A 57,671-nucleotide genomic window follows, 5' to 3' on the forward strand; every position below is an offset into this window, starting at 1 on the left:
TTTTTATTAGAACAAAATTTTAAGTAAAACTCTAAGGCATTATTTTTATCAAAATTTAAGGCAGAATTAAACATATCATCAATATACTTCAATTTAGAAATATTCCAATTATTAATATTCTGATTAAAACTTTCAGCTTTAAAGAACATACTTTCCATATTTACAACTTTAGAAGTGTCCCATTTATTTAAAGGCTGATTAAAGTTTTTTGCTCCATAAAACATACAATACATATTTTCAACATTAGATACATTCCAATTATTTAATGGCTGATTAAAGCTTTCAGCTTTAAAGAACATACTTTCCATATTTACAACTTTAGAAGTGTCCCAAGTTTCTATTCCTGAAAAATCTTCTCTTTTGCTATCATAAAATAGTTCACTCATATCAGTTGTTAAGCTTGTATCAATACTGCCTAGATTAATATTTTCATCTTCAGTTAATTTTTTTAATTCTTCTTTTGTTTCAGGTTTAAATTTTTTTTCCATTTTTTGATTTCCTTGTATTTACTAAAAAGTTTTTCTGCATAACAGTTTTTTAATTTCAAAATATATATTAATATATACTATATAAAAAAATAAATCAAGTATATTATTAATATTAATTGACTAGTTTGTAATTATAGTTTAATATATAAATGTTTAATTAAAATATAATAGTATAATTTTTAGGAGTTTTTTATGAAATCTATTAAAATATTGCCGTACTATATAATAGTTTTATTGACTGTATTTTTATTAGTTTTTTCTTTTATTTCCTGCTCCAAATCTTCAAGAGCTTCCGACGGAATAGTTGTAAATTTAAGTGTGGAGCCTAAAACTATAGATCCAAGCTTAAATGCTCAGATATACGGAGTAATTTATATATCTCATATGTTTGAAGGATTAACAATCAGAGATAGAAATAATAAAATAGTTCCGGGAGCTGCGGAGAGATGGGAAATAAGCAATAATGGTAAGACTTATACATTTTTCTTAAGAGAAAATGCATTTTGGTCTGACGGAAAACCTGTTACTGCAGACGATTTTGTATATAGCTGGAGAAGACAGGTTGACCCTAAAGCGGCAAGCGAATACAGTTATCAGCATGAACCTGTAAAAAATGCTATGGCTATTAACAGAGGACAATTGCCTGTTGATTCTTTGGGTATTAAAGCTATAGATGATTATACTTTAGTTGTTGAATTGGAAGCGCCTACAGCTTATTTCTTGGAAGTTATAGCTTTTCCCACATTTGCGCCTTTAAGAAAAGATATAATAGAAGAATACGGAGACAGCTGGACTTTGAGTCCTGATACATATATAGGAAATGGTCCTTATATTATGTATGAGAGAAATATAGATGAAAATATTGTTATGGTGAAAAATACCAACTATTGGAATGCAGACGATATTGTGGCTGAAAAAATAACATTTGTACTTATGCAAAACGGATCGGCGGCTGTGGCTGGAATAAAAAACGGAAGTCTGCATTTGGCTTATGAGCCTCCTCAGCAGGATATACCAGCACTTTTAAATGAAGGACTAATACAGATTAAGCCTCTTATAGCTACATATTACTATCCTATTAATGTAACTAATGAATATTTAAAAGATCCCAGAGTGAGAAAAGCTCTGTCGCTTGCTATTGACAGAAATTATTTAGTTAAAAATGTTTCTAAAGGCGGACAGCGTCCTGCAGGTGCTTGGGTGCCTTATGATGTTAATGATGCGGAAGGAGATTTTAGAGCTAATGGAGGAGATTTTTATGATATATCTGAAGAAGGCTATGCTGAAAATGTAGAAACTGCTAAACAATTATTAGCAGAAGCAGGCTATCCTGATGGACAAGGATTTCCTGTTATAGAGTTTAAAACGGATCCAGGAAATCATGTAGGTATATTTGAAGCTGTACAGCAGATGTGGAAAGAGCATCTTAATATATCTTCATCTATTACCCAGATAGATAATGCATTGCTTGGTCAGACTTTATTAGAAAAAAATTTTATGATAGGAAGACTTTATTGGTCTGCTGATTATTCGGATCCTATGTCTATGATGAGTTTATTTACAAGTTATAATACTCAAAATAACGGAGGCTACAGCAATAAAAGATATGATGATCTTATAGCAAGTGCCATGTCTACAGATGATAATAATATAAGAATGAAAGCTATGCATGAAGCTGAAAGAATACTTATAGAAGAAGATATGGGAGCTATACCTATTTACTTCTTTACAGAGCCTTTGCTTGTTAGCCCTAAATTAAAAGATGTTGTGTATAATCCGCTTGGATTTCATAAGTTCTTCTATGCTTATATAGAGTAGCATATCGGCATTATAATTAAATAATAGGCGGTATATTTATTTATATTGCCTATTGTTTTATATACTATTATTCTAAATTATTTTATATAATATCTGATTTTAAAAAAAATAATAAACTTGAAATCTTTTTATAATAGTGTTAAATATATAACTCTATTTTATTATTAGGCGGTGCAATTATAAAAAAAGCTAAAAAAATTATAGCGGTTATTTTTCTTTTAATAATAATATTATTTATAAGTTCATGCGATACTTTTGACATGTATATAAGAAAAGCTTTAGAAGGTGTAAATCTTTATGAGCTTAGTGTTTTCGGCGAATCTTTGGGAAGAGATATAAAAGTTGTTGAGCTTAGGGGATTTGATGTAAATAATTTCAGAAATGACAGAGTTTCTTATTATATAAATAAATATCAGGGGAGCTGGAAGCCTTATATGCAGAAAATTATAGACAGATCTCAGATATATCTGCCTTATATAAAGGAAGTTTTTAAAGAAAAAGGAGTTCCCGAAGATTTAGTTTATCTGCCTATAATAGAAAGCGATTTTAATACTCAGGCAGTCTCTCATGCAGGAGCTGCAGGTTTATGGCAGTTTATGCCTATGACAGGAGCTATATATAATCTAAAAGTAAATTACTGGTCTGATGACAGATTCGATCCCGAACGCTCAACAAAAGCCGCTGCGGATCATTTGGTGAGACTTGATAAAAACTTTAAGTCTTGGGTTATAGCCTTAATTGCATATAATGCAGGAGGAGGTAGAATATCAAGAGCTATACAAGAAGTAAAAAGCAATGATTTTGAAGATTTGCTTAAAGCAGGGGTTCTGCCGAAAGAAACCGAAGAATATATACCTAAATATGTTGCCTCTGTTATAATAGCTAAAAATCCCGAAAAATTTGGTTTCGTAATCAATAAGCCTAATGTTGTTTTTCCTCAGGGAGATTTAGTTTATGTGGACGATGCAGCCGATTTATCAGTTATAGCTAAAATGATGGATATTGATACTGAGGATATAAAAGCTTTAAATCCTCATTTAGCCAGAGGCGTAACACCTCCTGGTATGATTAGATATCCTATAAGAGTTCCCAAAGGTATGGGCAGCAAATTTAATGAAACTTTTGCAAAAATACCAGCTTCCGAAAGAGTTACATTCAGAAGACATGAGGTAAAAATGAATGAAACACTTTCTCATCTGTCTAAGTTCTATAATGTTCCAGTTAATGCAATTGCGGATATAAATAAATTAAAATCAAGAGAGCTTAATATAGGACAGCAGGTTATGATTCCTATTCAGGGTCTTGATAATGCTAAGCAGATTGATTTAGCTCAGTATGAAGGAGAACAGCAAAGAATAAGAGAAGGAAAATTTGTTTATTTTGAATCTTTGCCGCCTCCCGATTATGAATACAGAGATATAATGTACCATATCAGAGCAGGGGATACTCTTTGGGTAATTGCCAGAAAATTTAATATTGACATAGCAGAAATAAAAGCTTGGAATAAATTAAACAGCAATGTGCTTTCTATAGGTACGGAAATATTTTTGAGAATACCCATAAACAAATAATATTATTTGAGTTTTTCATTTATAAGTTTTTCTAACCTATTAAGTATTTTTACTCTCCTATCCCAAAGATAATCTATCATAGTATCATATATTTTTATCTGCTTTTGAAAAGAATCAAATAATTTCTCATCTTTATGAAGTTTTTCTATTTCTTTTATAAGTTCTGTATTATCTTCATCTTTTCTGAAAAATAATAATGCATTTTTATTAACTAAATCGGACTCTATATTTTCATCGCCATTATAGATAGGTATGCATCCTGCTTTAAAAGAATCAAAAAGTTTTTCTGTTACATATCCGTTGCTGATTGTATTTTCAGGGCACATATTAAACTTAAAATCTTTTAAATATTCTACTTTATTATCATTAAAATTAAGTTTTAATGTATCATCATTATGAAATAATTTACTGGGACAATTTATATAATCTATTTTAGAAATTTGATTATACATTTGAGTTCTTATATTAGTAGCATCATGACTTGCAACTAATGAAGCAAATTTTATTTTTTTAGATTTAGCATTATTGATATTATCTATAACTTTTTTAATGTTATCTTTAGTATAGTTTTTATTATCCAAAAGTTCATGAAAATTATAAAATATCCAAAGAGGAAATCTGATATAATTTTGATATCTATTTTCATCTAATCTGTCAAAACCAATTGATAAATCCACATCATTAATACAATTATCAGAATAATCTGACCAATTTTTATCAATAGCTTTATTTGATACGCATTCACCTGTATAGAATATTTTTATTTTAGCTTTAGATTTTTCTAAGAAATACCTTTTACCTATTGGACCGAAAACCTCTATATCTGGTTTGTAGCTTATTTCCAAATCATTAATATAATTATTTTTTATTGCAAGATATAAATTATTATCTTTAAAAAATTTTTCATCTATTAACCATTCATTAGTAATAAAAAAAGTTTTTTTATTTTTTATATTTTTTGAATAAGACAAATAATTAAGCCAATAAAAAAAGTTCCTTGTTATCAAATTATCTCTCATCATTGACCATCTGAACTTATCTCTTAAACTTCTAACTGGTATAAGCCATGCAAGATAATGAATAAAGTTTTTTTTCATAATTACAATTCCTATTTTGATATTTTATTATAATTTTTTAAGATGCTTATATCTGCCTTATTTTTGTAATAAATATGAGCATTAATGGAATAAAAATTTTTTTTATTTGTTTTTGAAAGATATAAAAAGATTTATAACATTTATTAATATTTATAAAAGAAACAAAAGTAACCCATAAATTAAATTTATGAGTTAATATAAAAAAGATTATAGATGATATTAGATTATTTTGTTGTGTATGCATTCTTAATTATATAGTACCTTTTTTTATAAGTTCAAGTTAGCATTTTTTAAATCATATTCTAACATTATTTTAACTAGTTCTTTAAATGTAGTTTTTGGTTTCCAGCCCAATTTTTCTTTTGCCTTTGAAGGATCTCCTAATAAAAGATCAACCTCTGCAGGTCTGTAATATCTAGGATCTATTTCTACATATTTTTTCCAATCAAGCCCAACAAGTCCGAAAGCTTCATCTAAGAATTCTTTAACAGAATGTGTTTCACCTGTAGCTATAACATAATCATCAGCATTTTCCTGCTGAAGCATAAGCCACATAGCGTAAACATAATCCTTAGCATATCCCCAGTCTCTTTTAGAATCCAAATTACCTAAATATAATTTATCCTGCTGTTTATTAAGTATTCTTGCAATAGCATGAGTAATTTTTTTAGTTACAAAAGTTTCGCCTCTTCTGGGACTTTCATGATTAAATAGTATTCCATTACATGCATACATATCATAGCTTTCTCTATAATTTACAGTTATCCAATATGAATATACTTTAGCGCAAGCATAAGGACTTCTAGGATAAAAAGGCGTTTTTTCTGTCTGGGGTGTTTCAACTACTTTTCCATACAGTTCGCTAGTTGATGCCTGATAAAATCTTGTTTTTATTTGAGTTTCTTTAATAGCATCTAATAATCTTATTGTGCCAAGTCCTGAAACATCAGCTGTATATTCAGGCATATCAAAACTTACTCTTACATGACTTTGAGCCGCTAAATTATATATTTCATCAGGCTGCAGTTTTTCCAACAGTCTTGATAAATTAGAGCTGTCGGATAAATCACCATAATGAAGAAACATTCTTACATCATTAATATGAGGATCTTTATATAAATGATCTATTCTTTCAGTATTAAAAGATGAACTTCTTCTAATAATACCATGTACTTCATAACCTTTTTCTAATAAAAGTTCTGTTAAATATGAACCGTCTTGTCCTGTTATTCCTGTAATAAGTGCTTTTTTCATTTTTATATCCTACTGTTTAATACAATTTTCCAAGAAATCTTTATAAGCTATTTTTAAGCCTTCTTCAAGTTCTGTCTTATATTTCCAGCCTAAAGAATTAATTTTTGATACATCAAGTAATTTCCTCATAGTACCATCAGGTTTAGAACTGTCTAATATTATATTTCCTTCAAAACCTACAATTTTTTTTATTAATTCTGCCAGTTCTCTAATTGTAGTCTCTTTTCCTGAACCTATATTTATAAACTTTCCTATATCTTCGGCATTTTTATTTTCCATCAAATAAATACAGGCTTCTGCTAAATCATCAGAAAACATAAACTCTCTTAATGGCGTACCGCTTCCCCAAATAACAGTTTCTTTTAAATTATTTATTTTAGCTTCATGAAATCTTCTTATAAGCATAGGTATAACATGAGCATTTTCAGTATGATAATTATCATTAATGCCGTAAAGATTGCATGGCATAATAGATATATAATTTGTTTTGTATTGTCTGTTATAAGCATCGCATAATTCTATACCTGCAATTTTTGCTAAAGCATAAGGTCTGTTTGTGCTCTCTAAATATCCAGAAAGCAAATATTCTTCTTTTATAGGCTGAGGGCATTCTTTAGGATATATGCAGCTTGAACCTAAAAACATCAATTTTTCAATATTATATTTATAAGATGCTTCTATTATATTATTTTGTATTTGTAAATTATTTAAAAGAAAATCAACAGGATATGTATTGTTGGCATATATTCCGCCTACTTTAGCTGCTGATAAAAAAACCCATTGCGGCTTCTCTTTTTCAAAAAAATCAAATACTTCTTGTCTAGTTCTTAAATCTAATTCTGAATGTGTTTTTCTTATTATAGTATTATATCCGTTTTTAGTGAGAACTCTATCTATAGCACTTCCCACTAAACCTTTATGACCTGCTATATATATTTTTTTCAAAATTACTCCTATAAAAGTTTATTTATCTTTTCCTGTTATAGCTTCCACTATATTAACAAGGTTGGCAATAGAGCGGTTGAAGTATACTAATACATCTCCGTATAAATGAGCATTTAAAGCGGGTATTAGTGATTTATCAACATTATCATAATGTCTTTCTCTGGCTTCATAATAAAAACCTTTAATTTCATGATATTTTTTCATAGCCTCATCATATACTTTTTCTTTATTTAGATAATAATATTCAAGTATTAAACCTGATAAATAATCTATGAAATTTTTATTATTATCAATCATTTTTATTATGTCTTCCTTCTGAGTTTCGTTAAATAATGTTTTCTTTTCATTTCCTTTAATAATAGCCTTTCCTAAATCTTTTAAATTATCTCCTAAATTTTCATAATATGTGCTTATATTTATAAGAGATGCAATATTTTCAGAGTTTAAAGTATTTTTACCAAGAAGTTTTAACAAAAAAGTATGAATTTCATGATCCGTATTGTCAAGCATTTTTTCATGATCTCTTATTTTTGTAAGCAGTCTTTCACTGGGATTTTCAAATAACTGTTCTATTCTTGAAAGCATTTTTTTAGCAATTTCACCCATATAAGTAACTTCTTTTCTTACCTCTATTTCAGCAGAAACAGGCATATTTAAAAGCTTATCTGAAAGCACGCTGACATGCTTTTCATCTTCTTTTTCTTTAATAAGAAGGCATACTATTTTTTCAAGTTTTTCAGTCAGAAAATAAAATACTATAACATTTATAATATTAAATATTGTATGCGCTGCCGCTATATAAAAAGATATATTAACATATTTATTATTTACAACTAGATTAGGATCTCCTATATTCATAAATCCTACAGCAATATCTACAAATTTAATATAATAAGGGAATAAGAAGAATATATATATAACACCGAATATATTAAACAGACAGTGAACTAATGCGGATCTTTTAGCATTTGTTGAAGCTCCTAAAGTTGCCAAAACTACCGTAATTGTAGTGCCTATATTCTGACCTAATATTAAAGCCACTCCTGTAGGATAGTCTATCAATCCTACTGTAGCCAGCGATATTGTAACGCCCAATGCCGCACTGCTTGATTGTATTATGGCGGTAACAATCATGCCTATCATTATGCATAAAAATCTTCCATACATAGTATCTGCATTTGCAAGTAAAAATATTTTTTCAAAATCTTCGGTTCCCCTTACTCCTTCAAATGCTAATTTCATAAGTATAAGTCCGTAAAATATCATACCGAAACCCATCAGTATTTCACCGAAGAATTTTAATTTTCTATTTTCGGAGCCGAATATTATTATAATTGAGCCTATTCCCAGAGAGGGAAGGGCAACCGTATCTATATTAAGTGATATTATCCAGCCTGTAACAGTAGTACCTATATTGGCACCAAGTATTATATTTATTGCCTGCGAAAGTGTAAGTATATTTGCATTTACAAAGCTTACAGTCATTACCGTAGTGGCGCTGCTTGACTGAACTATTGCTGTTATTAAAAAACCTATTGATATGCCTAGAATTTTATTCTTGGTTACTTTATTTAGTATTTCTTTTAATGTATTTTCTGTGCTTTCCTGAAGTCCTTCCGAAAAAACTTTAAGACCGTATATGAAAAGTCCGAATCCGCCAATAAGATAGAAAGCTAAGTTTAAAAGCATATTGTAATCCTATTATTTTTATTCATCTAGGCTCGTTTAGAATATCATAAATAGTTAAAAAGTCAATAAAAAATAAATTATTATGTTAATTGAATATATGTATTTTAATTGTTTTATAGAATATTTACTATAGATATAAATAATTTTTTATTGTTGCTATACTCCTGCCGAGTATGCACCTTATGATTGTGACCTTCAGGTCTGTGCTTGCCTTCGGCAAAAAATAATAAAGCGATTGCCTGCCATTAAATAAATTTATTTAATATTTAAGGGTAGGCAAAAGCATAGCTATAATAAAAAGTTATAGCAAATCTAATGAATAGCTTTATTTTTTTAATTTTCTTCCTTCTTTATCTGTAAATTTGTCTAATAGTATCATTACAATATCTATAATATACCATATACCAACCCCGCCTGCTGTCAGCCAGTATAATATGCCTGTCCAAATTTTTCCTACATAGAATCTGTGAAAAGGCAGAAATATAGCTAAAAGAAGAGTAATAAGCCAGCTTCTATCTGAAACTTCCATTTTTTATCCTCCTAATAATTTTATTAACTATATATAAAAACTATGTATTAATGATAAAAGTAAAGTTAATATTTTTATATTATTATAAACTTTCAATAAAAAATCAGATTTTATTTTTAGAAATTATCTTTTTATTAGAAACTGCTTTAGAAGACTTTAATTGTTTTAACTGATTAATTGTTTCTCTTATCTCAATAGCTTTTTCAAACTCTAAATTATCGGAAGCTTTTTTCATTTCTTTTTCAAGCTCTTTTATATAATCGCTGCTTTGTTTTTTAGGATCAATTCTTACTTTTTCATTAAAGCGTCTGAAATCAAAATGGAGTTCATAAGAAGCTTCAGTTTTTTCTTCTCTTTCAATTATATCCTGTATTTTTTTTATAATGGTTTTAGGAGTGATATTATGTTCTTTATTATACTCCATTTGTATTTTTCTTCTTCTTTCCGTTTCGTCAATAGCGGTTTTCATAGCTTCGCTTACGGAATCTGCAAACATTATAACTCTGCCGTTTGCATTTCTGGCGGCTCGTCCTATAGTTTGTATTAAGGTTGTAGTGTTTCTTAAAAAACCTGTTTTATCGGCATCCAATATTAATATTAAAGATACTTCAGGTACATCAAGCCCTTCTCTTAGAAGATTAATTCCAACAAGTACATCAAAAGCGCCAAGCCTCAAATCTCTTATTATTTCCACCCGTTCAACGGTTTGAATATCCGAATGCAGATAACGGGTTCTTACTCCGTTTTCATTTAAATATTTTGTAAGGTCTTCAGCCATTTTTTTTGTAAGAGTTGTTATGAATATTCTTTCATTATTAGCAACTGTTTTTTTTATCTCCTCAAGTATTCTGTCAATTTGTCCGTCGATGGGATATATTTCTATGATAGGGTCAAGCAGACCTGTGGGGCGTATAATCTGCTCCACAACCGCGCTGCTTTTTTTTATCTCGTACTCGGCAGGAGTTGCGCTTATATATATAGTATCATTAGTCAGCTTTTCAAACTCTTCAAAAAATAAAGGTCTGTTGTCAAGAGCGGAAGGAAGTCTGAAGCCGTACTTTACCAGAGTTTCCTTTCTGCTTCTGTCTCCGAAAAACATTCCTCTAATCTGAGGTATGCTTACATGCGATTCGTCTATGATTGTCAGAAAATCTTCAGGAAAATAATCTATAAGGCAGGCTGGTCTGTCTCCTTCCTTGCGTGCAGACAGAGGTCTGGAGTAATTTTCTATTCCAGCACAATATCCTACCTCTCTCAGCATTTCCAAATCGTATTTAGTTCTGCCGTATATACGCTCGGCTTCTACAAGTTTTCCTTCGGATTTGAATTTATTGTATTGCCGTTCAAGTTCTTCTTCTATAAGCTTAATACCTGAAGCTAATTTATCGCCTCCCGTAACAAAATGTTTGGCAGGGTATATTACAACTCTTTCCTGCTCAGATAATTTTTGTCTTGTGATGGGATTAATTTTTATTATTCTTTCAACTGTATCTGCTAAAAACTCTATTCTTATAATCTCATCAGAATATGCACTCATTATTTCTATAGTGTCTCCTATAACTTTGAATCTTGCCCGCTCAAGAATATCTTTTACCCTTTCATATTGTATTGAGACTAACTTTTCAATAATTTCATCTCTGTCATATTCTTTGTCTTTTTCTACAGATATATATAATTTTCTATAGTCTTCAGGAGAACCCAAACCGTATATGCATGAAACAGAAGCCACTATTATAACATCTCGTCTTTCAAGAAGCGATGTTGTAGCTTTAAGTCTTAATCTGTCTATCTCATCATTAATGGAAGCATCTTTATCAATATACAAATCTTTTGCAGGTACATAAGCTTCAGGCTGATAGTAATCATAATATGAAACGAAGTATTCAACTGCATTATTCGGAAAAAAATCTTTAAGCTCTCTGTAAAGCTGCGCCGCTAAAGTTTTATTATGCGACATTACAAGAGTAGGTCTGTTTGCTTTTTCTATGACATTGGCTATAGTAAAAGTTTTTCCGCTTGCCGTAACTCCCAAAAGAGTTTGATATTTATTTTTATTTTCAAGACCTTTAACTAAAGATTCTATTGCAGCTACTTGATCTCCTGAGGGTTTGAAATTAGATTCTAATTTAAAATTCATAGTATTTATTATACTATATTTTTTTATTTAAGTAAACTGCCTGAATATTTTTTTATTTTGCTTTTAAATACATTAAGTTTTCTATAATACGGATTAAAGTTTAAATCTTTATTTTTGTAAAGTTTTTTTATGTATAATTTACCCCAAGTGAGGCAATGTATTGAATGAAATCTTATTTTTTTATTTGCTTCTCCCTCATGATAATTGCAGAAAGGAATTTTATCTTCAAAATATATTTTTTTCATTTCATATTTTTTCTTTTTTATCATTTTGAACTGTGGTCTTCCGTATAAAATTGCTGAGTCAAATATGCAGTCATTTTTTATTTAACATAAGTTGCCTACAGATAAATTAAAATTTGAAAGGAACTCTCTTGAAATACACATATCTGAAATAGTTCCAGCCACACAGGATATTCAATAAAATATTTCTTTAGGAACTGTATTTTTTATATATAAAAAAATAGTATTAATAAAAATTAACGGTTCTGGTTAATACTACTGTTTTATTATCAAAATCTGTAACTTCAGCCTTGAATATGTATTTTCCTCTTTTCGGTGTAAATACTCCTCCTCTGTAAAAATGAGAATCCACTCCGTAAACTTCCTCAAAGGTATAATTGGGAGATATATAGTAGATATTATCTCTTTTTATAAAATATGTAAAATCATAATCTCTTAAAAGCTTTTCGTTCATAAATATTTTAACTCTTTTAAGTCCCATAGGTATTCCGCTAAGCAGATCATACGCTTTTACAAATAATTTTATTTCTCCGCTGTAGCTCATAGGCATTTTATCTTTTATCTGTATAAGTCTGTTTTCCGTTCTCAGATATATTCCATGAATGAGCGGCTTCTGAGACGAACTCTTATCTATATTTAAATATTCAAGAGGATCTACAACTAAACCTTCTTTCATGTTTTCTACAGTTAAATGCAGATGAGCCCCGCCTGATCTTCCGCTGTTTCCAGTAAGCGCCACAACATTTCTTTCTGTAACTTTGGCATAAGATTTTTCTATTGTTCCTGATTCTATATGATAATAATAACTTCTTAAATTATCAGGGTGTTCTATTATAAGAACATTTCCAACTCCGTAAAGCGGTCTTGTAGGATCTTCTTCTTCATCAATATAATAAACTATTTCTCCGTCTTTTACAGGATATATTTCCATTTTACTTCCTCCGAAATCAACTCCGTTATGAAAATGATCCGTTCTGAACTCTCCAAATGTGCTTGTTACCCTTATTCTATTAGGATCTATAGGTACCCTTGAAAATAATGATGATGCTGTTATAAAAAATAATAATATATATTTTTTCATAGTTTAACCTTCTTATATGTATAAATCATTTTATCTGTTACAATCATATATTCATTTTCTAAATTCGATATATCCAGATTATATACCCAGCCGTCTAAATATTTTTCAAATACAATTTCCTTCGCATTATTATCATATATTAAAACTATACTCTTAGCATTTTTAGATATGCTCATAATAGCAGAATTAGTTTCGCTTGCAAGCTTCATATTAACGGCATTTTGCATATCATATTTATCCAAATTAATTCTGTCAATTTCCTTTCCTTTGTTATTATTATTTAAGCCGTAGAGTATAACATCTCTGTCTGCAAGCATAAATGCAGTCATAGATTTTTCGCTTATATAGCTTGATACATGTCTTCTTCTATTTAATCCCGTATCTAAATACCATATAATACTTCCCTTTGCATCGTAAAGAGTAATATATTCTGGTCTTATTCCGCTTACGGATAATGCAAAACTTCCGTATTCGCTTATTGCAACCGATTTTACTATATTTATTTCGCTTAATACCGTTGATATTGAAAATGCCAAATTTCCGTTTCTATTTATATATGCTATATCTCCGCTTGAAAAACCAGATATATAATCTCCTGTATTAACGGCAAAAGCTCCGTCTGTAATAATTTCTCCGTATTGTATATGTCTGCTTAGCGGATTATTATTAAAATCAAACATTTGTATTTTTGAATTATCACTTGAATGATATATTATCCTCTGAGAATAAGGCGCAATTTCAGGATAAATAGATGTGTTGGTACGCCATATAACAATACCTATATCATTATATGCATCTATATAATTACCGTATCTTTTATATATAATAAAGTTTTCATTATTTACGGATGCAAGTTCTCCTCTTGACAAATTTGTGCTGTATATTGTATATCCTTTAGAATCAAAATAATGAACTATTCTTTCAGGTTTTGTAAAAAAATTATGTTTGAATATACCGTCTATGCTGAAATTATTGTCATGTGATGGGGCTTCTATTGATGAAGATGGCTTATTCCAAACATTTACAGTATTATACTCTTCATTTAATCTGTTAGTACCGAAAAAGAATATAAATAAAATTATTAAAATTAAAGCGCTTATTACAGTTAAATATCTTATAAAGAAAGGCTCTATTTTATGTATATTTTCCAATTCTATTATAGATTTTTCTTTTATTTTCATCTATGATTATAACTCTCTGGCATTATAATTTTTTATATTAAACTATATTATTTTATTTGAGTAAGCATTTTAGTATTAAATGAAGCAGATTTTTCTAATATGCTTAAAGGATCAAAAGTTATATTTCCTGCTCTCATTTCCCAATGACAATGAGGTCCTGTTGACATTCCTGTGGATCCTATTAATCCTATTATATCGCCTTTTTTAACATACTGTCCTTCTTTTGCTATTAATTTAGACATATGGAAGTATGAACTGTAAACGCCTTCTCCATGATCTATAACAACACAGTTTCCCCGTACAAATAATTCTCTTGATACTTTAACAATGCCGTTATTAGCCGCCATTATAGGAGTGCCGTTTGTATTGGCTATATCAAAACCCTGATGATATCTTGCATAGTCTTTTGTATATCCTCTGAAGGCTCCGAATCCTGAAGAGTATCTGCCTTGAGACGGCATTATATAAACTTTATCGGCATAATTAGTAGGAGTATAGCTTATATAAATTTTTCCATTTAAAAGCTCTCTTTCTTCTTTTGATTTTTGAGGATTGCTTATAATATTTTTCATAGCGGATGTAACTCCCTGTATTTGCTTAGGTTTCGGAGGGGGAGGAGTGAAATCTAATTTTATATCTATTGCAACAGTTAAAATTGTTTTATCTTTTAATGTTATATCGGATATGAATTGATATTTTTTATCCTGAGAACCTACATATATGCCGAACATGCTTTTATAAACTTTAAGGTTTCTGTCGGCGTTTTTTACCTCAAAAAATTTTACTATAGGTCTTGCGCTTCCCAAAAGTTTTGAGTTTTCTATTTTTATTTCATCTTTAGAGGATATAAATATTGTAGATACTTTTCCTGCATAAAACGGGAAAGGATCTGCATATATTTTTATATCATTGTCATATTTTTCAAAATCATTTAAAGAATTGAATTTGTTGTTTCTTTTATACATAGCTCCGTTTATTAATACGGCATTATTATCCGTAATTTCTATTTTAGTGTTTTCAGAAAGATAATAATATTTACCGCCTATTTTCATTTCGGCATATGAATTTTTTTTAGTTTCTATAATATCTTTATTTTTTATTTCATCAGATGAATCTATATCTATATTTTTTCCTTCTCTGTTAATTAAAGTATCTCCGGAATATACTATAATATTTTGAGAATATAAAGATAATGAAATAAAAAATATGATACTGATAATATATTTCATAAAACCTCCAAAGATAAAATTAATATATTTTAATTGATATTATTTTTTGTACGATGAGGATTGATCTAATTTCAATAAATGTTCTTTAATATCTCTGTTAGTGGGAGCAAGTTCAAAGGCTTTTGTTAAAAACTCCTTAGCATGCTCCAAATCATTTTTTTTAAGAAAAGCCCATCCTAAAGAATCCAAATAAGCGGGATTATTAGGATCTATTGATAATGCTTTTCTTATTTCCTCTATGCCTTCATCTACATTTGTTTCGGTATCTGCCAATATAAATCCTAAAGAATTTCTGGCATTTGCGCTATTTGGATCAAGATTAACTGCTTTTTTCAGATGATCTATAGCTTTTCTTATATTTCCTTTTTTATAATAAACATATCCCAAAGCCGCATATATTTGAGTATTTTCAACTCCTGAAGATAATGCATCCGTAAGTTCGAATTCCGCTAAATCGTACATTTCCTTTACTGCATAAATATATCCGACTATAATATGAGCCTGCATAAGTCTGAGAGGATTATCAAGTCTTTTCATTATTTTATCAAATACCTGAAGAGTATTATCATAATCCTGAATTTGGGCATATGCTAATGCTAAATGATATCCTGACTCTACATCGTTTTTTTCTGAGAATATTTTTTCTAATGAATCTATTGCTTCTTTATAATTTTCATTCCTAAAGAACTTTATTCCGTCTTCTAATTTACTTCTGCTAGAGCCTATACTCATATATACTCCTGATAATATTTATCCATGTTATGATATTATATTGTATAATGTAAAAATCTCAATATGTTTTATATAAACTTTAATAAAAAATTATGTAAATTATAATTTCATTTCTGATTTTTTATTTTGTATATGATATAAAGATATTGACTTTTTATTTGTTTTTATTTATAATTAATAAATTAAAAATATGGCGGCGTCGCCAAGTGGTAAGGCAGGAGTCTGCAAAACTCTTATCATCGGTTCAAATCCGTTCGCCGCCTCATTTTTCTAATTATGAATGACAGCAGAGTTAAAAGATTATATTTATTCCTACTTTGTTTCCTTATAGGTACCGCAGTAATATTAATTCAGTTGTTTAATTTAACCGTAAAAGATAGAAAATCTATATCTCCATTATCAAGCGGATTAGACAGACCCAGAGGCATTATATATGATTCTAAAATGCGTCCTCTCACTATAAATATACCTGCATATACTATTTATTTGGATACGGAATCGGTTTCTTTAGACGGCAATGATAAAACGGATATTAATGAAGCTTATTCTAAAATATTTAATATTATTGAAATTACAAAAGAAAAATTTTCTCAGTTAATCAGTACTAAAAGAAGAACTATAAAATTGGCGCAGAATATCAGTTTAGATTCCTATAAAAAAATAAAAGAAATAAAAAATAAGTATAATGTTAAAAGTATTTACGGAATAGAAAGTTATAAAAGATTTTATCCTTATGAAGATGTATTTGCCCATGTAATAGGGTATATGAATAGAACAGAAACAGAAGGCTATGCGGGACTTGAAGCTACCTATGAAGCTATGCTTTCCAGTCCTAAAGATATAGTATTAACTTTGGACAGAGATGTTCAGACTATAGTACGTAATGAGGTATTAAAAACGGTTGCAGAAAAATCTCCTCAGTCAGTAACCGTTATAGTGTCTGATGTTAATACGGGAGCTGTAATTGCAAATTATTCATATCCTTCTTTTGACCCTAATAATCCTTTTATTTATGTAAATAATGAAAGAATGGACAGAAGCATAATGAGTACAATATATCCGGGAAGCACAATGAAAATATTTGCAGAACTTGCGGCTATAGAACAGGGTGTGGTTAATAGCGATGAAGTTTTTCACTGCAAAGGTTATTATGATTACAGCAGACAAACAAGAATACATTGCGATTATATTCATGGAGATGTTTTATTTAATGATATATTAAAATACAGCTGCAACTTTGCCGTTGTAACCATAGCTGAAAGGATAGATAAGCAGTTTTTTTATGATTACCTGAAAAGATTCGGATTCGGAGAGGCTACGGGAGTCGGACCTTATAAAAATGAATGGAGCGGCATATATCACCCTTTAAATAAATGGCATAGATTTTCAAAAGGCTATTTAGCTATAGGCTATGATTTAAGCGTAACGCCTATGCAGATAGCAGCTTCTTATCTTCCTCTTCTAAACGGAGGCTGGAAAGTACCTATGCATGTTATTGATTCTTTTTATGACGGAATAGAAAAGATAATCGCAACAAATAATTTGAAAAAAGTAAGAATTATAGATGAGCAGTATTCTCAGATAGCCAGAGTTTTGCTTAGAAAAGGTGTTGAATCAGGCTCCACAGGTCATAGGGCTAATTTGCTTAATATAGATGTTGTGGGTAAAACAGGCACTGCCATAACGGAAGTTTACAGAGATAATGAATCGGATAAGCCAGAAAAATATTATCAATCTATATTTATAGGCGGATTTCCTCTTGAGGATCCTAAAGTATCTATATTGGTTCTTCTTGACGATCCTCAGGGTGCAGGCAACAGAGCGGCTGGAAGAGTATCCGCACCTCTTTTTGCTAAAATTGCAAATCAGATTATACCATATTTGGGATTAATTGACGGAGAGATATATACTATTAACACAAATGACTTTCTGTCTTTAATACCTGTATCCGGCAGTATTACAAATAATATTATGCCTAATTTAACAGGTCTTTCTTTAAGAGATGCTCTGAATAATATATCTTATATTGTGTCTAATAATAATTTAAAAATATCTATACAGGGAGAAGGATATGTGTCCGATTTTTATCCTAAAGAAGGCATTCCTGTAACTAATAATTCTGTAATAAAATTATTATTAAAATCGCCTGTTAGAGAATAAATTTTTATAAATCGGAGTTTATTTATGTTTAATGTTCTTAGTTTCGGAGAACTTTTATATGATGTTTATAATAATGATGCTGTTATCGGAGGTGCTTCTTTTAATTATTCTCTTCAGCTTTCAAGACTCTTAAAAAAAGATGATAAATTAAAATTCATTACGGCATTGGGTAATGATAATTATTCAAAAGATGCTTTGAAGTTTATTAAAAATGAAAATATAGACGGATCTTTAATACAGATATTAAATAATTATGATACGGGAATAGCTTTGGTATTTCTTAATGACAAAAAAGTACCTGATTATATAATACATGAAAATGCCGCTTGGGATAATATTGAATACAGCGATGATATAAATTATGCCTTAGAAGATAATTATGATATGTTCTATTTTAATATATTATCTCAGAGAAATGAAAAATCTTATAATACTTTAAAAACTATATGTAAAAATATAAATGCTGAATATAAAGTATGCGATGTTACTTTTAGAAAGAATTATTATACTAAAGAAAAGATAAAAGAATCTTTTGAGTTTGTTAATATATTAAAAATTAATGATGATGAGCTTTATATTATAAAAGAATTGTTTTATTCTTCTTTAAAAAATGATAATGAATCTTTACTTAAATACATTAATAAAGATTTCGATATTGATTATATATTTATTACACTCGGAGCATTGGGCGCATGCGTATTTTATAATAATGAGTATATATTTAATCCTTCAAATAAAGTTAATGTTGCTGATACTGTAGGAGCTGGGGATTCTTTTTGCGCTGCTTTAAGTTATACCGTATTAAAAGGGCTTGATATTAATAATATATTAAAATTCGCTTCCTGTATTTCTGAGGAGATGGTTCAGTTAAAAGGTGGAACTGCAAAATATGATGTAAATAAAGCAAAGTCTGAGTTTAATTTATGATATTTACTTTCTTCCGGTATAATATTTAAATTTTTCTTTTGTAAGAAATTTAAAAGAAGTAAATGTTCCTGTATATTTTTCATTTGATATTACATTATTTCTAATATCATCATAAAATTTCTGCAGATTATTCTGCATCATAATATCTATATAGCTGGATTTATATTTTGAAATATATTGATGTATCTGCCTGTTTATTAATAAGCTTATAAATTTTTTAGGAGGAGTATTGTAACTGAGAAGAGCATTGTACATTCTTATATTCTGATTTAATGATATTTTTTCTTCCTGACTTTTTGCTTCTTTTTCCTGCTTTTGCAAATCATTTAAAGTATTTTGAATATTATATATATTATTGCTGTATATGTTTTTACCTTCATCGCTGAAAATATAATTTGCATCTATATAAAATATATATTCTTTATTATCAGACGACAGAATTTTATCAAACTTTTCTATTATTCTGAATTTTATATTTAAATTATTCTGCGTGAAACTGTATGGAGCGGCAATTAATAGAAATATTATAATTTTAAAGTAAATTTTCATAAATATTATTTTGGTATAGATGATAATAATCTCATAAAATCTCTGTCATTCGGAAATAATTTTAAAGCCTCTTCAGATATAGTGCCTGCATTATTGTATCTTCTTTGATTATACTCCGTAACAGCATAATTATAGTATGATACCTTAAGATTTCTTTTTAAAACATCTGAATCTTCTCCTATATCTGAAATACCTGTTTTATATATTTCTATTGCATTTGGGAAATCCTTTTTTTTCAGATATGAAGTTCCTATAGTATTATAATAATGCACTCTGTTATTTTTTGTCATGGCATTATTTGAATCAAATATAAAAGCCTCTTCCAATGTATTGTATGCATCTTTGAAATTATTTTTCTTTAAATAATCCAATGCCAGTCTGTTATAGGCATTAACTAAATTATCATTATATATCTTTGTATTCGGAGATAAATAATATGCTTTTTTAGCCATTACCAATTGTTTTTCTAAGTCTTTTTCAATTTTCTTTAATGAAATTGAATTAGGATATAATGTTGCTATCAATGTAAGTATATCAACATTATTTCTGTCTCTGTAATTTCCCTGAGGTACAAATGTAACTATGGTAGAGCTGCCTGTATTTCTTATTTCTTTTTGTCCTGGATTAAATCCTTTAGATATAGTAGTTTCCACATCTATTTCTTTATCTTCCGTATATACCATACAAAATGAATGGCTTGAAGTGAGAACCCCTGTAACATTAAAACCGAAATCTTTATATAACAAAGAGTATAATATACTTGAACTTAAGCAGTTATACTCTCCTTTATATATTAAGTCCTGAAAAAGAGTAGAGGTTTCAAAATATTTTTTTAATATTCCGCTTGAATAAAGCCAATCTAACAATTTTTTTCCGAATTCATAAGGACCTTCCTTAACATACTGCGATAATTCTTTTTCTGCAAGACTCCTTATATCATTTAATTTTTGTCTGTAGAATTTAAACTCTTCCTCATCGGTTATTCCTGATGCAATTATAAATCCGTCATAATGAAGTTCTAAATCATTAGTTTCTCCGTTATCAACTTTAGTAAAAAAATTATATTCTAATTCTGTAAGTTCTCCAGACTCAAATTTTATTTTATCAGACGGTTTTGAATATACTATAGAATATGCGGAGAATATAAAAAATAAGATTATTTTAACATAGCTTTTCATATACCCTCTATATAAATATAATAAATTATTATTCTATTAAATTATCAAGCTCATCTCTGTATTTTGCAGCGTCTTCATATCTTTCTTCTTTTACAGCTTGATCTAATAATTCCTGCAGTTCTTCTTTATTTTTTTTATTGCTTTCAGCTGTATTTACTTTAGTATTATCGGTTGCAATATTATTCATATTTTCAGATTCTCTTTTTAGAAATATATTTTCTCCTTCTTTAATTTCATTTTTATCAAATCTCTGATATGTAAAAGGTATTCCGTCTTTTACTTTTATTAAATTATCATTATCCTCCAGCACAATGCCTGCTTTTTCTATAACATGTTCTTCTATAAAAACGGGTGTTTTTGATTTTAGGGATAATGCTATGGCATCTGACGGTCTTGAATCGATGAATATATTTTTTCCATTATGTTCTATAACTAATTTCGCAAAAAAAGTATCTATATGCACATTATCTATAATTATATTTATAAGTCTTATACTGCAGTTTTGAAATATGCTGCTTACAATATCATGGGTTAGGGGTCTGTCTATTTTGTATCCTATTAAACTGGACATTATGGATTGAGCCTCCAAATATGCTATTGATATAGGCACAACTTTATCTGATTTTTCGGGTTTTAATATAATGACAAAACCTTTATCCGTAATTGCTAAATTAAGTATTTTTGCTTCAACCACTTTAATAAACCTCTTTAAAATATTAGATAAAATATACTTCTTTAAATATAAGTGTAATATATATATATTATTTGTCAAGGTAATTTTTTTAATTATTACATTTATAATATAATCAAAAAATAATATTATTTTACTATTTATATTGAAATATAGTTTATTTATAGTTATAATTAATAAAAATTTTAGAATGACGGTAGCTATGATAAAAAAGATATTATTTATTTTAACTATATTATTTATTTCTGTATTTAATTTATTTGCTCAGACAAATTTAAATCTTCCTCCGTATCCTCCTGATAATCCTGAAATCATACCTATGAGCGAAATTTATGAAGGAATGGATGGTGTCGGCTATACTGTTATACATGGAACAAATGTAGAGCCTTTTAAAGTAAAAGTATTGTCCGTATTAAAAAAAAGATGGAATAACAGCGATGCCATACTTATACAATGCGAGGGACTTAATTTAGAGCATTCGGGCACAGTTGCTGGTATGAGCGGTTCTCCTATATATTTAGACGGTAAATTAGCGGGCGCATTATCTTTTGGCTGGAATTACGGAAAAGATCCTATAGCAGGAGTTACTCCTATAGAAGAGATGCTTAAGCTGTATAATGATACTAATTTGTCAGGCTTTGCTTCAGGTTTTTCAGGCGACAATTCTCTTCAGACTCCTTTGATATTTTCAGGTATTAACAGCAAAGCATTTGATGAATATTCTTCCGAGTTTAAAAAGTACGGATTTTATCCTATGCAGGCGGGAGGTTCTATTTCCGATACAAATCAGGCGGGTAAGTTTTTATTCGGAGATTCTGTCGCCTTAATTATTGCAGACGGAGATGTTTCCATAGCCGGCATAGGTACTGTTTCTCATACCGATGATGAAAAATTTTTGATTTTCGGACATTCTATGTGGTCTAAGGGCAGATTGGTAGCGCCTGTATCAAGAGCTTATATTAATCATATAGTGGCTTCTATAGCTTCATCATTTAAGTTGGGAGCTGCTTATTCCAATTATTTAGGGTATACTATTTATGACGGTACTTTCGGAATATCTGGAGTTTACGGAGAGATCCCTGAAAACACTATGATTCCTGTAAAATTAGATGTTGAGGATCAGACTTTTATCAGCAGAGATTATAATTTCAGGGTATTAAATGATCCTGCGTATTTTTCCGAAATACTTTCTATGGCTATATACAGCGCCGTAAGTTCTTCGGCAGGATTAAATGAAGAGGGCTTATTCAGTATAAGTTATGAAATAGAAACAGACTATTTTGAAGAGCCCTATAAAGTGAGCGATAAAATACTCTCTTATTCTTCTGCCGATGCATTTAAATCCGCTATAGAGCAATTAATATCGCCTGTAAATTTCTTTATATATAATAATTTTAATAGAGTAGGCATTAGATCCGTTAAATTGTCCGTTAAGAGAAATAATCTTGAATATGCATTTTTAAATGATATAACTTTAGTGGAGCCCAGAGCCGTAGCAGGAGAAACTATACATTTGAGAGTAGGGCTTACGCCTTACGGACAAGAAAAGCAGTATGTAGATATACCAGTAAAACTGCCCATAAACTTAAAGACAGATGTTTATACCATTTATGCTGCTAACGAATATATTTATAATTATGCCGAGCAGGTATTTATGCCTAATAAATATGAAATAAGAAGTTTAGATGATGTTATACGGGTTTACGGAAAAAGTTATGATGACAGCTCTCTAAAAGTATGGCTTTATTCATCATCAAGGGGAGTTCAAATAGGCAAGTATTTATACCCGACGCTTCCTCCTTCAAAATACGGTGCTATGGCTAAAAATGACACTTCCGATAAGGCTGCCGTTATTACAGCTATTGACGGAAAATATCAAATGCTAAGTTCTGTGCTTGGATTAATTAAAATTGATATAGTAATTGAAGGCGCTAGAAAATATGAAAACCGTTAGATTTATTTAATGTCTGATTATTGGATTAGAAAAATATATATAAGATATAGAAGGGGATAGAAAATATGAAAATCTTTAGGATTGTATTTGCTTTTCAATTAATATTTATATTAACCTCAGTTAATATTTTTGGGGTTGTTACTAAAACATTATCCAGCAGTAAAAAAGGATTCTATGATAACGGTGTTTATGACGGAATAATGCTTACGGAACAGGGCAGTCTGACTATGGCTCCTGTTATAGAAAAAAACGGCATAATTCCTAGAAAGGATATATGGAAAATATATACCGCCGATGATGATACTATGTTTGCAGCTATAAGCGGAAGCGGCGCCGAGCTTTATAAAAGAAATGCAGACGGAGTTGATTTTATATTGTTTGCATCTGAAACTAATGAAAATGCCTTTACTGCCGTTATCAGCGATAGCAAAGGAGATGTATATGCCGCTGTCGGTCCTTATTCTAAAATAATAAAATATGATAGTCAGGGAAATGAGATTTGGAGAAAGAATCTGAATGATACTTATGTATGGGATATGAAATTTGATAATAAGGGTAATTTATTTGCAGCGGCAGGCGGAGATAATGCAAGAGTATTAAAAATAGAGAATAACGGCGATATTAAAGAAATATTAAAAACAGATGAACAGCATGCTATGTCTCTATTTTATGATAATAAAAAAAATAAGCTTTATGTAGGTACAGCAGGAAGAGGTCTTGTATTGGCTATTGACTTATCTACAAATTTAGAAAATCCTTCTTATAATGTTGTTTATGATACTGCAGAAAATGAAGTTTATGCCATAACTATGGATAATATTGGGAACTTATATTTTGGAACCGCTACAAGACAGGAGGCATATTTGATACTGCCTTCTATAATAGACGGTGATAAAAGAGCAAATGAAAGCGATAATGTATTTAGAAATTCCTTATATAAAGCAGATGCCAACGGAACTGTAAGAAGATTATTTTTATTGAATCAATTATTAGTTTTAGCTTTAAGCAGCGATAAAAATAATAATATATATTTTGTGACGGGAGATACTGCCGATATTTATAAAATAAACGGAAACGACGGAATTTTATCCTATATAGGAGGATTGGAAAATAAAATACTTTCTACTTTTACTGCTGCTGAAAACGGACTCTATTTTGCAGTATCAAAGACGGGTGAAATATATAAAATAAATCATAATTATCCTAATAAAGGAAGTTATACAAGCGATACATTAGATTTAAAGCTTCTAAGCAGATTAGGAAGCCTGAATAGTATGGCAACTATTCCTGATGGATCTGACATATATATAGAGGTTAGAACGGGAAATTCTGCAAGAGTTGATAATAGCTGGAGTGCATTTACTGCTGCCGATGCTGACGGAAAATTTAATGTTCCTGACGGCAGATTTATGCAATTTAAAGTTACAATGGAAACTGCAGATAAAGAAGTTACACCCGTATTAAATTCATTAAATTTTACTTATGTTGAAAATAATTTGGAGCCTGAGATTTTAGATGGAGGGCTTACCACCAGCTACATTCAAAAAAATTCATCTTCTGAAACGGTAAAAAGCCCTCAGCTGGAAGAAAATGAGGCTATGATATATTGGAAAGGCTCCGATCCTAATGGAGATAAGCTTGTATATGATTTGGAATACAGATTAAAAGGCGAGAAAAATTATAGAAAATTAGCTAATAATCTGACAACATCTTATTTTAAATTTTATTCCTATCTGCTTCCTTCGGGAATTTATGATTTCAGGATAACGGCAAGCGATAAGCATGATAATCCCATAGGTCAGATAAAAACAAAATCTTTAGAAATATTTAATATTAAATATGACAATGATCCTCCTGAAATTTTTGACTTTAATGTTTCTGTAAGCGGAGCTGATAAAAAAATTACATTCAGAGTGGAAGATAAATTATCTTTTATTAAAACTGTCAGATATTCTACTATAGCGGGAGAATGGAATTATATAGTTCCAGACAACGGCTTATTGGCTTCTATTAGTGAAACATTTACTATTAATATAGATGATACGGATATAGGTTCCATTACCATTGAAGTAACAGATACTGATGGAAACATTAAATATTATTCTTTTTTGATATAATATTTTAGTAAATAAAATTTATGAAAAAGTTATCTGTATTTATTTTTATTATACTATTGATATTGTCTTGTAGAAAAACTGTTATTTCAGATAAAATAAAATCAATGCTGATAAAAGAAATATCGGAAGACAGAACATTAAATCCTATGTACAGAGAGTTCAGAGCGGTTTGGTTTTCTACTGTTAATAATATTGATTGGCCTATTGAGGGTAAAAGCGAGGAAGAACAAAAAAGGCTTGCAGTTAAGCATTTGGATACAATTTATAATAATAATTTTAATGCGGTATTTGTACAGGTGAAGCCCGATGCGGGGGTAATATTTCCTTCAAAAATAAATCCAGTTACCAGATATTTTTTCGGAAAAGATGCTGCAAGTGAAAGAGACGATTATCCTTTTGAAACTGATATGCTGAAATTTATTATAGATGAAGCGCATAACAGAAATTTAGAAGTTCATGCATGGTTTAATCCTTATAGAATAGCGGCGTCTTATGATATAAATAAAAGATATGATGAACAGTTTTCAAAAAAAAATTTTATTCATGTTTATGTATCTAATGGTTTAAATCCAGTTCATTGGTATGATGATAAGCTTTATTTGGATCCAGGTGAGCCTATAAGCTCGGAATATGTAATTGAATCTATTATTGAAGCTGTTGAAAATTATGATATAGACGGTGTTCATTTTGATGATTATTTTTATCAGAATATGATTGACGATAAAACATACATATATTGGCCTGATAAAATCAGTTCTTCAAAATATGCCTCAAATCAGGGATATGATGCAGAAAATACTAATTATGATAATTACGGTGTTAATGGTCTTTATGCTTGGAGAAGAAATAATATTAATACTCTTGTAAGCTCTATATATAAAGAAATAAAATTGAGGAAGCCTTATGTTAAATGGACTGTTTCTCCCGCAGGAGTTTGGAGAAATAAAGAGAAGCTTTCTGATTATAACGGATATAAATACGGAAGCGACACTCGGTCTTATAATCCGAATTTTGATGCATTGCATGCTGATGTTCTTTTGTGGATGCTTAATGGGGAAAAAACTATAACATTGAGTTCTGCTACAGAAAAAGACGGTATTAATAAAATGTATGTTGATGCTTTAATACCTCAAATATATTGGACTGATAGGCATGAAACGGCTCCTTTTGACATAATAGCAGATTGGTGGATTAAAGAGGCTGAAAAATCTTCAAATGGAAAATTAGCAGATTTGTATATAGGTCATCCGCTTTATAAAATGGGAAGGAATACAAATATTGAGCCATGGCAGGATATTGATTTGATGTCAAAACAGGTTGATTATATCAGAAATAAAGGCAGAGGATATATAAAAGGCTCAGTATTTTTTACTCTCAGAAACATGTATAAAAAAGATATTTTTACTCATGGGTATGGTTATAAGGCTTTAAATTATTTAAAAGAAAATAATTATCCATTCAAAGCTATAGTGCCTGCTATGAATACTATAAAAGACTTAAATAATATTCCACTATGTTTGACTAATGCATATATAAAAAACAAATTTGACTCTATAGATATAACTTTCACCGATCCTAATGAATATAATACTGATAAATATAATTGCGCAAGGGAAGGAGTATCTGTATATTATGCGCTTTATAGAAAAAATATTGATGAAAATTATATAATATTGATAGATAAAATTAGAAGAACGAATTTTAATGCCTATTCTAAAGTTATTTATAATGATAAAACAGCAAATCCGAAAAATAATTATATATATTATATTACCGCTTTGGACAGACTTCATAATGAAAGCGAAGCTGTAATTATTACTAATAATAAGCATATTTAATTAATGCTTTACAATTTTTTATAAAAATGTTTTAATTATGTTAAAAATATTAATTTATCGGAAATATTATTATGGGTAAAACTTCATTAAAAGATATAATAAAAGTAAGCAGGGAATTGCAATCTGAATGCAGTAAAAGTACAGAAGAATTAGATTTTCATAAAGAATTAGAAATATCATCAGACAGCAGAGATAATTTTGATTTAGATAAATTATTTTTAGCATTAAAGGGAGATAAGTTTGACGGAAATAAATTCGCATTGGAAGCCTATAATAAAGGATGCAGATATTTTATATTAAGCGATAACAGTATAAATATTCCAAGCGACGCCATTGTTTTTTATGCCGATGATACAGTTCTTTTTTTTATAAAACTTGCAAGAGAGTATAGAAAAAGATTTAGCACGGCGGTAATATCAATAACTGGAAGCTGCGGAAAAACAACCGTTAAAGAATTAATCTATCTTTTTTTATCTGAAAAATATAAAGTGCTTAAAACTGAAGGTAACTTTAATAATGAAATAGGAGTTCCCAAAACTATATTTAATTTAGATGGCAGCTATGAAATAGCAATTATTGAAGCAGGAATGAATCATCAAAATGAATTATTAAGAATATCTGAAGCTCTGGAATCAGACACTGTTATAATTAATAATGTGGAGCCTGTACATATTGCTAATTTGGGTTCTATAGAGAATATAGCTTATGCAAAGTCTGAGATTTTTAACCATGCTAAAGAAAATGCAATCGCCGTAATAAATAAAAATACTAACTGCGTTAATATATTAAAAAAAGAAGCTGAAAGAAATAATATAAAAAATATAATAGAGGCTGATGTAAAAGAAATAATAAAGAAAGATGATAATAGATTTGAATACAGAGGAATAATTTTCAGGCATAATTTAATCGGAGATTTTAATATTCATAATATATTATCGGCTTTGAAAACTGCAGAACTTTATAATATTGATTTAGAAAAATGCACCGATATTTTAAGAAATTATAAATCTCAGAAAAATAGAATGCAGATAATTAATATAAAAGGCTCTAATATAATAAATGACTGCTATAATTCAAATCCTGCAGCATTAAAAAATATGCTTAAATTTTTATCTCAAAGAAGAGAATCAAAAAAAATTGCAGTAATAGGAGATATGCTTGAAACTGAAACTGAAGAATCATCTTATCATAAATATATAGGAGATTTTATCAATAATTTAAAAAATATTAATACTGTTATAGCAGTTGGGAAGCATTCAAAGTATATTTATAATACTGTTAATTGTGAGAAATATTATTTTGAAGATGCTGAAAGTTCCATAGAAAAAGTACATGAATTTTTAAAAGATGATACTGCAATGCTGATAAAGGCTTCATTAGGTATGTATTTTTCTGTAATAATAGATTCTCTGAATTATGATAGAAAAGTCAGTACAGATGAATAATATAATTCAAAATAATTCTATAACAGCTTATATATATTAAATGATAAAAACTTAAGCAGTTTTTCATATCAATTAAAACAATATTGGAATATAGATGTAAATATACTATCTTATAAAAATAAAAATAAATTTGATGCTCATGGCATTTATTTTTAATATGAATTTGCCCCTTTCAATGTTCCTTATAATGAAGCTGAAATATTAATAAATTATAATGATATTGATAATGAAACAAAAGAAAAAATATTAAATCATAAGTCATTTTTATCAATTAAGGCTTAATCTTTTGATAGGTGTCTTAAAGATATTGCTTTAACTTTCAGCAAGGTTTGTTATTCTATAATAAGGCAAAACAGCATATCAGCAGTTCTGATAGGGGATATTAATTTACTTATTTCAGGCAGCAGATACTTATTTGAGATGAATGAATATATTAAAAATAATAAATATTTTCCTGTTTATTTATTAGAGCAGATGTTTTTTCTGATAATAACGGAAATCATGCCTATACTGAGGGACTTAGAAATTTTGCTAAATATGAGATTATGGCTTATAAAACTGTAAGAGAAGCCGGCAGCATAATAAATATATTAATAATATTATCAGAAGCATTATAGAAAATAATTTAAATCTTGAAGACGGAAACATTATGCATACTGATGATAATTATATAGGAATGTTTAAATTTTTTGACAATAAATTTATAACGCTTGAAAAAAATTAAGCGGGTAATTTTTTAATAAAAAATAGTATTTTATACAAGTTCTTTTATAACTATATTCTTTTATTGTCAATTAAGCCCATTAAATCTCTTACTTCATATAATGTTTTTTCAGCTGTTTCAGAGGCATTTTTTGCTCCCTCTTTAAGCACATCATAAACATAATCCTTGTCTTTGGAATATTTAATAATATTTTCTCTTACAGGTGCTAATTCATTATTAATATTTTCGGCAAGCATTTTTTTGCATTGTACGCAGCCTATGGAAGCATTTTTACATCCTTCATAAATTTCTTTTTGTTCATCTTCATCTGAAAAAATTTTATGATAGCTGTAGACATTGCATATATTAGGATTTCCGAAATCGGTTTTAAGTTTTCTATTGGTATCTGTCATAGCTTTCTGCATTATTAATTTCTCGGTTTCTTTTGCAGTTAAAGATAATGCTATATGATTATTTAAAGATTTGCTCATTTTATTTTTACCATCTAACCCCAATATTCTTAAAACCCTGCCATGATAAGTATTCGGCTCTTTAAAATATTCTCCGTATCTGTTATTAAATTTTCTCACTATCATTCTGGTAAGCTCTACATGCTGCTGCTGATCTTCTCCTACAGGCACAATATCGGGGTGATAAAGCAGAATATCGGCAGCCATTAATGAGGGATAGGTTAGAAGAGCTGCATTGATATTTTCGGCATTCTTTTTTGATTTATCCTTATACTGCGTCATTCTTTCAAGTTCTGCTACAGGTATAATAGAGTTAAATATCCAAGCTAATTCGGTATGTGCTTTAATATCTGATTGCACAAATATTGAGCATTTTTCAGGATCAAGCCCTGAAGCTAAATATTCAACAGCCGCATCCATAATTTTTTTCTTCATTTGGGAAGCATCATATTCTATAGTAATAGCATGATAATCAACTATGCAAAAAAATCCGTAGTATTCATCAAGTATATTAACCCAATTTTTTAAAGCTCCTAAATAATTACCGATATGAAGCGAGCCTGTTGGCTGTATTCCGCTTAGCATAATTTTTTTTGACATATCATAACTCCGTTTTATATTTTATTGTACTTTTATATTTACTGTTAAAAAACCTTCGGCATTGGTTTTTAAATCTTCTGCATTTATATAAATAAGCTTCTTATCATCGGTTTCTATCAATAATTTTTTATTAATCGGATTCAAATCTTTGATTATCGAATGTGTTCCGTTAAATATTAATTTAGTTCCTATTTTAGGCAGATCTTTTTTTAAATAACAATAAGCCTTATATTCATGAGCTAAGCAGCACATAAGCCTTCCGCATTGCCCCGATATTTTCATTGTATTTAAAAGCATTCCCTGTTCCTTTGCCATTTTTATAGTTATTGTTTCAAATTTTCCTTTTATAACCTTACAGCATAATTCTCTTCCGCATATTCCGCATCCTCCTATTGATCTGGCTTCATCTCTTACGCCTATCTGCCTTAGTTCTATTCTGGTTTTAAAATGCGCCGCTAAATCTTTAACCAATTCTCTGAAATCTATTCTCTCCTCAGCTATAAATTCAAATAAAAGCTTTGCTCTGTCTAAAAAATAATAAGAACTTATTAGTTTTAAATCCAGATTATGATTATTAACTTTTTCTCTGCATATCTTAAAGGCTTCGGCGGCATCTTCTTCATTTAATTTATGCTGCTCTATATCTTTTTCATCAGCTATTCTTAAAATATTGAATATCTTATTTTTATTATTTTTAGTTTTTATACTATTATTTTCTTCTTTGGCGGCAATATCTTTTAATTCTTCCGATATATCATTTTCTGAAAAACTTTCATTATATTCAAACAATGATTCATAATCATTATCATCCGTATTTTCTTCTTTTTTTAATGAATCTATATCTATATCCTCAAAGTTTAATACCTGACCTATTTCTATGCCCTCATCTGTTTCTATCACACATGCATCTTTTATTTTTATATTTCCTATATGCAGATGCTCAAATTTTCCTATATTGGAGCCTCTAAACTTTATATGAGCTATATTTTTTATCATCATACTCTCCGTTATATTATTATAAAATTTAAAGTTACTTTATTTTATTTTTAAGTTGATATAATTGCAAGTATTATTTTATAATAATAGCGAAAAAAATATATATTATTAAAATATAAAAAATATTGATAAATATTTTATATAGTATATGATATATTTTATTGGCGTATAGTAGCAGATTATGAAATTTTTTTTAATATTATTGTTATTTTCTATGATTTCTTGCATAACTGCGCCTGAAATTTATTTAAAAACAGATAATGCTTTATATTGGAAAGAACTTATAAAAAATAAAGCGTCATCGGATATTTATCAGAATATATACAGATTTGATAAAAAAGGTAACATGAATTTAACTATATACGGATATAAGGATAAAATTAAATATACATTATTCTTGATGAAGCAGAATAATCAGGCATTCTATTATAAAAAATATACTTTAAAAAATTATATTATAGAAAGCCTGCCTTCATTAGATTTATATAAAGATGTTTTAGAAAAAAGTCATTATGACATATTTTATATAGATTATTTTTTTTCAAAGAAAATTCCTGATAAAAGTATTTATCTGCCTATAGGATTTATGGTAAATGAGGATATATTATATATAGCAAAAATATATGATTCTGATTATGAAGACAGATTAAATCATTGGCTTAGAAAAAATGGTTACGGATATTCATACGGCAATGAATGGATACCTGCAGTGAATGTGGATTGGTCTTCCTATCCAGTACCGACAGAGCATGAAATAGATTGGAATAGATTGGAACTTATAGGAAAACTATTTTAATTAATGTTTTAAATGTTTTATATTTAGTGTATTATAGTTATAATATGCTATTAATTATTTTAAATTATAGTTATTTTTATTTATTTCTTTAATATTTATAATAATTTATAATTATATCTAATGAATAATATATTTATTAATGTCTGCTTCAATTTAATAGTTTAAAACAATTATATATTAATTGAAAGGCTTATGTATACGGTAATCAGCTGCTTATAAATATTAATGTAAAGGAATAATTTTATGGAAAATAATTATAATAGTTTAAATATAATCAAAAAAAAGAAAATAGGGGAGCTTTATTCTGCAATATCTCATAGCATAGGAGCTTTGCTAGGTATCGCAGGGCTGGTTCTAATGTTAATAAAATCCAATGCAAATGCCTTACCTATAATCATTTATGGTATTGGAATAATATTCTTATATACATTTAGTTCTTTGTATCATTTCTTTCCTAACGGAAAAATAAAGCAGTTATTTAGAAAATTTGATCATATAGGAATATATTTATTTATAGCCGCAACTTATACGCCAATATGCATTTTTTCGCTTCCTAAAAATATAGGTTTATTGATTCTATTAGTTATATGGTCATGCGCTTTCATAGGCATATTGTCAAACACCGTTATAAAATATAAAAATTTTGCTTTGAGAGTTATTTTATATATATTAATGGGCTGGATAATAATATTTGCTTTTAAGCCTCTTATAAATAGATTTGATATTTCAAATTTAAATTGGCTTATATACGGCGGAATATTTTATACAATAGGAGCTTTTTTATATGCTATGGGCAAGAAATTCAATGATAAAAGCAGGCAGTTTACCCATGATGTGTTTCATATATTTGTACTGGCGGGATCCTTTGCTCATTATTGGTTTTTATATAGTTATGTTATATAGTTTATTATAACTATATTTTTTATATAATAAAATTCTTTACATTTTCTGTTTTATCTGTATTATATATTAACTTTATAATAACGGAGCATAAATGTTTAATCGTATTGATATAGATAAGTTTTTTTATTTGCATAAAGAAGAATATATTCCCATAATAGATGTACGCTCTCCAATAGAATATAATCATGCCCATATTCCAAATGCGCATAATGTTTATTTATTCAGCGATGAAGAGAGAAAGAATGTAGGCACTATTTATAAGCAGATAGGCTCAAAAGAAGCTTTTATAAAAGGTTTGGAATATGCCTGTGAAAAAATGACTGATATGTTAAAAAGCATTGATAATATAGCAAGGAATTATAACAATACAAATAAAATACTTATGCATTGTTTCAGAGGAGGTATGCGAAGCGAATCAGTTGCTTGGCTTTGTTCAAATTACGGTTATGATGTTTATGTGCTGGACGGCGGATATAAGAGATATAGAAATTATGTTTTAAATTCATTTGAAAAAAAATATAGAATTTATTTACTCACTGGAAAAACTGGAAGCGGAAAAACGCTTATATTGAAAAAATTAAAAAATAAAGGATATAATATAATAGATTTAGAACAAATAGCTAAGCATAAGGGATCCGCTTTCGGCTGGATAGGAGAAGAGGAACAGCCAAGTCAGGAGCAGTTTGAAAATATTTTATCATTTGAGCTTTTAAAATATGATTCAGATTCTATATTATGGTTTGAAGATGAAAGTCTGCTTATAGGCAGGAGAGCTATACCAAAACCGCTTTTTAATTGCATGAGAGATGCTGAAAAAATAATATATTTAGATATACCTCAGGAATGCAGAGCCGAATATATAGTTAATACTTACGGAAATTATAATATTGATGATTTGAGGGAATCAATGTATAGAATAAAAAAGCGTTTAGGCGGTGAAAGATTAAAAGATTCTATCCAATTGCTTGACAGCGGAAAAATTTATGAATGCGTTCTTAATATGCTTTATTATTATGATAGGGCGTATAAACTCAGCATAAATGAAAACAGACTTATACATATAAAATGCAGTCATCAGAATTTTGATAATATAGTCGAATTAATTGTAAATAGTGTGATTGTATAATAAGCATAAAAAAAGCTTTAAGAATAATCTTAAAGCTTTTTTATTTTTATATGAATATTAATTTAAAATGATTCAAAACCTTCTGAAGTATCTTTAGATGTGTCAAAAGTATTTCCGAATTCATTGTCTTTTAAAGTTTTTGAAGAAGCCTGAGGCACAATTTTTTCTTCATGATATTTTTTTACAGGGCTTTTTAATTCGGTTCTTGCTGATGAAGGCTTAGGCTTACTTTCATAAACAGTTTTTTTATCGGTATTATGAGAAGTTTTTTTTCTTTCAGTTGTATTTGTATTATTATTTCCTCTTAATTTGAAAAATCTCATAGATGCTACTAATTCTTCTGCTTTTGAGGATAAAACTTCTGAAGTGGCTGTAGACTCTTCTACTAAAGCAGCATTTTGCTGAGTACTCATATCCATTTGAGTAATTGCTATATTAACCTGATCAACTCCTGCCTGCTGTTCCATAGCTGTAGAACTTAAATCCTGTATAATTTTTGCAGTTTCTTCTATCTGAACTCTTAAATTTTGGAATATTTCTTTTGATTCCTTTGCAGTTTCCGTAGCAGCAGCAATTTTTTCTTCTGAGTCTGCAACCAAGCTGGTAATATCTTTAACGGAAGTCTGAGTTGTCTGAGCTAAGTTTCTAACCTCAGAAGCGACAACAGCAAAACCTCTTCCCTGTTCGCCTGCACGCGCAGCCTCAACTGCGGCATTAAGAGCAAGTATATTAGTCTGAAAAGCTATATCTTCAATTATTTTTGTAATTGCGCTGATTTTAGAGCTGGATTCATATACAGCCTCAATATTTCTTGTACTTTCTTCTATAACTCTTCCTGCCTCTTCAATAGCCTTTCTGGAGTTTATCATCATATTATTGCCTTCTAATGTATGTTCGGCAGATGATTTTATTGTGGATGCAATTTCCTCCATAGATGAAGCTGTTTCTTCAAGTCCAGAAGCCTGATTTTCAGTTCTGTTTGAAAGATCTATATTTTTCTGCGCCATCTCATCAGCGGATAATTTTACTGTGTAGGCGCTTTCATATACTATTTTTACTTTTTCATTTAACTGATCCAGAATATTTTTTAAAGAAACAGCTATTTCTCCGAATTCATCTTTTCTGTTTTTTAATTTAGGGGAAATAGACCAGCTTAAATCTCCTTTTGAAAGATTGTTTAAATCTAAAGAGAGTAAATGAAGTATAGATGTTATTTTACTTATATATAATGCTATGACTACACATGTTAATATAATAATTATAGCCGTGCCTATAGTAGCGTATTTTTTCATAGTATCTATACTTGAAAAAAGTTCGCCTGATTCAATACTCATAACAACAGACCAGCCTGATATAGGCTCTTTGTAAAAGGTTGCGATAGAAGCTCTGCCGTTAAAAGGAGAATTAAACTCGTAGTAGCCCGATTCATGTTCAGTGGCATATTTTATATAATCAGCATTTCTTAAAACATTGTTTCTTATATGAGAAGGAATAGGGTCTGCAATAACCCATCTGTCAAGATCAATAACAAAAGGGTGTCCTGTATTTCCGAATTTAACAAGATTTAATTCCTCATCTATGAATCCATGCCAGTCAATCATTATAGAAATTGCGCCTATTATGCTTCCTGCAGCATCCTTTATAGGAGAAAAAATTTTCACAACATACATATTATTATCAGCTGGAAAAGGATCTACGGTATGATGTACAGCTGACTGTCCCGACATAATTTTATTCCATATAGGCATACCGCTGAAATTTCTTTTATTCGGAGAATTAGCAACTATTCCGTCCAAGGTGTCAGCCACTACATTTCCGTTTTTATCAAGAACCACAATACCTTCCATACTTATGTTATTTCTTGTAACATTTTTTAAAGCAGTTTCAAGAATGCTTCTGTTTTCAGGTGTAGGATCTTGAAGAAAAGATGCTAATTGAGTATATCCTCTGCTTATAGCTTCGGATGTATATACTGATTGTTCTAGCCATATATTAATCATTCTGGCATATACTTTTGTACTCGATTCAAAACCAAATATAGCTGAACGTTTTATTCCTTGAGAGCCTATATTAATTATCAATATGACTAATGTGGTTGTCATTATAGTAATAATCAGCATTACAAAGAAAGATATTTTAACTTTTAATGATTGCAACTTTCTCACTTTTAATCTCCAGAAATCTTTTATTGTATTAAAATATATTTTATATAAATAATAAGAATATTTTTTATAAAGTCAATATATTTATATATTAAATTATCGTAAATTTATATTATATTTTTTAATAGAGATTATATTTTTTATATTCAGCTTCGCTTTTTCTTATGTAAATAGGAAGTAGGGTGAATATATCATCAAAATTATCCGCTTCTATTTTAGGTATAGATAATTTTATAATATTTGATGCTTTTATAATATTATATGAATTATCTAATTTTTTTATACTGTAATTTTTTAAATTTTCCATAAAAAAATGATAATTTTTTAAAAATCCGTCTCCGCATAATGCTATATTTTTATTATTTATAGATTTAATAATTTCTATTAATTCATTATATGTCAAATCTGAGTTTTCTTTTAATTTTTTGTCATTATAATATACATTGGCATAAATACTTCCTTTTCTTCCATCTATCATACTGACTTTTATATTATTATAATCTTTTATATTTTCATATAATGCATCTAAACTTGAAATTCCTATAATAGGTATTTTTTTAGCATAGCATATCGTTTTTACAGAAGAAAATTCTATCCTTAAAGCCGTAAAAGAACCAGGACCTATGCCAAGTGCTATATGAGTTATATCGTTTAATGAAATATTATTATTTTTAAGAAAACTGCTTAATACAGGAAGCAGATGTTCATTATGATTTTTTATATTGCATTTATTATATTCTATAATGGTATTATTATCTTTTTTTAATGCTATGGAAAAACTGCTTGATACGGTATCAAATGCTAATATATTCATGACATTAAATCCAATACTAAGCCTTTAAGTCTTAGAACCTTGTTTGCTATGGCTATATGGTTTTTCTGCTCAGATATTATTAATTTATACAGAGAATCTAATTCTTCATTAATTTTTGAAACCACTTGATACTCGCGTCCTCTTCTCATATATGAAGATACTATCCTTATTCTGTATGCATCTTTTACTAATTTATCGGTTAATGCTCTTATTAAATCTTTAAATTTCTGAAAGTCTCTTATATTTGCGCTTTTTTCTAATAGGTTTCCCGCATCATAAATCTGCCTTTTTAATTCATCTAATTCATAGGAGTATCTTTTTATTTCTTTTTCTTCTTCAAGCATTGCTGCAAACTGAGATGATGACACTGCCGCTTTCATAGAGGTCATTGATGCATCCTGCGATGTCATAAATACATTATTTAGATTCATCTCTAGGTTTCTTCTTTCCTGAACTCTCATTCTTTTTCTCCATAATAATTTAAAAGTTATGTTAACTAATATATATTATGTTAACTTAACATGAATCAGATAAAATTTCAATATATTATAGATCGTATTTTTATTATTTTGCTTTATTAATTTATTTTTTACTGATATTATATTAATTGAAAAAAAATTAAAAAGATTTATAATAAACTGCATTAGGAATTTTTTTTATGAATAGAGATGAAATTTTAAAAAGATATAATTCTATATTAAGCAGTATTTATATTATTAAAAAAAAATACAATATAAATTATGATATAAATATAATAGCAGTAAGCAAATATTCTTCTATTGAAACTATAAAAGAGTTTTTATCATTAAATATAGATTTGCCTTTGGCGGAAAGCAAAGCTCAGAGTTTAAGGGATAGGGTAGGTGAGATTGCCGAAATTAAAGATAATGTTAAATGGCACTTTATAGGGCGCATACAAAGCAATAAAATAAAATATATAGTTAAGTATGCCGATTTAATACAAAGCGTGGATTCTATTGATACAGCCGAATATATAAATAAAGAAGCATATAAAAACAATAAAATACAGAATATACTGCTGCAATTTAATATAAGCACAGAAGAGCAGAAGGGCGGATTTTCTATGGAAAGCTATATAAATACTTATGAAAATATCATAAAAATGCCTAATATATCTGTAAAAGGCTTTATGGCAATAGGAAAAGATACTGAAGATACAATTCTTATTGAGGAAGAGTTTGAAAAACTTAATATAATATTTAAAGAAATAAATTCAAAATATAGTAATCCTTTATCCATTCTTTCTATGGGAATGTCATCGGATTATGAACTTGCAATAAAACATGGATCAAATATGGTTAGAATAGGAAGCAGTTTTTTAGGAAGCTCATAAATATTTAAAAATTAAATATTTGATTTTAGATAAAATAAAGAATTATTAAAATAAAAGAATTACTTGAAACAGTATTATATAAAGCTGTTAAAGTAATTATAAATAAAAATTATAATAAATTATCATTAAAAGAAATAAATCAAAGAATGAATAAAATACTTGAATAAAGCATAAAAAGCGAATGCATTATAAATATAAAATAGTTTTATTTATCTGATAAAGAATATATAAAGATTATTAACAATATAAAAATACAGTATCGAAAGTATTAAATAAGCTTTTAAATGATAAAATAAAGGCGTCTTGAAAAGTAAACATATGGATTTCAGTTATATATGATAAAGAAAAAATAAAAACAATGAATTAACTTTAATAATACAAAAAAACTCTGATAATATTATATATTGGTAGAATGAAGAATCTGCAAAATCAAAAATGAAAATGTCTATGAAATATTATAAATATTATAAATATTATAAATATTATAAATATCCTGAAAATGCGGAAAATTATGATGCATTAAAATATAGCGGAAAATTGAATAAATATATGTTCCGATAATGTATATTATGTTAACTTATGCATGCTGTTTTTTTATTTTAAGTAATAAATTAAAGTTTTATATAAAGCTTATAAAAGTTTAATAATTGAAGTTTTTTATATACTATATTATAATATGAAATATATAAATAAAAAAATTATGGATATGCTCTAATGAAAAAAATAATACTTTTCTTAATATTAAGTTTGATAATTATATCATGTAAAAATGACGGCGGTTCTATATATGCTATGGAAAAAAGATATAAAAATTTTCTGAATATACTTCCGAATGACATAAGAAATGATTACACTTTAAACTCTGATAAATACGGCAGTATGTATAAAGAATGGATTAATGAGTTTAATATTTGGACTGATAATATATTTTATACTGAAGCACAAAGAGAACAAGAAATATCAGCCGAAATTACACCCGACAAAATAGAATATGCAATTGAAACTTTAACCAGTAAAGACTATGAGAGAAATCTGCCAGAAGATCTTATGCATAAAGTAAAAGCTCATACTGATATATTATCATTAAAAATAGAAGAATTAGAAAAAGACAGTAATTTCAGTAATTCTATGATTAAACTTAAAAAAGATGAGGCTGTTGAAAACTTCAGTACAAAAGATACTATATTTTATTATGTTTGGAATTATTTAATAACAATAGAAAGACCAAGACGCTTTCAATAATTTTTTTATTATTATTGCTATGCTTCTGCTCGCCTTTAAGAAGCGAACAAGTAAACTTATTCGCTGGCTCGCAGTCGCTTTATTTTTTTATCGCTTCTAACTGCCTTGTTATATTTTTAGGCTTTCTTAAATTAATGATAAACTTTTAAATATCAGTGTAGTTGTTTTTTATTTTATTATTTCTTATTTCTGGTATTATATTTAATTATTTGATTTCTTTCTCCGTATTTTAAATCTCCCCTAGCCTTCTTTTATAAAGTTCCTATATTTAAAAAATATGATTTTTCAAAACGGAATTTTATTTACAAAAAAATATTATGATATATAAAAAGCCTGTTTTTTAGAAATTTTAATTTGTATAATATTGACATATATATTAACATAATATAGAATTATGTTAATATACTATATTTGCGGAGTTTTCTTATGAGCCCTGTTCTTCAATTAATACTAACTTTTGCCGTGCCTCTGTTTATTATCGGTATCTACAGCATTGTAAATAATAGAAAAAATTCCAGCGATAATAATTTTAACAGGCTGTTTGCAGAAGAAAAAGCAGTTTTGGAAGGCATAGTAGAAGAAAAAATTTCAGAAGTCAGAGATAATGCCATAGATCTGGAGATAGCCGTAAAGAAAGCAGGTTTTATAAGCAAATCTATGGAGGAAGATTTGTCTAAATTAAATAAAAGAATAGAATCATATAAAGATTATAAAGCCGCAGTTTCTCAGTATCAGGAACAGGTGGATTCTCTTGAGGAAGCTTATCTTGATATACTTAATAAAGTAGATACCGTATTAAAAGAACGCAATACTATAGAAAAAACATATAAAAGAATATCCGATGTTAAATCTAAAATGACGGAGCTTGAAAAAAATGTAGGCTCAATACAAGATAAATTGATAGAATCTTATAATTCTAAATTAAATGACTTTGAAAGCGAGCTTTATAAAAGATTTGATGCTCTTACAACTAATTTGCTTGCGCGTGATGCCCATTACAGCACTATGGCTGAACAGGAGAAAGAAAAAATATCGGCTCTTACCGAAGAGTTTAAAATTCATGTTGCAAGAAAAGAAGAATTATTTACAAATCAGCTTACCCAGCTTGCAGAAAAAACAGCCCGTCATAATATAGAACAATTAGCTGAATTATTTGAAAAAGGCAGAGACGAACTTATTAATAAATATTCATCATTTGCAGATGAGATAGATATTAAATCTAAGGATATAGAAACCCGTTATGAAACTTTAAGTCAGTCTAAAGACGGATTAGAGACAGAATTAAATAATTTAAGAGATACCATACATGACAGATTAAACTCCATTACGCAATCAAGCGTATTAGAGTTTAAAGATGAGATGGAAAAAACTAAAGAGATGCTCTACTCTGCTCTTAAAGAAGGTCTTGAAAAAATAAGTCTTGATAAAGAGGAATTTTTAGATTCTATAGAGCAGAAAGCTTATTCTTTGGAAAAATCTATAGATGATATAAAAGATAAAGCAGATTATATAAGCAAAGATTATGCTGAAAAAGCAGACATGCTTGAAAATGAGTTTTCTTTATTAAAAGATGATATAAATAACAGATTTATTTCAGAGGTTGAGAACTTCTCCAATCATATAAAAGATGTTCTTGAAAATGAAGATGACGGAGTAATAACTCTTTATAGAAATAAAACTAAAGAGCTTAACGATTTAATTATATCTATAGATGGTATGAGTGAAGAAACTATGCTTAAGGCTGAAAGCAGATTTGAAGATATAGTTAATGACATGGATAAATTAAAAAATGATATTTTGACCAGAGCTCAAGATGATATGGAATATTCTATAGATAATGCAAGAAGCTCTTTGATAGCTGAAATCAATGAACTTAGAAATGATGTTGAAACAGAGACTAATCTTTTGAAAGATAAAATAGATGAAACCCATTATCAGACTTCGGAGATAATATCTATTCTTAATAATAAGCAGGAAGAAATACTTGATTCTTTGAGTCTGCAAAAAGAGTATTTATATAAGGATCTGGAATCTCAGTCTAATGACAGAATTAAAGAAATAGAAATATTGTTTGCCTCCGTAAAAAATGAATTAGAAGAAAATATTGATTCATATATTAAAAATGCCTCTTCCGATTTTGATTCTATTAATGAAAAATTATCAGATTTAAAAGAACAGTATGATAAAGCATCTTCGGATATAAACTCTTTAAAAAAAGATACTGAATATAATTTAAAAGAAAATATAGAAAAGCGTATAGAAATATTAGAAAAATCGTCCGATGAAATTAATGGTTTAATGAATAAGGCAAATGAAAAATTAGAAAACGGTGTAAAAGATGCTGAGGTAAAAATAGAAGAAATTAAAAAAGAAATATCTAAGTACAGCGATGCTTATATAGACAGCTTAAAATCTAATTTGGAAGCTATTTTAAACGATTATGAGCAAACTAAAATGAAGGCTATAACAGACAGCATTGATGCCGTTGTAAATCAGGTTGATGAAAGCGAAAAGAAACATAATGCATTAATAAGTAATATTGAAAACTCTTTAGATGAGTTTAAAGATAAAATAACTCATGCTGTAGATGAAAATATTAAATTTAATGAGGAAAGCAAGAAAGAAATTGTAGATATGCTTAATAATGAACTTAATCAGGCTGCGGGTTCATTTGATACTCTTTTAAATGAAAAAAAAGAAAGCATGAGTAAGATAAAAGATGAAATTGAAGATATTATGCATAGAGTTGAAAACGGAAGAGATGCTTTTGAACATGCTATAAATAAAGTGTATGAAAATGCTGAAAATAAAGAAAAAGAATTGATGTCTGATATAGAGTATAAATATAATTCTTTGGATAAAAAAATAGACGGCGTATTAGAAGAAAGAAGATCCGATTTAAATACCATAAGTGCGGAATATCATTCTATGCTTGAAAAATATTCAAATGATTTAAAAGATGATTATGATGAATTAAGACATCATGCTTCTCTTATGACGGACGAATATAAAATTCGCATAGAAAATCTCGGAGAGAAAATTAATGAAATAATAGATAATGCGGATAATATGCGTTCTATTATTGATAATAAAACATCTGAAATAGATTCTTATATTTCTGTAAAGAAAGAAGAAATAAATAAAAAGATAGAAAACATATTTGCCGATGCTGAAGAAGATACATTGAAAAAATTAAATGATATCAGAGAGTTAATAGACGATGCTGTAGAGAAATATAAATACGAAATTAAAGAAATAGAATCCTACAGACTTGAAGAAAATAAAAACATTATGCATGATATAGAGAATATCGGGGCAGACATAAAAAAAGATTATGAGCGCTATACCGATATGCTTGAAGATATCTACAATAAAGAAAAAGCTTCGCTAAATGATCATGCAAATATCTTAAAAGATGATATAGAAAAATCCAGAGCAGAATCAGAGGCTAAGCATCTTTCTTATGAATCTAATTATATAGACGAGTATTTAAATAAAGCTTCTTTAAGGATTGATGAAGAGGTTGATCGTTTAAATGATGATTTAAATAATTCCTTTAATACTCTATACAGCGGATTTTCAAAAATTTTGTCTGAAATCAGAAAAAATAACAATAAAAAGCTTTTAAAGTACTTGTCTAAAATTAAAAAACATGCTGAAAAAGTTATATCCGATACAGCATTGGAAGTCAAGGACAGTATAGGCTTAACATTGGAGGATCTGAGAGATGAGTTTGCATCATTAAAAGATAATGTTGATGACAGATTAAGAGAACAGGCGGATAAATTGATTTCAAATAATGAAAATGTTCTTGCAATATTGGACGATCATAACGGCAGACTAGAGAAAATTAATGATTTATCTGATATTATAGAAAATATTAAAGAAACTTTATCAGAACAGATTAATGATTTAAACTCAAATTTGTCTGATATTAATGAAGACTTTAAAGGCTCTTTAGAAAAAATAAAATCTTCAATAATAAACAGAGATGAATTAATAAAATTGCATGAGAATGAAAAAGAACTTCTAAAAAATCAAATAGATGATGTAAAAGAAGAATTTGAATTATTCAAAGATCATATTTTAAGAACAAATGAAGTGGAGATACCTGCATTATTCGATGAAGAAAAAGAAAGAATAGAAAATATGTTTGATGATTTCAGCAAGAATTTACTTATGAGGCTTACGGATAATGAAAGCGACATACATTATATTAAAGATGTTTTATCGGAAGAAAGAGGTCATTTAATATCTCAGATAGAACTTTTAAGAAATGATGTTGATAATATAAAAGATGATAATACTGCTGCTGTATTGTCTGAGGAGAAAGCTGTACTTGAAAGTTCTTTATATGCTTTAAGAAACGATTTTGATAAAATAATTGATTTAGAAAAAGACTTTACAGCTCTTAAAAATAGAATTGAAGGAATTGACGGAACATTAAAAGATGATGTTAAAGATTTGTCAAAAAAGCTAAAGGACTTTAAATATAATTTGGAAGAAAAAATAGAAAAAGATTCTAATGCATTATACAGAGATTTGGAAACTCTCAATGAAAACTTTGATGCTGTAAAAAAGAATATGTCTTCTTTACTGAATAGAGATGAAATAGAGTCTTTATTAAATGATGAAAAGAAAAGATTAGATTCTATATTTGAAGGCTTATCATTAAATAATGAAGATTTCAGAGAGAGACTTGAAAAGCGAATAGCTTATTTTGAGGATATATGGTCTGATAATACTAAAATTAAAAGTATATATGCTTCAGATATAAGAGAAGAGGTTGAAAATATAAGAAAAGAGGCAGATATTAAATATGATAATCATATATCCGAATTAAAAGATAAGATGAAATTAATAGAACAGGATATATACGATTGGAAAAATGATAATTTAAATAATTTGCTTTCCCAATTGGAAGATGCCAGAAAAGGCATAGAGAATTTTATAGATACTTCCGAAGGAAAGAAAAATCAGTTTCTTATTGATATGCTAAGCTCAATAGAAAATAAAGAAAATGAAATTTATTCCCGCATAGATGAAAAAATATTGTATGCTGAAAATAAAATTTCCTCTATAGATGAAAAATTGAATAATGCTATAGGAAACAGTTTGGAGGAAATACATAATAAGATAAATGAATCCGCTGCAAAATATAATGAGGAAATTAAGAGAATAGAGCATCATAGACTTAATGAAACTGAAGATATAATATCGGATATAGAAGATTTAGGAAACAGCATAAGGGAAGATTATGAAGAATATTCCATTATGATAGATAAGATTTATGAAGATGCAGTATCAGAATTAGAAACTCATCTTGAAAATATTAAAGCCGAGATAGAAAGAAGCAGAGCGCAATCGGAGGCTGATCATTTATCTAATGAAAAAAATTATATAGATGAATATTTATCTGAATATTCTAAAAAATTGGAGCTTCAGGTTAGCGATAAGCTTAATATATTATCCGAAGCTAAAGAAACTTTAGATGATATGATAAAAAACTCTTTTAATACTCTTAACTCCAATTTAAATGATGCGGTATTAAAGTTTAATGAGGAAGCAGATAACAGAATAAATTCTGCAGTTGAAAAACTTGAAAAAGAAGCTTTAAATAGAGAAGCTTATGAAAATAAATATATATCCGAATTGGAAGAGCAGTTAAGAGCCGTAAGCGTAAAAATAGATAATGAACTTTATAATATTTCTTCAAAATTAGATAATGAGATATATGATGTTAAATCTAAATATGATAGCCTAAGTACTGATTTTGATGAAGCATTGGACATGATAAAAGGCTCCATATTTGACAGAGATGAACTTATGGAACTGCATAATTCCGAGAAAGAATTATTATCTGAGAGAATAAATGAATTAAAAAATGAATTTGAAAGCTTCAGAAATGATGTATTAACGGCTGATAAAGAGGATATGCCTGCCCTATTTGAGAAGGAAAAGGAAAGAATAGATCAAGCCTTTGAAGAGTTTGCTAATAATTTATTAGACAGATTAAGCAGTTCGGAGAGTGATATTAATTATATAAAAGACTTAATTTATGATGATAAGAATATTATCTTAGATAAAATAGAGAACCTGAAAGAAGAAATCAGCTTAATCAAAGAAGATGATACCATAAGTCAATTATCTTTAGAAAAGACGGCTTTAGAAGAATCTTTCAATACAATAAAGAATGATTTTTCTAAGCTTAAAGAGCTTGAAAATAATTTATATCAATTGAAAGACAGTATCTCTGATACTGATATGAGCTTAAAAGAGGAAGTAAAATCTTTATCTTCAAAAATAGAGGAATTAAACATAAAAATAATAGATGATGAAGAGCATTATTCTGATGATTTAAATACTCTTAATTCAAATTTAGATATATTAAACGGCTATATAAATACTGTAAAATCTAAGCTGGAAGATTCTTTAAATAAGTCCGCAGAACTTGATAATACCATATTGAAAGATAAGGAAGATTTGGAAAATAAATTGTCTTCAATAAGGGATAATATAGCTTTGGTATCTGGCAGAAACGATAGCATTGAAAATCTGTTTAATGAAGAGATAAAAAAATTAGATGAGCTTTTTAATAAAGTTAATAACGATAATAGAGAGTTCAGAGACAGACTTGAAAGACGAATAGAATATTTTGAAGACGCTTGGTCTGATAGTTCAAGAATAAGAGTTTTATTCTCTTCAGATATCAGAGATGAGATGGATAATATAAAATCTGATACGCAATTAAAAATTGAAAATTCAATTAATTGCTTAAAAGATAAAATAGAGTCTATAGATAAAGATATATCTGATTGGAAAGGAAATACTATTGAACAATTAATTAATCAGTTAGGAGAGGCAAAGGAAAGCATATCCGATTATTTAAATGCTTCCGAGATAAAAGGAGAAGAAATAGTAAATAATTTATTATCAAAAATAGATGACAGAGAAAAATCAATATATGAGCTTTTAGACAATAAAATAAAAGAAATAGAAAACAGATTATCCCTTGTTGATGCTAAATTAAATGATGATATAGGCGGTAATTTAGAACATTTATATTCTATGCTGAACAATGCAGTATCTAAATATGATGAGGAAATAAAGAATATTGAGAATTATAAATCTGAGGAAAAAGAAAGAATTTTAGATGATATTGACAGCATAAGAAATGAAATGGCATCTTCTTATGAAAACTATTCTAATCTTATGAATGAGGTATATAGTAATTCTGTTAATTCATTAAAAGAATATTCTGATTCTATTAAAGCCGAGATAGAAAGAAGCAGAGCGCAATCGGAGGCTGATCATTTATCTAATGAAAAAAATTATATAGATGAATATTTATCTGAATATTCTAAAAAATTGGAGCTTCAGGTTAGCGATAAGCTTAATATATTATCCGAAGCTAAAGAAACTTTAGATGATATGATAAAAAACTCTTTTAATACTCTTAACTCCAATTTAAATGATGCGGTATTAAAGTTTAATGAGGAAGCAGATAACAGAATAAATTCTGCAGTTGAAAAACTTGAGAATAAAGCGGATAATATAATTCATAGCGATAATTATATTCACAATGTGGAAGATAAAATTAAAGATTTCTACGGAAAAGTGGACACTAAGCTTCTTAATTTTGAAGATAAATATGATGCTTTAGAGAAAAAAATATACGATTTGGAAAGCAGCCGAAATTATATATCCAGATTTGAAGATAAGATTAAAGATCTGCATGAAAGAATAGATGATAAAATATCAAATATAAATGATAGATATGATAATTTAATAAAATCTTTTGACGACAGACTTGTAAATATAGAAAGCACCGTATTAAATAATGAACAAATTCAAAAATTAAGAGATGACTTTATTATTTTCAAAGATGATGTATTAAAAGCTAACAGAGATGATATACCTACATTATTTAATAAAGAAAAGGAAAAATTTGAGGAGTTATATAATTCATTTACTGATGATATGATAGATAAATTAAATAATTCTTCTATCAGCATAGAAGAGCTTAAAAATGCTATGTATGATGAAAAGAATGCTATATTGGAAAGTATGGAATCATTCAGATATGAATTAGACGAATTAAAAAGCAGGGATTCTTTAGAATCTTTGGAAACTGAAAAAATCAGATTGGAGGATACATTTAATTCTTTAAGAGAAGATTTTGAAAGACTTTATGATTTAGAGAGCGAAGTTTATAATCTTAAAAGTAATTTAGAAGGCGTTGATTCTAATTTAAGAAGTGATATTGATAAACTGTATGAAGAGGTTTCAGAGTTTAAATATGGTTTAGAAGAGAAAATAGATATTCTTGAAGATAATGCCGTTTCAAGAGATATGTTTGATGATGACAGAGAAAAATTATATTCATTATACGATGAACTTGAAGCCGAAAATAAAGATTTTAAAGATTTAATGGATAAAAGAATAAGCCACTTTGAAGATACTTGGTCTGATCCTAATAAAGCTTTGAAACTTTATGAAGATGCCTTAAAACCTGAGGTTGATAACTTAAAATCCGAAATAATATCTAATATAGAAAATCATGTTAATGAAATAGAAAATAATTTATCTCTTTGGAAAGACGGTAATTTATCTCTTCTTTTAGATCAGCTTAAAGATGCTAAAGAAAATATTAACAGCTTTATAGAAAGTTCTAAAGATAAGAAAAACGGAATCATTGCTAAAATGATATCTTCTATTAAAGATGAAATACTCAGCAAAGAAAATGAAATAAATACCCGTCTTGAAGAAAAACTTTTATCCGTTAATGAAAGACTTTCGCATTTGGAAAACAGATTAACTTCAGATGTTAATAGATTTAATAGTATGATATCCGATGCTGTTGATAAATATGAGGAGGAATTAAAAAATATAGAATCTTACAGGCTTGAAGAAAATGAATCTGTAATAAAAAATTTGGAGAATATAGGAAAAAATATAATTTCAAATTATGAAGATTATTCTAAAATGCTTAACTCTGTTTATGAGAATAATAAAAATGCTTTAGATGAATATTCAAATAGCCTGAAAATAGAAATAGAAAAATCCAGAACTGATGCAAATAAAGATTATATAGACAGTTATTTAAATGAATATTCTTCTAAAATAGAATCTGAAATAAAAGAGAAACTTGAAGAGCTTGAAAAAAATAAATATAATTTAGATATTATGATAAATGATTCGTTTAATAATCTCAATCAAAGTATTAATAATGCTGTATCTAAAATGATGGAGGATTCCGACGCTAAGTTCAGAGATATTATAGAAAGTTTGGAAACTCAGATAAATGATCTGATTGTAAACAAAGAAAATGAAATAATTAATAGAATAATATCTTATGAAACAGAAATTAAGGATAAGCAGCATTCTTCATTTGATAATATAAAAAACGAGCTTTTGACTCTTTATAATGAGTTAAGAGATGATATTAATTATGATGATTTGAAAAATGTAACTGTAAAATTAAACAATATAGAAAACTCAGTATCAGATATTAATACTCAATTAGAAAATAAAGCTAAAGATATTTCTGATAGAATAGATTTAGAGAAAGAAGAATTATATGCTTCTGTAGATAAATTGTATTCAGAATTTGAGGATTTCAAATCTAATGTAGATGAAAGATTTAAATCTCAGATAAACGATTTTTTATATAATAATGAGCATATATTATCGCTTTTCGGAGAATATAGCGAAAAAATATCTTCCGTAACTGATATATTAGAAGATATAGAAAATGTTAAAATATCTCTTATTGATGAAATAGATAAAGTAAAAGAAGAAATAGAGAGTAAATATTCCAGTCTTATAGTAGATTTTGATAAATCAATAGAAGATATAAAAGATACCGTATTAAATCAATATATTGATGAAAAAGATTTATTATTTAAAGAAACTGATAATTTAAAAAATTCTTTCGCTTTATTAAAAGATGATATATTAAATGCCTGTGATGAAAGAGTTTCTGTTATTTTTGATTGCGAGAAAAACCGAATACAATCAATTATAGATGATATATCTGAGACTTTGAGCGCTAAAATTAATAGTAATGAAGATAATATTTCGGTATTGGAATCATCTTTATTTGATTTCAGAACTGTGATATCAAATACTATAGATGCATTTAAAGATGAAATTTCTTCTATAAAAGATAATCACAGCTATAATGATTTGATTGAAGAGAGATACAGATTGGAAGAATCATTTAACTCGCTTAAAGATGATTTTTCAAAAATAGAGGATTTGGAAAAAGATTTATCAGCTGTTAAAGATAAAATAAGCGGTGTTGATACTGATTTAAATGATGAAGTTGCAAGACTTTCTGATGAATTAAATGCTCTGAAAGATAGTTTATCATCAAGTGCAACACAGGAAGATATAGATGCAGTTTATGAAGACTTTAAGCAATTAGGCGAAAGCTTAGAATCATTTAAAGAAAATATTATGCCGCAGATATCTGATTTTACTAAATTGGAAGATAAGATATTAAACAGCAGAGAGGAAATTTATAAAGATATAAATAATATAATGGATTGCATGCCTGAATCTTATATAAGCAGAGATGAAATATCAAAATTGGAAGAAAAACTGGACAATATATTTGATAATTTTAATAATAATATAGTGTCTGTAAAAAATGATTTGGTTTATAATATAGAAAAGGATACTAAAGAGTTTAAAGACAGAATAGAAAAAAGAATAGATTATTTTGAAGATGCTTGGTCTGATGAAAATAAGCTTTCAGAGTTATATGGAAGCAATATAGCTGATAATTTTGATGCATTAAAGCAGGGGCTTGAATCTCATTTCAGCAATTCTTTTGCAGAGTTTAAAGATAAAATAGAAGCTATGCAGAAAGATTTAGATTCTTGGAAAGCTTCAGGTCTTAATTCTATAGAAAATGACTTGGATAATGCTAAAGAAAGCATATCGGATAATGCAGCCTACTCTGAAATTAAATCTATAATAGAAGCCTTAAAAGAAGATATAAATATCAGGCAGTCAGAGCTTCAAGATAAACTGGATTCGAGATTGGAAGAAAGCATTTCAAATATAGAAATGCAAATTAATACATTTGATGATAGAATATCAAATTTGGAATATAATCAAGGTTCTTTGAAAGACGATATATCAGAATACAGAGAAAAGCTTGATTCTGTATTAAATGATTATGAAGACAGAGTAAAATCTAAATTTATTAATCTTCAAGACAGCTTGAAAACAGAAGAAAAACATACCATAAATTATATAGAAAATAATATCAGTTCCATAAAAGAAGATATTAACAGCTCAAATAAAGGAGTTGATATAAAAATAAAAGCTTTGGAATCTTATATAAGCAAGATAAATAATGATCTTAATACTAACACATTAAAATTATCTAATGAATTGGCTAAAGATAAAAAAGAACTTATAAATACTATAGACGAGTTTAGAAAAGATATTTATGAGAGAATATCAAAAGAAATATCTAAGAAAGATTTAGAGCTTTTAAATGATTTTGAAGAGTTTAAAAATAAAATAATAAGCTCTGTTCCTAATATGGAGGAGCTTGCAGAACTGTTTGTATCCGAGAAAGAGGATAGAGCCAATGAGTTTGAGGAGTTTAAAAATGAAATTCTTAATACTCAGATATATAATAGAAATTTTGCTGAAATGTTTGAAGAGGAAAAAGCAAAACTAATAGATGAGCTTGATCATTTTAAATCGGCTGTAAGAGTTGAATATATATCAGCGGAAGATAGATTTGAGGCTCTTAAAAAAGATTATTTAAATAATTTGAATAATATTTTAGACTCTGATAAATACGGTTTGGAATCTTCATTTGCGGAGATAAAAAAAGAGATTAATAATATAAAAGATGCTTCTGTATCTAAAGATGAAATTGAAAAACTTATGGAAAGCTATAAACAGGATATAGCATCTTCTATTGAAAATACTAAGGCTGAAGTTTACGAAAATATGCAGGCGGGTAAAATTGACAGTTCATATATAGAAAAATTAATAGAAGATGAAATATCAAAAATAAATGAAACATTAGAATCATTTAGAAAAAATATAGAGGAAAATTATTCCACAGTTGAAGCTGTTGCTGAAGTGCTGTCAAAAGAGCAGGAAGCCGTTGAAAATAAATTATCAGAGATGAAAGAAGATATACTTAAAGACATACCTACTTTGGAAAATGTCAGTCATATATTTGCAGAAGAGAGAGAATCTTTAAAATATGATATTAAAGACGAGTTTGTTTCTTTAAGAAATGAAATACTTAGTTCTGTTCCTACTAATAATGATTTAGCTAATATGGCTAATCAGTACGGCGCCAAAATAAGAGACGATTTCCAAATACTAGAGCAGGATTTTTCGGAAAGCATTAAAAGATATAAGGAAAATATATCTAATGAAATGTCTGGCTTTAGAAGCGAGTTTAATGACAGAATAGCTAATATAAAGGATTTGGCTGAAGCTTTGCAGCTGGAAAGAGATAGATTAATGTCTGAAATAGATGATATTAAATCCAGATATGAAAACGGAAATATTTATTCTGATGAAGCTTTAAGCAGTATGGAAGGAGACAGAGAGAGACTTTTAAATGAGTTTATAAGCTTCAGAAAATCTATAGTTGAGCTTATAAAAGAACAAGATGAAACTATGAGTATGTTTAATCAGGAGAAGCTTAATATTATTGACAGTATAGAGGCTTTGAAAAATCAAATTTCATTTGATACTATAAGCAGAGATGATGTTGTTTCTATGATTGAAGATGAGAGAAAACAGATTTCCGAAATGTTTGAAAGCATTCAAAACGATTCTATAGACACGGATTTCAGATATCTTACAGATGCTTTTAGAGATGATATAATAAAAGTATTTGAAGAATCTAATGATGAGTTTAGAAATCGTATAGAGGCTAGAATAGTTCATTTTGAAGATGTTTATGCTTCTCCCGATAAAATAAAAGAGTTCTATAAAGATGCAATACTTTCTGAGGTGGATAGTTTAAGAAATGAAGCCATTTTAATGCTTGCTTCTATTAATGATAAAGTGGAAAGTGCAAAAGATAATATTGATATGCTTGAAAATGATAAAGTTAAAAGCATAATTAATAAAATAGATGAAGCGGAGAATAATATAAACTCTTTGGTGAATACTATAAAAGCCAATATTAAGGAACATGAAAACGAACTTAGAATGCTTAGTCAGTCTCAGAAACATATATCTCAGGAAGTGGAAACTGTAAGAAAAGAGAGAGAAGCTCTTATGGATATGGTTAAAAACTCTGATATTAATATAAGAAATAAGATTAACGGATTAACAAGCGCAGTATCAGAAGCTGCAGATATTGCTTCATTAAAAATTGCAGAAAAAGAGGCAGAGTTCGTAAATAAAGTTAAAGAAGCTGAGGAGTATATTAGCTTATTGTCAAATAAAATAACGGAAGAAAATAATAATTCTTTAAATAAGGCAAGAGAAGATATCAGCGGCTTAATTGCTTCATTTAATGAGGCTGTAATAAAAGAGACTAACGATTTAACGCCTCATATAATGACTACCGTTCAGAGTTTTATTAATAATGAAATGAAGAAATTTGATAAATTTTCAGATGTCAGAAGCGCTGTGGAATCCATTGAAAATGATATCAATAATAAAATAACGGATGCATTCGTTAATATGAGTAAGCGTCTTGAAGATGATATTGCCGAGTTCAGAAAGAAAATAGATACATATCAGGAAGAGTTTATAAGCGAGTTAAAAATGTCTGTAAATATTGAGGGCGACAGAGCGGTTGATGAGATTAAATCTATGCATAATAATGAAGTTGCCAAGTTAAAGGATATGTATTTAACTACGGAAAAATTCTATACCGACAGACAGGAAAAAAATTATGAAGATTTTTCTAAATTATTTGAAGCAGCATATAAAGAGTATAATGAAAAAATAGAATCTCTGCATACTCAGTTAGATGATACTAAAGTCAGTATTGAAGATGCTGTTGCGGATTTAAAACAGTCTTTGAGTATAAAAGATGAGTTTTTAGCTTCCGTTGAAAATAATAAAGAAAAGCTTGAAGCTGTTGAAGAGCAGATGAATAATCTTCAAAATGAATTTGCTCCTTCTATAGAGAAATTAAAATCTATAATAGAAGAAAAAGCTTTAGAACTTCAGGATAAAGTAAATGTATATTCTAAGGATATAGAAGTTCAGGGAGAAAAATTTAATTCCAGATTGGAAGAATTATCTAATAATGCTAAATATACAATAGAAAATAAAATTTCAGAATTTGATTCTATAATAGAAAATGTTTCAAATAAAATAGATGTTCTTTTAGAAGAAAAGAACTCCGAATTTGATGCATTAAAAGCGCATTATGAGGGACTTTCAGAATCTTTAACATCATTGAAAGAGTCTATATCTGAAGCGGTTAATATCAGAATAGCCGAAGCGAATAATATTATAGAAGAAAATGTTCAGACTATAGAAGATAATACCAATGAAAAGTATGAAAAATATATAGCAAGATTAAATTCTAATTTAGAGCAGACATTATCTCTTTTAATGAATGATGCTAAAGAACATATACAAAATGCTAAACTTGAGATAATCAAAGCTCATAATGATAATTTAGATGAATATGATGGAAGAATTGCAGGTATGAAGAATATTCTATCGGCTTTGGAAGATGATATGGCAAAATATTCCTCCGAAATAGATGCTAGAATTGATAAAATTAATTTAAGCTATGATGAGAAGACAAATGTAATACTTAAAGATTTTGAAAATAGAACTGATGATTTAAGACTTAAGTTAAATGATGCTGTTGAAGCCATCAATAAAATGCTTGAATCAAAAACTAATGATATTTCTTTAGAGTATGATGCCGTTAAATTAAAAATAGATGATATAGCTGAAGATATAGAAAAGTATATGAATACCGTAAAAGTATTTGATAATGCTCAATATATGGCAGAATCTATAAAAGATGATGTGGCTAAATTATCTTCTATGGTTGAAGATACTAAGGCGCAGACGGCAGAGATGAATAAAACTATTTCCGATTTTGATAATTTAAAGAAAATGCATCATGAAATATTGAATTATGCTGAAAATATTAAAACGGAAAAAGATACTTTAGAAGATACCCGAGAAAAATTAAATATGCTTATGGAAATGTCAGGAGAAATTCAGGATAAATTTGTAAATATAGCTGAAAATAATGCTATGATAGAGCATGCTGAGGAAGGAATACAGGTTGTTATAGATATAGCATCGCAGATAGAAAATAAACTTTCAATTATTAAGGATAAGGAAGAATATGCAGATGATATATTACAGCAGATAAGAAAAGCTGAAATAGAAACTGAAACCATACTTGAAAGAGTGGACAGCATAAAAGCCGCTATGATTGATGCTGAAGATACCAGAAAAAACTTTATGGATAAAATTTATTCTCTTGAAAGAGATATGGCTAAAATAGATAAGAATGATAAAAAAGTTCAGCTGTTTATTTCTAAATTGGAAGAACTTAATATAATAATTGATGAAATACAAAATCAAAGAGAAAATCTTATCTATATGAAAAATCAGTATGATGATTATGATAAAAATATAGTAAAAAATCTTGAGAGAGCCGAATATTTTGTCAGATATTTAGAGACATTATTGGATAATGCAGATAAATATATGTCTGATAAGAGCATAAAATCAGGCGCTAAAAGGGATAAAATAGACAGCAAAAAAGAGGAACTTATAATTAAGATGTATAAACAAGGCTGGAAGCCCGATGATATAGTTAAAAATACTTCATATTCAAGGGAAGAGGTTGAGAGAACTATAAAAACTTGGAAAGACAGGCAATCCAGAGGATAAGTTTCTTCTTAAATAAAAACAGTCTGTAGATTTATTTATAGGCTGTTTTTTATATCAAATTCCCCACCATTGGGAAGCATTTGGCTGATATGCCCATCTATATGAATTATTCTGCATTAAAATTTTTACAAGCTGATTTCCATTTTTAAATATGTAAAGACCATTCTTGGAGTATACGGCATTGCTGTCAAAATATGAATCATTTGTATTTGTAATGATAATAACAGCGTTAAAATTAGTCTGATATCCGAAATATTGAACCAACCAGTTTGAATTTGCAGTAATTATATTATTATTTATATTTCCCACATTCTGTCCTCCCGCAGTTAATGTGTTTCCATTTCCTGTTCCCTCTTGTCTAGGTATTACAGGAAGTATATAATTTATAGGCGTTTCTATATACTTTTTATCAACTAAATTATTTGTGCCGTATGCCGTAACGGATATATAATATAATGTATTATTATTAAATGTATAATTAGGAATTTCTATAGTATAGTTTGTTCTTATATGATTGCTTCCAAGTATTGTTGGGAGTATTCCGTTACTGTTTTTTATGGCATCATTAGTTTGTACAAGGTTGGGAGATGCGCCCGCATATATATTAAACCCCGCAAAATCTGAAGCTATTATACCCGACCAAAATGTTATGCTTACTTTATTATCGCCGGGTATTGCCTGCACATCATAAGGGGCATTGTATTCATCAACTACGGTTATAAGTTCTTCATTACAAGATATAAGTAAAAAAGCCGTTATTACAGCAAATAATAATATTTTCTTCATAAATTAATAGCTTAATACATCAGCAGCAGTTTGACGGCAGTAATCAACTACGGCATTATTAGCGCTTACACTCCTTACATATATTTTTCCGTAATAGGATTTATTATCTTCAGTTATCTTTATTAAGTAAAGTCTATTGGCTGTTACTTCTAAATTATCATTTCCATAACCGTTTTCAGGAGGTATTGTGATATCGTATAAAGAATTTGCAGGATGCCTCATCATACTTCCATTTACAGCATTTTGAAAATATAATATATTTCCTATACTTATTAATTTGGCTAAATTTCTTCCTTCAATATTTATATCATTGCTTACAGATACAAGTTTATTTATAACTTCAGGTCTTGGGGTTGCCATTTTTGCAAAATTATCATAATAATAACTTTCTAACTGAGGTGTAATTTGATAAGATGATACCCATACATATATTGGTATTCCGTTATTTAAATCTTTATTCTCCAATGTATATATATCCGTATTATTAGTGGAATAATAACTTCCCCTTTTAATAGTAAAAGTATATTTTTTTATAGTTTCAGATTTTGTTTCAGTCATAGTAGGAAGTACCTTCTGCTGATTATATAATTTATATTTTTTTGGATTGGTTTTGTCTCCGAAATATATATTGTATCCGCTGAATGAAGCTTCATTATTTTGAGCTTCAAATTCAACTATTAGTTCATGGTCTTTCGGTATAATTTTAGTTATATAAGGCTGATTCAATTCAAGTATTATGCCTGTAACATCGGGAAGACCGCATGAAATCATTAAGAGTGAAGATATTATTATAATAAATAATTTTAATGCATTCATAATATAATATAATTTACTTTTATTATTTATTTGTGCTTCCAAATCCGCCTTCTCCTCTTTTAGTGTCTGAAATAGAATCTGTTTCTTCAAAATATATTTTTTCCACTTTTGCAAACACTATTTGAGCTATTCTGTCACCATGATTAATGGTAAACGGAGTATCTGTTAA

37 protein-coding genes and 1 tRNA gene (1 of these 38 running past the window's edge) are annotated in these 57,671 nt (G+C 28.3%); 15 read left to right on the forward strand and 23 right to left on the reverse strand.

Translation table 11 applies throughout. The annotated features are described in order from the left end of the window. Positions 1-488 (reverse strand): BspA family leucine-rich repeat surface protein (locus QZ306_RS08875; RefSeq protein ID WP_295163217.1); only part of this gene is annotated, 488 nt, incomplete at its 3' end. 192 nt (positions 489-680) lie between these two features. Between QZ306_RS08875 and QZ306_RS08880 the strand changes: the two genes are divergently transcribed. Beyond that, positions 681-2,306: a peptide ABC transporter substrate-binding protein gene (locus QZ306_RS08880; RefSeq protein WP_295163219.1), complete on the forward strand. Its 1,626-nt coding sequence runs from the start codon at positions 681-683 to the stop codon at positions 2,304-2,306. A 227-nt stretch (positions 2,307-2,533) separates the two neighbouring features. Continuing rightward, positions 2,534-3,877 (forward strand): LysM peptidoglycan-binding domain-containing protein, encoded by a 1,344-nt coding sequence (locus QZ306_RS08885; protein WP_295163296.1) that lies wholly within the window; start codon positions 2,534-2,536, stop codon positions 3,875-3,877. Positions 3,878-3,879: 2 nt separating this feature from the next. Here the strand turns inward: QZ306_RS08885 and QZ306_RS08890 are convergent, their stop codons facing one another. The 11 genes from QZ306_RS08890 to QZ306_RS08940 form a co-directional block, all read right to left on the reverse strand. Beyond that, positions 3,880-4,974, reverse strand: a complete 1,095-nt coding sequence (locus tag QZ306_RS08890) for a glycosyltransferase family 10 (RefSeq protein ID WP_295163221.1) — start codon at positions 4,972-4,974, stop codon at positions 3,880-3,882. 267 nt (positions 4,975-5,241) lie between these two features. Continuing rightward, a complete protein-coding gene (gene gmd, locus QZ306_RS08895) occupies positions 5,242-6,228 on the reverse strand; it encodes a GDP-mannose 4,6-dehydratase (protein WP_295163222.1) in 987 nt (328 codons plus the stop codon). 9 nt (positions 6,229-6,237) lie between these two features. Next, positions 6,238-7,173: a GDP-L-fucose synthase gene (locus QZ306_RS08900; RefSeq protein WP_295163224.1), complete on the reverse strand. Its 936-nt coding sequence runs from the start codon at positions 7,171-7,173 to the stop codon at positions 6,238-6,240. 18 nt (positions 7,174-7,191) lie between these two features. Then, positions 7,192-8,862, reverse strand: coding sequence for a Na/Pi cotransporter family protein (locus QZ306_RS08905; protein ID WP_295163226.1), 1,671 nt, complete (start codon positions 8,860-8,862; stop codon positions 7,192-7,194). Positions 8,863-9,187: 325 nt separating this feature from the next. Then, a complete protein-coding gene (locus tag QZ306_RS08910) occupies positions 9,188-9,391 on the reverse strand; it encodes a TM2 domain-containing protein (RefSeq protein ID WP_295163228.1) in 204 nt (67 codons plus the stop codon). A gap of 103 nt (positions 9,392-9,494) precedes the next feature. Continuing rightward, entirely contained in the window at positions 9,495-11,528 is a 2,034-nt protein-coding gene (gene uvrB / locus QZ306_RS08915; protein ID WP_295163230.1) for an excinuclease ABC subunit UvrB, read from the reverse strand. Positions 11,529-11,551: 23 nt separating this feature from the next. Continuing rightward, the gene (locus QZ306_RS08920; protein WP_295163232.1) at positions 11,552-11,797 is read right to left on the reverse strand and encodes a hypothetical protein; all 246 of its coding nucleotides are present in this window, start codon (positions 11,795-11,797) and stop codon (positions 11,552-11,554) included. A gap of 199 nt (positions 11,798-11,996) precedes the next feature. Next, a complete protein-coding gene (locus tag QZ306_RS08925) occupies positions 11,997-12,851 on the reverse strand; it encodes a M23 family metallopeptidase (protein WP_295163234.1) in 855 nt (284 codons plus the stop codon). Beyond that, complete coding sequence (locus tag QZ306_RS08930; RefSeq protein WP_295163237.1) at positions 12,848-14,032, reverse strand: hypothetical protein; 1,185 nt, start codon at positions 14,030-14,032, stop codon at positions 12,848-12,850. Before QZ306_RS08930 ends, QZ306_RS08925 begins: the two co-directional genes overlap by 4 nt. Before the next feature lie 47 nt (positions 14,033-14,079). After that, complete coding sequence (locus QZ306_RS08935) at positions 14,080-15,261, reverse strand: M23 family metallopeptidase (RefSeq protein ID WP_295163238.1); 1,182 nt, start codon at positions 15,259-15,261, stop codon at positions 14,080-14,082. A gap of 39 nt (positions 15,262-15,300) precedes the next feature. Next, the gene (locus QZ306_RS08940; RefSeq protein ID WP_295163240.1) at positions 15,301-15,993 is read right to left on the reverse strand and encodes a tetratricopeptide repeat protein; all 693 of its coding nucleotides are present in this window, start codon (positions 15,991-15,993) and stop codon (positions 15,301-15,303) included. 192 nt (positions 15,994-16,185) lie between these two features. Between QZ306_RS08940 and QZ306_RS08945 the strand changes: the two genes are divergently transcribed. From QZ306_RS08945 to QZ306_RS08955, 3 genes are all read left to right on the forward strand, one after another. Next, a tRNA-Cys gene (locus QZ306_RS08945) sits at positions 16,186-16,256 on the forward strand. 13 nt (positions 16,257-16,269) lie between these two features. Beyond that, a complete protein-coding gene (locus QZ306_RS08950; protein ID WP_295163242.1) occupies positions 16,270-18,153 on the forward strand; it encodes a penicillin-binding protein in 1,884 nt (627 codons plus the stop codon). Between the two features lie 24 nt (positions 18,154-18,177). Next, complete coding sequence (locus tag QZ306_RS08955) at positions 18,178-19,080, forward strand: PfkB family carbohydrate kinase (RefSeq protein ID WP_295163245.1); 903 nt, start codon at positions 18,178-18,180, stop codon at positions 19,078-19,080. A 3-nt stretch (positions 19,081-19,083) separates the two neighbouring features. Here QZ306_RS08955 and QZ306_RS08960 read toward each other — a convergent pair whose 3' ends face one another. Genes QZ306_RS08960 through QZ306_RS08970 form a run of 3 tightly spaced genes read right to left on the reverse strand, consistent with a single transcriptional unit; the run spans position 19,084 to position 21,501 of the window. Then, entirely contained in the window at positions 19,084-19,629 is a 546-nt protein-coding gene (locus QZ306_RS08960) for a hypothetical protein (protein ID WP_295163247.1), read from the reverse strand. Positions 19,630-19,634: 5 nt separating this feature from the next. Then, positions 19,635-20,807 (reverse strand): lipopolysaccharide assembly protein LapB, encoded by a 1,173-nt coding sequence (locus tag QZ306_RS08965; RefSeq protein WP_295163249.1) that lies wholly within the window; start codon positions 20,805-20,807, stop codon positions 19,635-19,637. 28 nt (positions 20,808-20,835) lie between these two features. Next, on the reverse strand, positions 20,836-21,501 hold the full coding sequence (locus QZ306_RS08970) for a bifunctional nuclease family protein (RefSeq protein WP_295163251.1): 666 nt from the start codon (positions 21,499-21,501) through the stop codon (positions 20,836-20,838). A 199-nt stretch (positions 21,502-21,700) separates the two neighbouring features. On the opposite strand from QZ306_RS08970, the gene QZ306_RS08975 reads away from it, so the two are divergent. The 4 genes from QZ306_RS08975 to murF all read left to right on the forward strand — a co-directional run bounded on the left by QZ306_RS08975 (position 21,701) and on the right by murF (position 28,852). Then, positions 21,701-23,452, forward strand: a complete 1,752-nt coding sequence (locus tag QZ306_RS08975) for a SpoIVB peptidase S55 domain-containing protein (protein WP_295163253.1) — start codon at positions 21,701-21,703, stop codon at positions 23,450-23,452. A 65-nt stretch (positions 23,453-23,517) separates the two neighbouring features. Next, a complete protein-coding gene (locus QZ306_RS08980) occupies positions 23,518-25,569 on the forward strand; it encodes a sugar-binding protein (RefSeq protein WP_295163255.1) in 2,052 nt (683 codons plus the stop codon). 20 nt (positions 25,570-25,589) lie between these two features. Next, positions 25,590-27,407 carry a family 10 glycosylhydrolase gene (locus tag QZ306_RS08985; protein WP_295163257.1) on the forward strand — a complete coding sequence of 606 codons (1,818 nt, stop codon included), beginning with the start codon at positions 25,590-25,592 and terminating at the stop codon, positions 27,405-27,407. A gap of 71 nt (positions 27,408-27,478) precedes the next feature. After that, positions 27,479-28,852, forward strand: coding sequence for a UDP-N-acetylmuramoyl-tripeptide--D-alanyl-D-alanine ligase (gene murF / locus QZ306_RS08990; protein ID WP_295163259.1), 1,374 nt, complete (start codon positions 27,479-27,481; stop codon positions 28,850-28,852). Between the two features lie 774 nt (positions 28,853-29,626). Here the strand turns inward: murF and trpS are convergent. Both trpS and ricT read right to left on the reverse strand, forming a co-directional pair. Beyond that, a complete protein-coding gene (gene trpS / locus QZ306_RS08995; protein WP_295163261.1) occupies positions 29,627-30,625 on the reverse strand; it encodes a tryptophan--tRNA ligase in 999 nt (332 codons plus the stop codon). Between the two features lie 21 nt (positions 30,626-30,646). Further along, positions 30,647-31,621, reverse strand: coding sequence for a regulatory iron-sulfur-containing complex subunit RicT (gene ricT, locus QZ306_RS09000; protein ID WP_295163264.1), 975 nt, complete (start codon positions 31,619-31,621; stop codon positions 30,647-30,649). Between the two features lie 181 nt (positions 31,622-31,802). Between ricT and QZ306_RS09005 the strand changes: the two genes are divergently transcribed. The 3 genes from QZ306_RS09005 to mnmH all read left to right on the forward strand — a co-directional run bounded on the left by QZ306_RS09005 (position 31,803) and on the right by mnmH (position 34,446). Further along, on the forward strand, positions 31,803-32,417 hold the full coding sequence (locus tag QZ306_RS09005; RefSeq protein ID WP_295163266.1) for a hypothetical protein: 615 nt from the start codon (positions 31,803-31,805) through the stop codon (positions 32,415-32,417). Positions 32,418-32,660: 243 nt separating this feature from the next. After that, on the forward strand, positions 32,661-33,320 hold the full coding sequence (locus QZ306_RS09010; RefSeq protein WP_295163269.1) for a hemolysin III family protein: 660 nt from the start codon (positions 32,661-32,663) through the stop codon (positions 33,318-33,320). Between the two features lie 91 nt (positions 33,321-33,411). Next, the gene (gene mnmH, locus QZ306_RS09015) at positions 33,412-34,446 is read left to right on the forward strand and encodes a tRNA 2-selenouridine(34) synthase MnmH (RefSeq protein ID WP_295163271.1); all 1,035 of its coding nucleotides are present in this window, start codon (positions 33,412-33,414) and stop codon (positions 34,444-34,446) included. Positions 34,447-34,508: 62 nt separating this feature from the next. On the opposite strand, the gene QZ306_RS09020 is transcribed toward mnmH, so the two are convergent. From QZ306_RS09020 to QZ306_RS09030, 3 genes are all read right to left on the reverse strand, one after another. Further along, a complete protein-coding gene (locus tag QZ306_RS09020) occupies positions 34,509-36,611 on the reverse strand; it encodes a methyl-accepting chemotaxis protein (RefSeq protein ID WP_295163273.1) in 2,103 nt (700 codons plus the stop codon). Between the two features lie 118 nt (positions 36,612-36,729). Further along, entirely contained in the window at positions 36,730-37,422 is a 693-nt protein-coding gene (tsaB, locus tag QZ306_RS09025) for a tRNA (adenosine(37)-N6)-threonylcarbamoyltransferase complex dimerization subunit type 1 TsaB (RefSeq protein WP_295163275.1), read from the reverse strand. Then, a complete protein-coding gene (locus QZ306_RS09030; protein WP_295163277.1) occupies positions 37,419-37,883 on the reverse strand; it encodes a YaaR family protein in 465 nt (154 codons plus the stop codon). Before QZ306_RS09030 ends, tsaB begins: the two co-directional genes overlap by 4 nt. Positions 37,884-38,080: 197 nt before the next feature. Between QZ306_RS09030 and QZ306_RS09035 the strand changes: the two genes are divergently transcribed. From QZ306_RS09035 to QZ306_RS09045, 3 genes are all read left to right on the forward strand, one after another. Then, a complete protein-coding gene (locus QZ306_RS09035) occupies positions 38,081-38,776 on the forward strand; it encodes a YggS family pyridoxal phosphate-dependent enzyme (RefSeq protein WP_295163278.1) in 696 nt (231 codons plus the stop codon). A gap of 714 nt (positions 38,777-39,490) precedes the next feature. Then, the gene (locus QZ306_RS09040; protein WP_295163279.1) at positions 39,491-40,018 is read left to right on the forward strand and encodes a hypothetical protein; all 528 of its coding nucleotides are present in this window, start codon (positions 39,491-39,493) and stop codon (positions 40,016-40,018) included. Between the two features lie 426 nt (positions 40,019-40,444). Beyond that, the gene (locus QZ306_RS09045; RefSeq protein ID WP_295163280.1) at positions 40,445-55,900 is read left to right on the forward strand and encodes a DNA-directed RNA polymerase subunit omega; all 15,456 of its coding nucleotides are present in this window, start codon (positions 40,445-40,447) and stop codon (positions 55,898-55,900) included. A gap of 54 nt (positions 55,901-55,954) precedes the next feature. Here QZ306_RS09045 and QZ306_RS09050 read toward each other — a convergent pair whose 3' ends face one another. The 3 genes in view from QZ306_RS09050 to dut are tightly spaced (at most 22 nt apart) and all read right to left on the reverse strand, a layout consistent with a single transcriptional unit that may run on beyond the window. Then, entirely contained in the window at positions 55,955-56,686 is a 732-nt protein-coding gene (locus tag QZ306_RS09050; RefSeq protein WP_295163282.1) for a hypothetical protein, read from the reverse strand. A gap of 3 nt (positions 56,687-56,689) precedes the next feature. Further along, positions 56,690-57,502, reverse strand: coding sequence for a hypothetical protein (locus tag QZ306_RS09055; protein WP_295163298.1), 813 nt, complete (start codon positions 57,500-57,502; stop codon positions 56,690-56,692). A 22-nt stretch (positions 57,503-57,524) separates the two neighbouring features. After that, positions 57,525-57,671 carry the 3' end of a dUTP diphosphatase gene (gene dut / locus QZ306_RS09060; protein ID WP_295163284.1) on the reverse strand. It continues 288 nt past the right edge of the window, so the window shows 147 of its 435 coding nt (coding positions 289-435); the start codon falls outside the window, past its right edge — the gene reads right to left on this strand; its stop codon occupies positions 57,525-57,527.

This window comes from uncultured Brachyspira sp. (genome assembly GCF_910588665.1).
In the GTDB taxonomy this organism is placed as follows: domain Bacteria; phylum Spirochaetota; class Brachyspiria; order Brachyspirales; family Brachyspiraceae; genus Brachyspira.

Coding starts and splice junctions, on each gene's coding strand:
- QZ306_RS08880 (WP_295163219.1), top strand. CDS start 681: ATGAAATCTATTAAAATATTGCCGTACTATATAATAGTTTTATTGACT.
- QZ306_RS08890 (WP_295163221.1), bottom strand. CDS start 4,974: ATGAAAAAAAACTTTATTCATTATCTTGCATGGCTTATACCAGTTAGA.
- gmd (WP_295163222.1), bottom strand. CDS start 6,228: ATGAAAAAAGCACTTATTACAGGAATAACAGGACAAGACGGTTCATAT.
- QZ306_RS08905 (WP_295163226.1), bottom strand. CDS start 8,862: ATGCTTTTAAACTTAGCTTTCTATCTTATTGGCGGATTCGGACTTTTC.
- QZ306_RS08910 (WP_295163228.1), bottom strand. CDS start 9,391: ATGGAAGTTTCAGATAGAAGCTGGCTTATTACTCTTCTTTTAGCTATA.
- uvrB (WP_295163230.1), bottom strand. CDS start 11,528: ATGAATTTTAAATTAGAATCTAATTTCAAACCCTCAGGAGATCAAGTA.
- QZ306_RS08920 (WP_295163232.1), bottom strand. CDS start 11,797: ATGATAAAAAAGAAAAAATATGAAATGAAAAAAATATATTTTGAAGAT.
- QZ306_RS08925 (WP_295163234.1), bottom strand. CDS start 12,851: ATGAAAAAATATATATTATTATTTTTTATAACAGCATCATCATTATTT.
- QZ306_RS08930 (WP_295163237.1), bottom strand. CDS start 14,032: ATGAAAATAAAAGAAAAATCTATAATAGAATTGGAAAATATACATAAA.
- QZ306_RS08935 (WP_295163238.1), bottom strand. CDS start 15,261: ATGAAATATATTATCAGTATCATATTTTTTATTTCATTATCTTTATAT.
- QZ306_RS08940 (WP_295163240.1), bottom strand. CDS start 15,993: ATGAGTATAGGCTCTAGCAGAAGTAAATTAGAAGACGGAATAAAGTTC.
- QZ306_RS08950 (WP_295163242.1), top strand. CDS start 16,270: ATGAATGACAGCAGAGTTAAAAGATTATATTTATTCCTACTTTGTTTC.
- QZ306_RS08955 (WP_295163245.1), top strand. CDS start 18,178: ATGTTTAATGTTCTTAGTTTCGGAGAACTTTTATATGATGTTTATAAT.
- QZ306_RS08960 (WP_295163247.1), bottom strand. CDS start 19,629: ATGAAAATTTACTTTAAAATTATAATATTTCTATTAATTGCCGCTCCA.
- QZ306_RS08965 (WP_295163249.1), bottom strand. CDS start 20,807: ATGAAAAGCTATGTTAAAATAATCTTATTTTTTATATTCTCCGCATAT.
- QZ306_RS08975 (WP_295163253.1), top strand. CDS start 21,701: ATGATAAAAAAGATATTATTTATTTTAACTATATTATTTATTTCTGTA.
- QZ306_RS08980 (WP_295163255.1), top strand. CDS start 23,518: ATGAAAATCTTTAGGATTGTATTTGCTTTTCAATTAATATTTATATTA.
- QZ306_RS08985 (WP_295163257.1), top strand. CDS start 25,590: ATGAAAAAGTTATCTGTATTTATTTTTATTATACTATTGATATTGTCT.
- murF (WP_295163259.1), top strand. CDS start 27,479: ATGGGTAAAACTTCATTAAAAGATATAATAAAAGTAAGCAGGGAATTG.
- trpS (WP_295163261.1), bottom strand. CDS start 30,625: ATGTCAAAAAAAATTATGCTAAGCGGAATACAGCCAACAGGCTCGCTT.
- ricT (WP_295163264.1), bottom strand. CDS start 31,621: ATGATAAAAAATATAGCTCATATAAAGTTTAGAGGCTCCAATATAGGA.
- QZ306_RS09005 (WP_295163266.1), top strand. CDS start 31,803: ATGAAATTTTTTTTAATATTATTGTTATTTTCTATGATTTCTTGCATA.
- QZ306_RS09010 (WP_295163269.1), top strand. CDS start 32,661: ATGGAAAATAATTATAATAGTTTAAATATAATCAAAAAAAAGAAAATA.
- mnmH (WP_295163271.1), top strand. CDS start 33,412: ATGTTTAATCGTATTGATATAGATAAGTTTTTTTATTTGCATAAAGAA.
- tsaB (WP_295163275.1), bottom strand. CDS start 37,422: ATGAATATATTAGCATTTGATACCGTATCAAGCAGTTTTTCCATAGCA.
- QZ306_RS09030 (WP_295163277.1), bottom strand. CDS start 37,883: ATGAGAGTTCAGGAAAGAAGAAACCTAGAGATGAATCTAAATAATGTA.
- QZ306_RS09035 (WP_295163278.1), top strand. CDS start 38,081: ATGAATAGAGATGAAATTTTAAAAAGATATAATTCTATATTAAGCAGT.
- QZ306_RS09040 (WP_295163279.1), top strand. CDS start 39,491: ATGAAAAAAATAATACTTTTCTTAATATTAAGTTTGATAATTATATCA.
- QZ306_RS09045 (WP_295163280.1), top strand. CDS start 40,445: ATGAGCCCTGTTCTTCAATTAATACTAACTTTTGCCGTGCCTCTGTTT.
- QZ306_RS09050 (WP_295163282.1), bottom strand. CDS start 56,686: ATGAAGAAAATATTATTATTTGCTGTAATAACGGCTTTTTTACTTATA.
- QZ306_RS09055 (WP_295163298.1), bottom strand. CDS start 57,502: ATGAATGCATTAAAATTATTTATTATAATAATATCTTCACTCTTAATG.